General features: G+C 69.7%; 54 protein-coding genes and 1 pseudogene (1 of these 55 running past the window's edge). 34 read left to right on the top strand and 21 right to left on the bottom strand.

Going from position 1 to position 55,533, the window contains the following annotated elements:
- Positions 1-12 precede the first annotated feature (12 nt).
- Positions 13-444: an ATP-binding protein gene (locus OG395_RS42260; RefSeq protein ID WP_327247638.1), complete on the bottom strand. Its 432-nt coding sequence runs from the start codon at positions 442-444 to the stop codon at positions 13-15.
- A gap of 203 nt (positions 445-647) precedes the next feature.
- Between OG395_RS42260 and OG395_RS42255 the strand changes: the two genes are divergently transcribed.
- Positions 648-1,505 carry a helix-turn-helix domain-containing protein gene (locus OG395_RS42255; protein ID WP_327247637.1) on the top strand — a complete coding sequence of 286 codons (858 nt, stop codon included), beginning with the start codon at positions 648-650 and terminating at the stop codon, positions 1,503-1,505.
- A gap of 27 nt (positions 1,506-1,532) precedes the next feature.
- Positions 1,533-1,739 (top strand): DUF397 domain-containing protein, encoded by a 207-nt coding sequence (locus OG395_RS42250; RefSeq protein WP_327247636.1) that lies wholly within the window; start codon positions 1,533-1,535, stop codon positions 1,737-1,739.
- A 13-nt stretch (positions 1,740-1,752) separates the two neighbouring features.
- On the opposite strand, the gene OG395_RS42245 is transcribed toward OG395_RS42250, so the two are convergent.
- Positions 1,753-2,895 carry an 8-amino-7-oxononanoate synthase gene (locus OG395_RS42245; RefSeq protein ID WP_327247635.1) on the bottom strand — a complete coding sequence of 381 codons (1,143 nt, stop codon included), beginning with the start codon at positions 2,893-2,895 and terminating at the stop codon, positions 1,753-1,755.
- Positions 2,896-3,039: 144 nt separating this feature from the next.
- Between OG395_RS42245 and bioB the strand changes: the two genes are divergently transcribed.
- The 4 genes from bioB (at position 3,040) to OG395_RS42225 (ending at position 7,043) form a co-directional block, all read left to right on the top strand.
- On the top strand, positions 3,040-4,224 hold the full coding sequence (gene bioB / locus OG395_RS42240; RefSeq protein WP_327247634.1) for a biotin synthase BioB: 1,185 nt from the start codon (positions 3,040-3,042) through the stop codon (positions 4,222-4,224).
- Positions 4,217-5,521: an adenosylmethionine--8-amino-7-oxononanoate transaminase gene (locus tag OG395_RS42235; RefSeq protein WP_327247633.1), complete on the top strand. Its 1,305-nt coding sequence runs from the start codon at positions 4,217-4,219 to the stop codon at positions 5,519-5,521. The genes bioB and OG395_RS42235 overlap by 8 nt, the downstream gene beginning before the upstream one ends.
- 1 nt (position 5,522) lies before the next feature.
- A complete protein-coding gene (bioD, locus tag OG395_RS42230; RefSeq protein WP_327247632.1) occupies positions 5,523-6,218 on the top strand; it encodes a dethiobiotin synthase in 696 nt (231 codons plus the stop codon).
- A 141-nt stretch (positions 6,219-6,359) separates the two neighbouring features.
- Positions 6,360-7,043 (top strand): class I SAM-dependent methyltransferase, encoded by a 684-nt coding sequence (locus tag OG395_RS42225; protein ID WP_327247631.1) that lies wholly within the window; start codon positions 6,360-6,362, stop codon positions 7,041-7,043.
- Positions 7,044-7,073: 30 nt separating this feature from the next.
- Here the strand turns inward: OG395_RS42225 and OG395_RS42220 are convergent, their stop codons facing one another.
- The 3 genes from OG395_RS42220 to OG395_RS42210 form a co-directional block, all read right to left on the bottom strand.
- Positions 7,074-7,547 (bottom strand): hypothetical protein, encoded by a 474-nt coding sequence (locus OG395_RS42220; protein WP_327247630.1) that lies wholly within the window; start codon positions 7,545-7,547, stop codon positions 7,074-7,076.
- A gap of 64 nt (positions 7,548-7,611) precedes the next feature.
- Complete coding sequence (locus tag OG395_RS42215) at positions 7,612-7,983, bottom strand: fic family toxin-antitoxin system, toxin component (RefSeq protein WP_327247629.1); 372 nt, start codon at positions 7,981-7,983, stop codon at positions 7,612-7,614.
- Entirely contained in the window at positions 7,980-8,207 is a 228-nt protein-coding gene (locus tag OG395_RS42210; protein WP_024493431.1) for a hypothetical protein, read from the bottom strand. Before OG395_RS42210 ends, OG395_RS42215 begins: the two co-directional genes overlap by 4 nt.
- Positions 8,208-8,355: 148 nt before the next feature.
- Here OG395_RS42210 and OG395_RS42205 point away from each other — a divergent pair, with 148 nt between their 5' ends.
- From OG395_RS42205 to OG395_RS42185, 5 genes are all read left to right on the top strand, one after another.
- Complete coding sequence (locus tag OG395_RS42205) at positions 8,356-8,556, top strand: hypothetical protein (RefSeq protein WP_327247628.1); 201 nt, start codon at positions 8,356-8,358, stop codon at positions 8,554-8,556.
- Positions 8,557-8,610: 54 nt separating this feature from the next.
- Entirely contained in the window at positions 8,611-9,036 is a 426-nt protein-coding gene (locus OG395_RS42200; RefSeq protein ID WP_327247627.1) for a GNAT family N-acetyltransferase, read from the top strand.
- A gap of 196 nt (positions 9,037-9,232) precedes the next feature.
- Entirely contained in the window at positions 9,233-10,570 is a 1,338-nt protein-coding gene (locus OG395_RS42195) for a hemolysin family protein (protein ID WP_327247626.1), read from the top strand.
- A complete protein-coding gene (locus OG395_RS42190) occupies positions 10,567-11,586 on the top strand; it encodes a hemolysin family protein (RefSeq protein ID WP_327247625.1) in 1,020 nt (339 codons plus the stop codon). Before OG395_RS42195 ends, OG395_RS42190 begins: the two co-directional genes overlap by 4 nt.
- 430 nt (positions 11,587-12,016) lie before the next feature.
- Positions 12,017-12,859: an SGNH/GDSL hydrolase family protein gene (locus OG395_RS42185; RefSeq protein WP_327247624.1), complete on the top strand. Its 843-nt coding sequence runs from the start codon at positions 12,017-12,019 to the stop codon at positions 12,857-12,859.
- A gap of 225 nt (positions 12,860-13,084) precedes the next feature.
- On the opposite strand, the gene OG395_RS42180 is transcribed toward OG395_RS42185, so the two are convergent.
- From OG395_RS42180 to OG395_RS42160, 5 genes are all read right to left on the bottom strand, one after another.
- Entirely contained in the window at positions 13,085-14,233 is a 1,149-nt protein-coding gene (locus OG395_RS42180) for a glycosyltransferase (protein ID WP_327247623.1), read from the bottom strand.
- Positions 14,234-14,618: 385 nt separating this feature from the next.
- A complete protein-coding gene (locus OG395_RS42175) occupies positions 14,619-15,380 on the bottom strand; it encodes a hypothetical protein (protein ID WP_327247622.1) in 762 nt (253 codons plus the stop codon).
- Positions 15,377-16,003 carry an RNA polymerase sigma factor gene (locus tag OG395_RS42170; RefSeq protein WP_327247621.1) on the bottom strand — a complete coding sequence of 209 codons (627 nt, stop codon included), beginning with the start codon at positions 16,001-16,003 and terminating at the stop codon, positions 15,377-15,379. The genes OG395_RS42175 and OG395_RS42170 overlap by 4 nt, the downstream gene beginning before the upstream one ends.
- A 178-nt stretch (positions 16,004-16,181) precedes the next feature.
- Positions 16,182-16,577 carry a hypothetical protein gene (locus tag OG395_RS42165; protein ID WP_327249631.1) on the bottom strand — a complete coding sequence of 132 codons (396 nt, stop codon included), beginning with the start codon at positions 16,575-16,577 and terminating at the stop codon, positions 16,182-16,184.
- Positions 16,578-16,740: 163 nt separating this feature from the next.
- Positions 16,741-17,307 carry a L,D-transpeptidase family protein gene (locus OG395_RS42160; RefSeq protein WP_327247620.1) on the bottom strand — a complete coding sequence of 189 codons (567 nt, stop codon included), beginning with the start codon at positions 17,305-17,307 and terminating at the stop codon, positions 16,741-16,743.
- Here OG395_RS42160 and OG395_RS42155 point away from each other — a divergent pair.
- The 4 genes from OG395_RS42155 (at position 17,294) to OG395_RS42140 (ending at position 22,528) form a co-directional block, all read left to right on the top strand.
- Entirely contained in the window at positions 17,294-17,578 is a 285-nt protein-coding gene (locus tag OG395_RS42155) for a hypothetical protein (protein WP_327247619.1), read from the top strand. The two genes, OG395_RS42160 and OG395_RS42155, sit on opposite strands and share 14 nt — an antisense overlap.
- Positions 17,579-18,019: 441 nt before the next feature.
- Complete coding sequence (locus tag OG395_RS42150; RefSeq protein WP_327247618.1) at positions 18,020-20,737, top strand: FG-GAP-like repeat-containing protein; 2,718 nt, start codon at positions 18,020-18,022, stop codon at positions 20,735-20,737.
- A 324-nt stretch (positions 20,738-21,061) separates the two neighbouring features.
- The gene (locus tag OG395_RS42145) at positions 21,062-21,562 is read left to right on the top strand and encodes a Dps family protein (RefSeq protein WP_327247617.1); all 501 of its coding nucleotides are present in this window, start codon (positions 21,062-21,064) and stop codon (positions 21,560-21,562) included.
- A 195-nt stretch (positions 21,563-21,757) separates the two neighbouring features.
- Entirely contained in the window at positions 21,758-22,528 is a 771-nt protein-coding gene (locus tag OG395_RS42140; protein WP_327247616.1) for an SDR family NAD(P)-dependent oxidoreductase, read from the top strand.
- Positions 22,529-22,632: 104 nt separating this feature from the next.
- On the opposite strand, the gene OG395_RS42135 is transcribed toward OG395_RS42140, so the two are convergent.
- Entirely contained in the window at positions 22,633-22,941 is a 309-nt protein-coding gene (locus tag OG395_RS42135) for a hypothetical protein (protein WP_327247615.1), read from the bottom strand.
- Between OG395_RS42135 and OG395_RS42130 the strand changes: the two genes are divergently transcribed.
- Positions 22,916-23,434, top strand: a complete 519-nt coding sequence (locus OG395_RS42130; protein WP_327247614.1) for a carotenoid oxygenase family protein — start codon at positions 22,916-22,918, stop codon at positions 23,432-23,434. The genes OG395_RS42135 and OG395_RS42130 overlap by 26 nt on opposite strands.
- Here the strand turns inward: OG395_RS42130 and OG395_RS42125 are convergent.
- Both OG395_RS42125 and OG395_RS42120 read right to left on the bottom strand, forming a co-directional pair.
- Positions 23,408-23,770 carry a sensor histidine kinase gene (locus OG395_RS42125; protein ID WP_327247613.1) on the bottom strand — a complete coding sequence of 121 codons (363 nt, stop codon included), beginning with the start codon at positions 23,768-23,770 and terminating at the stop codon, positions 23,408-23,410. The two genes, OG395_RS42130 and OG395_RS42125, sit on opposite strands and share 27 nt — an antisense overlap.
- Positions 23,771-23,906: 136 nt before the next feature.
- Positions 23,907-25,403, bottom strand: a complete 1,497-nt coding sequence (locus OG395_RS42120; protein ID WP_327247612.1) for a multicopper oxidase family protein — start codon at positions 25,401-25,403, stop codon at positions 23,907-23,909.
- 603 nt (positions 25,404-26,006) lie between these two features.
- Here OG395_RS42120 and OG395_RS42115 point away from each other — a divergent pair.
- Positions 26,007-27,464 (top strand): dihydrolipoyl dehydrogenase family protein, encoded by a 1,458-nt coding sequence (locus OG395_RS42115; protein ID WP_327247611.1) that lies wholly within the window; start codon positions 26,007-26,009, stop codon positions 27,462-27,464.
- A 223-nt stretch (positions 27,465-27,687) separates the two neighbouring features.
- Here the strand turns inward: OG395_RS42115 and OG395_RS42110 are convergent, their stop codons facing one another.
- Entirely contained in the window at positions 27,688-28,314 is a 627-nt protein-coding gene (locus tag OG395_RS42110) for an isochorismatase family protein (RefSeq protein WP_327247610.1), read from the bottom strand.
- 455 nt (positions 28,315-28,769) lie between these two features.
- On the opposite strand from OG395_RS42110, the gene OG395_RS42105 reads away from it, so the two are divergent.
- The 8 genes from OG395_RS42105 (at position 28,770) to mug (ending at position 36,225) form a co-directional block, all read left to right on the top strand.
- A complete protein-coding gene (locus OG395_RS42105) occupies positions 28,770-29,669 on the top strand; it encodes an MBL fold metallo-hydrolase (protein ID WP_327247609.1) in 900 nt (299 codons plus the stop codon).
- Between the two features lie 351 nt (positions 29,670-30,020).
- Positions 30,021-30,950, top strand: coding sequence for an NmrA family NAD(P)-binding protein (locus OG395_RS42100; protein WP_327247608.1), 930 nt, complete (start codon positions 30,021-30,023; stop codon positions 30,948-30,950).
- Positions 30,951-31,093: 143 nt separating this feature from the next.
- The gene (locus OG395_RS42095) at positions 31,094-31,234 is read left to right on the top strand and encodes a hypothetical protein (protein WP_327247607.1); all 141 of its coding nucleotides are present in this window, start codon (positions 31,094-31,096) and stop codon (positions 31,232-31,234) included.
- Between the two features lie 45 nt (positions 31,235-31,279).
- The gene (locus tag OG395_RS42090; protein WP_327247606.1) at positions 31,280-32,284 is read left to right on the top strand and encodes a zinc-binding dehydrogenase; all 1,005 of its coding nucleotides are present in this window, start codon (positions 31,280-31,282) and stop codon (positions 32,282-32,284) included.
- 73 nt (positions 32,285-32,357) lie between these two features.
- Entirely contained in the window at positions 32,358-33,116 is a 759-nt protein-coding gene (locus OG395_RS42085) for a hypothetical protein (RefSeq protein WP_327247605.1), read from the top strand.
- Entirely contained in the window at positions 33,113-33,697 is a 585-nt protein-coding gene (locus tag OG395_RS42080; protein WP_327247604.1) for a DUF302 domain-containing protein, read from the top strand. Before OG395_RS42085 ends, OG395_RS42080 begins: the two co-directional genes overlap by 4 nt.
- Positions 33,698-34,205: 508 nt before the next feature.
- Positions 34,206-35,648, top strand: coding sequence for an adenylosuccinate lyase (gene purB / locus OG395_RS42075; RefSeq protein WP_266988384.1), 1,443 nt, complete (start codon positions 34,206-34,208; stop codon positions 35,646-35,648).
- Positions 35,649-35,667: 19 nt separating this feature from the next.
- Positions 35,668-36,225, top strand: a complete 558-nt coding sequence (mug, locus tag OG395_RS42070; RefSeq protein WP_327247603.1) for a G/U mismatch-specific DNA glycosylase — start codon at positions 35,668-35,670, stop codon at positions 36,223-36,225.
- A 295-nt stretch (positions 36,226-36,520) separates the two neighbouring features.
- On the opposite strand, the gene OG395_RS42065 is transcribed toward mug, so the two are convergent.
- Positions 36,521-37,258, bottom strand: coding sequence for an ABC transporter permease (locus tag OG395_RS42065; RefSeq protein WP_327247602.1), 738 nt, complete (start codon positions 37,256-37,258; stop codon positions 36,521-36,523).
- Positions 37,259-37,260: 2 nt separating this feature from the next.
- Positions 37,261-38,199 carry an ABC transporter ATP-binding protein gene (locus OG395_RS42060; protein ID WP_327247601.1) on the bottom strand — a complete coding sequence of 313 codons (939 nt, stop codon included), beginning with the start codon at positions 38,197-38,199 and terminating at the stop codon, positions 37,261-37,263.
- A 108-nt stretch (positions 38,200-38,307) separates the two neighbouring features.
- Between OG395_RS42060 and OG395_RS42055 the strand changes: the two genes are divergently transcribed.
- From OG395_RS42055 to OG395_RS42045, 3 genes are all read left to right on the top strand, one after another.
- Entirely contained in the window at positions 38,308-39,480 is a 1,173-nt protein-coding gene (locus tag OG395_RS42055; RefSeq protein WP_327247600.1) for a sensor histidine kinase, read from the top strand.
- A gap of 4 nt (positions 39,481-39,484) precedes the next feature.
- A complete protein-coding gene (locus OG395_RS42050; protein ID WP_266988374.1) occupies positions 39,485-40,135 on the top strand; it encodes a response regulator transcription factor in 651 nt (216 codons plus the stop codon).
- A 100-nt stretch (positions 40,136-40,235) separates the two neighbouring features.
- A complete protein-coding gene (locus OG395_RS42045; protein WP_327247599.1) occupies positions 40,236-41,393 on the top strand; it encodes an ROK family protein in 1,158 nt (385 codons plus the stop codon).
- A 48-nt stretch (positions 41,394-41,441) separates the two neighbouring features.
- Here OG395_RS42045 and OG395_RS42040 read toward each other — a convergent pair whose 3' ends face one another.
- The gene (locus OG395_RS42040; RefSeq protein ID WP_327247598.1) at positions 41,442-42,206 is read right to left on the bottom strand and encodes a GntR family transcriptional regulator; all 765 of its coding nucleotides are present in this window, start codon (positions 42,204-42,206) and stop codon (positions 41,442-41,444) included.
- 250 nt (positions 42,207-42,456) lie between these two features.
- A complete protein-coding gene (locus OG395_RS42035; protein ID WP_327249630.1) occupies positions 42,457-43,341 on the bottom strand; it encodes an RNA polymerase sigma-70 factor in 885 nt (294 codons plus the stop codon).
- A gap of 167 nt (positions 43,342-43,508) precedes the next feature.
- Here OG395_RS42035 and OG395_RS42030 point away from each other — a divergent pair, with 167 nt between their 5' ends.
- On the top strand, positions 43,509-44,339 hold the full coding sequence (locus OG395_RS42030; protein WP_327247597.1) for an alpha/beta fold hydrolase: 831 nt from the start codon (positions 43,509-43,511) through the stop codon (positions 44,337-44,339).
- A gap of 525 nt (positions 44,340-44,864) precedes the next feature.
- Here the strand turns inward: OG395_RS42030 and OG395_RS58545 are convergent.
- Positions 44,865-45,278 (bottom strand): annotated as a pseudogene (locus OG395_RS58545) (EamA family transporter); the annotation flags it as partial.
- A gap of 47 nt (positions 45,279-45,325) precedes the next feature.
- Here OG395_RS58545 and pdxR point away from each other — a divergent pair.
- Both pdxR and OG395_RS42015 read left to right on the top strand, forming a co-directional pair.
- Positions 45,326-46,819, top strand: a complete 1,494-nt coding sequence (gene pdxR, locus OG395_RS42020; protein ID WP_327247596.1) for a MocR-like pyridoxine biosynthesis transcription factor PdxR — start codon at positions 45,326-45,328, stop codon at positions 46,817-46,819.
- A 90-nt stretch (positions 46,820-46,909) separates the two neighbouring features.
- The gene (locus OG395_RS42015; RefSeq protein WP_327247595.1) at positions 46,910-48,490 is read left to right on the top strand and encodes an alkaline phosphatase D family protein; all 1,581 of its coding nucleotides are present in this window, start codon (positions 46,910-46,912) and stop codon (positions 48,488-48,490) included.
- A gap of 72 nt (positions 48,491-48,562) precedes the next feature.
- Here OG395_RS42015 and OG395_RS42010 read toward each other — a convergent pair whose 3' ends face one another.
- Both OG395_RS42010 and OG395_RS42005 read right to left on the bottom strand, forming a co-directional pair.
- On the bottom strand, positions 48,563-49,762 hold the full coding sequence (locus OG395_RS42010; RefSeq protein ID WP_327247594.1) for an IS110 family transposase: 1,200 nt from the start codon (positions 49,760-49,762) through the stop codon (positions 48,563-48,565).
- Positions 49,763-50,044: 282 nt separating this feature from the next.
- Positions 50,045-50,974 carry a transposase family protein gene (locus tag OG395_RS42005; RefSeq protein WP_327241440.1) on the bottom strand — a complete coding sequence of 310 codons (930 nt, stop codon included), beginning with the start codon at positions 50,972-50,974 and terminating at the stop codon, positions 50,045-50,047.
- 104 nt (positions 50,975-51,078) lie between these two features.
- Between OG395_RS42005 and OG395_RS42000 the strand changes: the two genes are divergently transcribed.
- From OG395_RS42000 to OG395_RS41990, 3 genes are all read left to right on the top strand, one after another.
- Positions 51,079-52,452 (top strand): SWIM zinc finger family protein, encoded by a 1,374-nt coding sequence (locus tag OG395_RS42000; protein WP_327247593.1) that lies wholly within the window; start codon positions 51,079-51,081, stop codon positions 52,450-52,452.
- Complete coding sequence (locus tag OG395_RS41995) at positions 52,449-55,148, top strand: DUF7824 domain-containing protein (RefSeq protein WP_327247592.1); 2,700 nt, start codon at positions 52,449-52,451, stop codon at positions 55,146-55,148. Before OG395_RS42000 ends, OG395_RS41995 begins: the two co-directional genes overlap by 4 nt.
- 202 nt (positions 55,149-55,350) lie before the next feature.
- A protein-coding gene (locus tag OG395_RS41990; protein ID WP_327249629.1) for a GNAT family N-acetyltransferase crosses the window boundary here: on the top strand, positions 55,351-55,533 show its 5' end (the start). The gene runs 1,248 nt beyond the window's last position; the window shows 183 of its 1,431 coding nt (coding positions 1-183); it begins with the start codon at positions 55,351-55,353; the stop codon falls past the right edge of the window.

Raw genomic sequence — 55,533 nt, 5'->3', positions numbered from 1 at the left:
CCGCTCGGGCAGTCAGGTCTGGGCGGGTACGGTCCACGGGAGCGCGATCCAGACGGTCTTGCCCCCCTCGCTGGTGGGCGTCACCCTGAGACGACCGCCGCACTCCTTGGCCAGACAGCGGATGATCACCATGCCGCGGCCGTTGTCCTGCTGCACGGCAGCGGGCAGGCGCTGGGGCCGGCGGGGGTGACTGTCCGTCACCCCGAGGTGCAGCTGCTCCTCCCGCTCCAGCCGGAGGTCCACGGTGAAGGTGGGCGACTGACCGAAGGTGTGCTGGACGGCGTTGGTCACGAGTTCCGAGACGATGAGCCGGATGGTGTCGGCTGTCTCGGTGTCGTCGGGCAGTCCCCAGTCGGCGAGCACCCGGGCCACGTATCTCCGGGCTGCGGGGACCGAGACCGGCTCGCTGGGCAGAGTGACACGTGCTTCTTGATGGTCTGCCATGGCGAGCCGTCCCTTTCCCGCCCGGACCGACCCGCGACCGGTCCGGGATGTGCTTCGCGCCAGATTGCTACTGATGCTGCCCGCTGTGACGGCGATCCAACGAGATATGCATATATCTGTCGCTCGAAGCGGTGAACTCCGGCCCGGACAGGCGTGGGTGGCGTCACACTGGCCCCTCGGTACGAGAGGGAGGGAGGCCGCCGATGCAGCACGGCCCCGCAGTACGTCGCCGCAAACTCGGGGAGGAACTGCGGAGTCTGCGCCACGCGTCCGGACTGACCAGTCGGGACGCCGCACGGATCCTCGGCTGGCACCAGTCGAAGGTGAGCCGGATCGAGACCGGTGCGAGTGGGGTCAAACCGGCCGATGTGGGCCGGCTGCTTGATGCCTACGGCGTGGACGACGCACAGTTACGGGCACTTCTGGAGATGCTCGCGGGCTCGGCGGGCGGTGGTGGCACGGGCTGGTGGCACGCCTACCGCGGCCTCATCCCGCCCCAGTACCGGGACTTCATCAGTCTGGAGTCCCAGGCCCGGACCGCCCGCACATTGGAAACCTCGGTGGTTCCCGGGCTGCTGCAGACCGCCGACTACGCGCGGGCGGTGACCCGTTCATCCCTGGACGGCCTGCCCGCCGGTCAGCTGGACTCGCTGGTGGAGGTGCGGCTCGCGCGGCAGGGAGTGCTGCGGACGGATCCGCCGTTGCGGCTGACCGCAGTGCTCGACGAGGCGGTGCTGCGGCGCGAGGTCGGCGGGCGCCGGGTGATGCGGGAGCAGCTGCGCCATTTGGCACGGTTGTCCCAACTGCCCCATGTACAGGTGCAGTTGCTGCCATTCTCGGTCGGCGGATACATCGGCATCACTGGACCGTTCGTTATCTTCTCATTTCCGAATACTTCTGATCTGGATGTGGTCGTTCTTGACCATTTGACGAGTAGCCTCTACCTGGAGCGGAAAGAAGACCTTGAGGCGTACAGCTCGGCCTTCCGCACGATGCAGGCACACGCGCTGTCGCCGGAGCACTCGTTGGACCTCATCGCCGCGATCGACCGCGACGGTTAGGAACCTCAGACTGCCCGAGGGGGCCCGATGTCCGATTGCCTCGCACAGCACGAGTTACGGTGGCGGCGCAGTAGCCGCAGCACGGGTATGAACAACTGTGTGGAAGCGGCTCCGTTCGGCACGGAACAGCTGGCCGTGCGGGATTCCAAAGACGTGTCCAGGCCTCCGCTGCGGTTCTCCGCGGCGGCCTGGACTTCGTTCGTCTCCGGTCTGAACGACGGTCCGGTCGGCTGACCGGTCGGCTCCGTCAGGTCAGTGGCGCGGTCCGCAGGACGGTCGCCACCGCGGTCGCGATCTGCGCCTCCGTCAGATCGGCCCGTGCGGTGAGCCGCAGCCGCGAGATGCCGTCCGGGACCGACGGTGGGCGGAAGCAGCCCACCGTGATCCCGGCCGCGCGGCAGTCGGCCGCCCAGCGCACCGCCGCGTCCGGCGAAGGCGCCCTGACCGAGACGACTGCGGCGTCGGGGCGTACGGCGGTCAGCCCCTCCGCGGTCAGCCGTTCGTACAGTGTGGTGGCGACCGTACGGGCCCTGCCCGCGCGTGCCGGCTCGCGGCGCAGCAAGCGCAGGCTCGCGAGAGCCGCGCCCGTCGCGGCCGGTGCGAGCCCGGTGTCGAAGATGAAGGTGCGGGCCGCGTTGACCAGATGGTCGATCACCCGGGCCGGCCCGAGGACCGCTCCGCCCTGACTGCCCAGGGACTTGGAGAGGGTGAGGGTGGTGACGATCCCGTCACCACCCGCGAGACCGGCGGCGGCGAGGCCGCCGCGCCCGCCCTCCCCGAGCACGCCCAGACCGTGCGCGTCGTCGACGAGCAGCGCGGCGCCCTCCGTACGGCAGACGTCGGCCAGTTCCGGCAGCGGCGCGGCGTCTCCGTCGACGGAGAAGACCGAGTCGGTGACGGCCAGGGCGCGGCCGCCGTGCGCGCGCAGCTCCTTGGCGACGGCTCCGGGATCCGCGTGGGGTACGACGACGGTGTCCGCCCGGGAGAGGCGACAGCCGTCCACGATGGAGGCGTGGTTGCCCGCGTCGGAGACGATCAGGGAGCCACGGCCGGTGAGGGCGGTGAGGGCGGCGAGATTGGCCGCGTAGCCGGAGGAGAGGACGAGGGCCGCTTCGAAACCGCAGAATTCGGCGAGTTCGCGTTCGAGGTCGGCGTGCAGCGCGGTGGAACCGGTGACCAGCCGGGAGCCGGTGGCGCCCGCACCCCACCGGTGCGCGGCCTCGGCGGCGGCAGCGGTCACCTCGGGGTGCCGGGTGAGGCCCAGGTAGTCGTTGCTCGCGAGGTCCAGCAGTTCCGGCTCGGCGGGCCGGGGGCGCAGGGTACGGACGAGCCCGGCGTCCGCACGGCGGCGCGCCTCGTCATCGATCCAGTCGAACGGGGCGAAGGACATGGCGGCGGTCCCTTTTGTAGGCAGCTCACAGACCCTAACCGGGGGCGCGGCCCGTCATGGTGTGGCGATACACACACACCATGTGGGCTCTGTTGTCCGGTTCCTCCTTGGCTGTGGGCGGTGCTGTAAGCCAGGATCGTGACCATGGACCTCCTGAACACGTTGGTGGACAAGGGGCTGCGGCGCGAGCTGCCGACCCGCGAAGAAGCGCTCGCCGTGCTGGCGACCTCGGACGACGACCTCCTCGAAGTGGTGGCCGCGGCCGGGAAGGTGCGCCGTCAGTGGTTCGGCCGGCGGGTGAAGCTGAACTATCTGGTCAATCTCAAGTCCGGGCTCTGCCCGGAGGACTGCTCGTACTGCTCCCAGCGGCTCGGCTCGAAGGCCGAGATCCTCAAGTACACCTGGCTGAAACCGGACGAGGCGTCGAATGCCGCCGCCGCCGGGGTGGCGGGCGGCGCGAAGCGCGTCTGTCTGGTGGCGAGCGGCCGCGGTCCGACGGACCGGGACGTCGACCGGGTGTCGCAGACGATCGAGGCGATCAAGGAGCAGAACGAGGGCGTCGAGGTGTGCGCCTGCCTCGGTCTGCTCTCCGCCGGGCAGGCCGACCGGCTGCGTTCTGCGGGCGCCGACGCGTACAACCACAACCTCAATACGTCCGAGGGGACGTACGGGGACATCACCACCACCCACACCTATGCGGACCGGGTGGAGACCGTCCAGCAGGCGCAGGCCGCGGGACTCTCGGCGTGCTCCGGACTGATCGCCGGGATGGGTGAGAGCGACGCGGATCTGGTCGACGTCGTCTTCTCGCTGCGCGAGCTGGACCCGGACTCGGTTCCGGTGAACTTCCTGATCCCGTTCGAGGGGACCCCTCTCGCCAAGGAGTGGAACCTCACCCCGCAGCGCTGTCTGCGCATTCTGGCGATGGTCCGGTTCGTCTGCCCGGATGTCGAGGTCCGGCTCGCGGGCGGCCGAGAAGTGCATCTGCGCTCGATGCAGCCGCTCGCCCTGCACCTGGTCAACTCGATCTTCCTGGGCGACTATCTGACCAGTGAGGGCCAGGCGGGGCAGGCGGATCTGGACATGATCGCGGACGCCGGTTTCGAGGTGGAGGGCGCGGGCACGACGACGCTGCCCCGGCACCGTACGGACGCGGCGGCCGAGGCGGAGACCGGTGGCGGCTGCGGCTCGCACGCGGGGGGCTGTGCGCCCTGCGGTGACGTGGCCGACGAGCCGGGGGACGCCGAGGCCGGGACGCCGGGCGCGCGTACGGATCTGGTGGCGGTCCGCCGTCGTGGCGCGGGAACGGATCTCGCACCCAATGCCTGAGCCCCTCTCCCCGGCCGAACTGCGGGCCCTGGACCGGGACCACGTCTGGCATCCGTACGGCCCGATGCCGGGCCGGCAGGAGCCGCTGGTCGTGGAGTCCGCGTCCGGGGTACGTCTGCGGCTCGCCGAACCGGCCCACGGGCAGATCGAGTTGGTCGACGGCATGTCGTCCTGGTGGTCGGCGGTGCACGGCTACAACCACCCGGTGCTCAACGAGGCGGCGCGTGGCCAGCTGGACCGGATGAGCCATGTGATGTTCGGCGGGCTCACCCATGAGCCCGCCGTGCGGCTGGCCGCCAGGCTGGTCGAGATCACACCGGAGCCGCTGCGCCATGTCTTCCTCGCCGACTCGGGTTCGGTGTCGGTCGAGGTCGCGGTGAAGATGTGTCTGCAGTACTGGAACTCGACCGGAAAGCCCGCCAAACAGCGGCTGCTGACCTGGCGCGGCGGCTACCACGGGGACACCTGGCAGCCGATGTCCGTCTGCGACCCCGAGGGCGGCATGCATGAGCTGTGGTCGGGCGTGCTGCCCCAGCAGGTCTTCGCCGACGAGCCGCCGGGCGGTTTCGACGAGGAACCGGATGAGACGTACATACAGCATCTGCGGGGGCTGATCGCGCAGCATGCCGATGAGCTGGCCGCGGTGATCGTGGAGCCGGTGGTGCAGGGTGCGGGCGGGATGCGGTTCCACTCCCCCGGCTATCTGCGGGTGCTGCGCGAGGCGTGCGACGCCCATGACGTGCTGTTGGTGTTCGACGAGATCGCGACCGGTTTCGGGCGTACGGGGAAGCTGTTCGCCGCCGGACATGCCGGGGTCTCCCCCGACGTGATGTGCGTCGGCAAGGCGCTGACCGGGGGCTATCTGACGATGGCGGCGACCCTCTGCACCTCACGGGTGGCGGACGGTATCTCGCGCGGCAAGGTCCCGGTGCTTGCGCACGGGCCGACCTTCATGGGCAATCCGCTGGCCGCATCGGTGGCCCTCGCCTCGATCGATCTGCTGCTCGGCAAGGACTGGCAGCAGGAGGTCAAGCGCCTGGAAGCGGGGTTGCTGGGCGGCCTGGCCGGGGCCAGCGCGATCGCAGGTGTACGGGATGTACGCGTTCTGGGCGCCATCGGCGTCGTACAGCTCGATCACGACGTGAACATGGCGGCAGCCACCGAGGCCGCGGTCCGTGAGGGCGTGTGGCTGCGCCCGTTCCGGGACCTGATCTACACGATGCCGCCGTATGTGACGGGCGACGACGATCTGGCGCGAATCTGCCGTGCGGTGTGCGCGGCGGCGCGGGAGGGCTGAGATGTCGGTACTGATGGTGAGCGGTACGGGTACGGAGATCGGCAAGACGGTCGTCACGGCGGCCGTGGCCGCGGTGACGGTCGCCTCCGGGCGTTCGGTGGCCGTGCTCAAGCCTGCCCAGACGGGCGTTGCGCCGGGCGAGCCGGGCGATGTCTTCGAGGTGCGCAGGCTTGCCGGCGAGACGGTGACCGGCCTCGAACTGGCGCGGTTCCCCGAGCCGTTGGCGCCGGACACGGCCGCGCGGCGGGCGGGCCTGGCGCCCGTGCGCCCGGAACAGATCGCGGAGGCGGCCGAGAAGCTCGCCATCGAGCACGATCTGGTGCTGGTCGAGGGCGCGGGAGGGCTGCTCGTACGGTTCGACGACGCAGGCGCCACGCTCGCGGACGCGGCGCGGCTGCTCGGCGCTCCGGTCCTGGTCGTGGCACCCGCAGGGCTCGGCACGCTCAATTCCACCGCGCTGACCTCGGAGGCGCTGCGGACGCGTGGGCTGGAGTGCCTGGGCGTGGTCGTGGGCAGCATGCCCGCCGAACCGGATCTGGCCGCGCGCTGCAATCTCGACGATCTGCCGGTTGCGGCGGGCGCGCCGCTGCTGGGCGCCGTACCGGCGGGCGCGGGCGCCCTCGCGCCCGCCGAATTCCGTGCCCGGGCGGCGAGTTGGCTGACCGCGGAGCTGGGCGGGAACCGGACCGCCGACTGACGGCTGAGTGGCCCGGGACGGGGCAGAATCAAAGTAGCCGTACTTTGCCGGCCGGGGTTTCTCACGTCGGGCAGCTCCGGTCGGGCGGTCCCGCCCGACCGGAGCTGCCCGGTGCAGCCGGTCCTGTCGAGGAGGTCCGTCATGCATCTGCGGAGCACGAAGATCCCGAAGGACGCGGTGCACCACCCGGTCTTCGCCCGGTTCTACGCCCGCATGAGTGTGGCGGCGGAGACCAGGGCCGGGATGGCGGCCATTCGCTCGGAACTGCTCGCCGGCCTGTCCGGACGCATCATCGAGATCGGCGTGGGCAACGGTCTGAACTTCGCCCACTATCCGCCCGCCGTCTCCGAAGTGGTGGCGATCGAACCCGAGCGCGCCCTACGTCAGTTGGCGGTACGGTCCGCGCTGCGTGCCGGCATTCCGGTGGATGTCGTACCGGGTGCCGCGGAGGCGCTGCCGGTGAAGAGCGAGGCGTTCGACGGGGCCGTCGCGTCACTGGTGCTGTGCACCGTACGGAATGTCGAACGGTCGCTCGCGGAGATCGAGCGGGTGCTGCGTCCCGGCGGGGAGCTGCGCTTCTTCGAGCACGTGCGGGCCGATGACCGCGCCATGGCGACGGTGCAGCGGGCACTGGACCGCACGGTGTGGCCGCTGCTGGGCGGCGGGTGTCATACGGCGCGGGACACGCTCACCGCGATCGAGGAGGCCGGGTTCGTGGTGGAGACGTACCGCAAGGTGAAGATGCCGGACTGGGGGATCCGGCTCCCCACTTCTGAGTGCGTCCTGGGCGTGGCCCGTCGGACGACCGTGGTGGACACCTCCTGAGACGTGCGGGCCTGTCTTCCGGATCAGGCGCTAGTCGTCCTGCTCAAGCCGGTCCGCGAGCGCCCGCAGCGCGTCGGCGAGGTCCTTCTTCGTGGGCAGCTCGTCGATCTTCTTGTCGAGCTCGTCGAGCCGCTTCTCCAGGTCGTCGAGGCTCGCCGGTTCGCTGGGTGCGGGGCTGCCGGTGGGATCCGGGTTGTCGGTGGGATCCGGGCCGACAGTGGGGTCCGGGGGTCCGGTCGGGCTCGGCGCATCGCTCGGGCTGGGGTCGACACCGCCCGAACCGCTCACGCTGCCGCTATCGGAGCCGCTGCCGTCCGTGCTGCCGCCGACGACCTCGCCCGTGCCGGGCTCGGACGTCGCGGTGGGGACAGGGGTCGGATCGGCCGAGCCGTCGTCCGGCGCGCCGACGGCGATCGCTCCGCCGACTCCGAGCACCAGGGCCGCCGCGGCGCCCACGACCGCGACCGTCATCCGTCTCGCACGTGTGTTCCATATATGTGTCATGTGCCGGACGTTAACGATGCTTCACGACGGAAGGCGGTATTCCAGGGAACTCACACAACAGGATTCACAGACTCCACTGACGCAGTTCGTCGGCGATGGCCCGGACGTCGGCCTTGCCCTCCTTGACCAGCCGGGCCAGGTCGCGCACCTGCTCGGCCGACGTGATGACCTTCAGCCCGGAGGCGACGAGATAGCCGTATGCGACGGCCGAGGCGAACATCGCGTTGGAGTGTTCGAGCGCGGGGACATGCAGGAGCAACTGCAGGAGCGCGGCCGCCCTGGAGTGCGGATCGCTGTAGACGGCGCTGCCGAAGATCTCCGCCTCATGGCGGGCGACCGCGGCGACGAGCGCACCCCAGTCGACGACCTGCGGGTCACCGGGCGTCTTGTGCTCGGCGACCATGAGCAGCCAGGAGAGGTCGATCCGGAGGTTCAACGGTTGCCTTTGCGCTCCGGGCCGAACTCCTCGGCGAACACCGACTCGTACTGCTTCATGAAGTCGGCAGCGGCTTCGACAAAGGTGTGTCCGACTTCGCCCGCATCCTGCTTGACGAGTTCCTCTATGTAGCGGTTCACGCTCATCCCCCTCTGCAGGGCGCGCTGCCGCGCGGCCTCGGCGGTGGCCTCGTCCACTCGTACGTTCAGCTGAGTCTTGGGCACTCCACCAAGCTAGCGCGGGATTGCTAGCACCGGCAAGAGGGCGGTTCGGCGTACGGATGCGGCTCGCCCTTGGCAGAGTAGGTGGACCGTCCATCGACTGAATCTGCTGATCCAGCACGTCCGGGCCACCCGCGACCGTCGTGCGGCCGTGCGCGAAGTGCTGCCGAAGACACCTCACCTCGACGAGGACCAGGCGCTGGCCCTGCCGCTGTTCACGGTGGGGACGATCCGGCAGATGGCCGCACAGCTCAGAGAGCAGCGGGAGCGCTACGGCTTCTCCTACCTGACGGTGCCAGAGCCGAACATGAAGGCGTTCGCCCCGGTCCTCCAGGAACGCGCGGGGAGCTGACCGCATGGCGGAATTCGTTCGACGGTGCGGCGGGCCCGATGATGAGGTAAAAGCATGAATGATCTCGCGATCCGCGCAGCGGCACCGGCCGACCTCGACGCCGTCCTCGCCTTCTGGAAAGTGGCGGCGGAAGGCACCAGCATCAGCGACGACCGGGACGGCATCGATCGACTGGTCGCCCGCGACCCCGGAGCCCTCATCCTCGCGGAACGTTCCGGCGAGCTCGCCGGAACGGTGATCGCGGGCTTCGACGGCTGGCGGTGCCACCTCTATCGGCTCGCGGTCCATCCGGACCGGCGGCGGCAGGGCGTCGGCCGGGCGCTGCTGACGGCGGCGGAGGAACGATTCGTACAGCTGGGCGGACGGCGTGGCGATGCGATGGTGCTGAACCGCAACGAGCTCGCACACCACGCCTGGCATGCGGCGGGGTATGCGCCCGAGCCTCAGTGGAGCCGCTGGGTGAAGCACCTCAAGGACTGAGACCGTGGGCCGGGACACTCTCGGAGATCACCCGCATGCGGCGCAACTTTGCCCTTCCTTTACCATGGATGTTCATATGACCGCCCCTTCCCGAAAGGTGTGAGCGTCCGCCCATGGGCGAGCCTCCCAGTAGCCGACATCGCCGACGCCAGGCGAGCCTCCTGCCCCTGCCCGATCATGGGACGGAGGTGAACCGATGACCGAAGTGCTTCTGCTGCTCGTGGCGGTCCTGCTCTCACTCGCCTGCGGTGCCTTCGTCGCCGCCGAGTTCTCTCTGACCACCGTCGAGCGCGGCCAGCTCGAACGAGCCGTGGAGCGGGGTGAACGGGGCGCGGCGAGCGCCATGAAGGCGGTGCGCAGTCTCACCTTCCAGCTCTCCGGCGCACAGCTCGGCATCACCGTCACCAATCTGGTCGTCGGCATGCTCTCCGAACCGTCGATCGCGAAGCTGATCCGCGGCCCGGTGGAGGCCACCGGCCTGTCCCCGAGCGTCTCGTCCTCGCTGGCGCTGGTACTCGGAACAGCGCTGTCCACGGTCTTCCTGATGGTCGTGGGCGAACTCGTCCCGAAGAACTGGGCGATCTCCTCGCCGCTCGCCGTGGCGAAGGCCGTGGCCACCCCGCAGCGTGCCTTCACCGCGATCTTCCGGCCCTTCATCAGCCATCTCAACAACACGGCCAACCGGATCGTGCGCCGCTTCGGTCTCGAACCGGCCGAGGAGCTGGCCTCCGCCCGCAGCCCGCAGGAGCTGGTGGCGCTCGCACGCCACTCGGCCAAGGCGGGCGCGCTGGAGGCGGACACCGCGGAGCTGTTCGTCCGTACCCTCAATCTGGCCGAACTGACCGCGGAGAACGTGATGACCCCGCGGGTCCAGGTCACCGCGCTGGAGGTGCAGGCGACCGCCGAGGACGTCGCCAATGCCACCAGGGCGACCGGACTGTCTTGCTTCCCCGTCTACCGGGGCAGCCTCGACACCGTCGTCGGTGTCGCGCACATCAAGGACGTCCTGGCGATCCCGGCCGAGGAGAGGTACCGCAAGCGCGTGTCGGAGATTTTGCGCGAACCCCTGCTCGTACCGGAGAGCCTCACGGTGGACCGGCTGCTCGACAGGTTGTCCAGCAAGTTCCCGATGGCCGTCGTCATCGACGAGTACGGCGGCACGGCCGGTGTCGTGACGCTGGAGGACATCGTCGAGGAGGTCGTCGGCGAGGTGCGCGACGAGCACGACCCGCACGAGACGCCGGACCTCGCACCGGCGGGTGAGGACGCCGACGGGCGCACCCTGTGGTCGGCCGACGGCGCCGCCCGCATGGACCAGTTGCGGACGATCGGACTGCGGGTGCCGGACGGACCGTACGAGACGCTCGCCGGACTGATCGCCACGGAAGTCGGCCGGATCCCTGTCGTCGGTGACTCCGTCGAGCTGGCCGGCTGGCGGCTCGACGTCGTGGACGCCTCCGGGCGCCGCGCCGCACGGGCGCTGCTGCACGCACCGCTGCCCGGCTCCGACGACGAGACGGAGGACGGACAATGACCGCCGTCCAGCTCTTCATCGGTCTGATGACCCTGGTCGTCAACGCGTTCTTCGTCGGCGCGGAGTTCGCGCTGATCTCCGTGCGCCGCAGCCAGATCGAGCCCCAGGCGGAGGCCGGGAACCGGCGTGCGCGGAGCGTCATCTGGGGCCTGGAACATGTGTCGGCGCTCCTCGCGGCGGCGCAGCTCGGCATCACGCTCTGCACGTTGGTCCTCGGCATCGTCGCCGAACCGGCCATCGCGCATCTGCTGGAGCCGGTCTTCGACGTGGTGGGTGTGCCGCACGGACTGGTCCATCCGATCTCGTTCGTGATCGCACTGACCCTGGCGACGTATCTGCACATGCTGCTCGGCGAGATGGTCCCGAAGAACGTCGCACTGGCCGAGCCGGTACGGACCGTGCTGCTGCTCGGTCCGCCGCTGGTCACCCTCGCCAGGGCTCTGCGGCCGGTGATCTTCACGGTCAACGCCTTCGCCAACACGCTGCTCAAGCTGCTGCGGGTGGAGACGAAGGACGAGGTGTCGTCGACATTCTCCGACGACGAGCTGGCCCGGCTGGTGCAGGACGCCGGTGACGCCGGGCTGGTCGACGACCGCGCCGCCGAGCGGCTGCACCACGCGCTGGAGCTTGGCCGTCGCCCGGTACGGGACGTCGTGCTGCCGGTCGAGAAGGTGGTCTACGCCAGGATCGGGACGACACCCGAGGAGCTGGAACGGCTCTCGGCCGAGACCGGATTCTCGCGCTTCCCGGTGATGGACAGCGAGCAGCGGATCCTGGGGTACCTCCATGTGAAGGACGCCCTGGACGCCGCGCCACGCGATGTGCCGTTCCCGGTCACCGCGATGCGGCCGATCGCCCGGGTGCGGGCGGCGACGCCCCTCGACGACGTGCTGACCGCGATGCGCCGGAGCCGTACACACCTGGCGGCAGTGCTCGACGAGGCCGACAGGCTCGCCGGCATGGTCACGATGGAGGATGTGCTGCGCGAGCTGGTCGGACGGCCGCAGGCACGCTGACGGACGGACCGGGGTTACGCGACAGCGCTCACGGGCGTGGCCCCGCGCCGGGGCGCGAGCGGCGGGGCCACGTGGCGGGGGACGCGCCACGTGGCCGGCCGGAGGACCGGGACAGGCTGACGGGCCATGGCAGTCTCCACCGCACTCTGATCATGTGCCCTGGTCGTAGGGCGCCTCATGCTCACTCCCGGCCTGTTGCCGACCGGGCCGCTCACCGCGCCCGGCCTCGTCCGGTCGGCCCTGCCGATCGCCTTCGCGCAGGTTTTGTACGGCCGGCTGCCGCGGGCGCGGTGGCCGGCCCGGAGCTCGGGGACGGTCGTCGCGGGCTCCGGGCTGCGGCCGGCCCTCAGCGACTGCCCCCGCCACCGGACGCGGGGCGCGGCTCCGCCGCGGAAGGGGCCGGACCCCACCGCGATACGATCCCATGGCCATGGAAATGAATGCCTCCTACACCAGTCTTGTCGCGGTCGGCGACTCCTTCACCGAGGGCATGTCGGACCTGCTGCCCGACGGCTCGTACCGCGGCTGGGCCGATGTCCTCGCGAGCCGGCTCGCCGCACGCACCCCCGGGTTCCGGTACGCGAACCTCGCCGTGCGCGGGAAGCTGATCCGCCAGATCGTGACCGAGCAGGTCGATGCGGCCGCCGCCATGCAGGCGGACGTCGTCACTCTGGTCGGCGGTCTCAACGACACCCTGCGGCCCAAGTGCGACATGGGAATGGTGCGCGGCCGACTGGAAGAAGCCGTGGAACGCCTCGCGCCGTCGTGCAAGAAGCTCGTGCTGATGCGCAGCCCGGGCCGCAACGGACCAGTCATGGAGCGCTTCCGCCCCCGCATGGAGGAGCTGTTCTCCCTGGTCGACGAGTTGGCGGACCGCCACGGTGCGCTGGTCGTCGATCTGTACGGGGCACCGGCACTCGGCGATCCCCGGCTGTGGGACGTCGACCGGCTGCATCTGACGGCCGAGGGACACCGCAGGGTCGCCGAGGCGGTCTGGCAGACGCTCGGGCTGCCACCGGAGCACGACTGGCAGACGCCACTCCCCACCGCGGTGCCCCCGCGGTGGGCGACACGGCGCGTCGACGACCTCCGCTTCGCGCGGCAGCATCTGGCGCCGTGGATAGGGCGGCGTCTGACCGGCCGGTCGTCCGGGGACGGACGGACCGGCGCCCAGTTCAGCTCTGAGCTGGGGAAGGCATTCTGGGTCACCCCCGAGGACGCCCTCGCCCCGGGCCCGGTGGCGACCTGGCGCCGGGTGGACGACGCCCGCTAGTGCCCCTCCCGGCAAGGCACTGGACCAGGGGCACCCTCGGCTCGGCTGTCGGACATACGTGTCCCGACGCGTGCCCGTCCTCCGCGCACTCAAGGTGCTCGGTGTCCAACCGGACGAGGGCCTGGGGCGCCACGAGCAGCTCGTGCCGGTTCATGAAAGACAGTCGAACGTCCGGCATTGACAACCGGGCGTCGCGGGCTGCCACGTGCTCGAATGGGCGATGCGTCAGGCGTGGCAGCTGCTGCAGCTGCCGGCCGTGAGGTGCGGGCCCCTCCGCCAGTCCGGGGGCGACGCCCATGAGGCGGTCCGCGCGGCCTGCCGCCGCTCCGCGAACTCCCGGTTGGTGAGCGTCTGTCGGCGATAGGCGTCGGGGAGATCCGGCATCGACAGCAGCCGGTCGCAGGCCCGGAGCGATCCGTCGATGTCACCGACCCAGCAGGCGGTGACCGAGTACTCGAAGAGCAGCCCCCAGCGGTACACCCAGGGCTGGACGAACAGCAGGTCGTCCGGCGCTTCCCGGTCGAGTCCCGCGCAGGCGAAGGCGTGCGCGGTGTGATGGCGGCCGAGGCCGCGCAGCCGCGAGGAGAGTTCGTAGCAGGCTTCGAGCCGTTCCGGGCGGGCCTCCCAGGCGCGCGAGAAGGCATCCATGGCGGACGGCCAGTCGTCGGAGTCGGCTCGGAGGATCCCGGCCTGCAGTAGCGAGCAGTACACCTCTTCGCTCCAGCCCCCCATCTGCGCACGGCGCTCGTACAGCGCGATCGCCTTCTCCCTCTCGCCGAGGTCGCGCATGGTCTGGGCCAGATAGAAGACGGTGCGGGTATTGGCGGGGTCGCGTTCGAGCTCGGCGCCGAGCAGCCGTGCGTCGCGTTCGAATTTGTCGTGCCGCGATCCTCCGTCGTCGTGGTCCTCGATGACGAGAGCGTCCAGCAGCTCCTGGTCGTCGCGCTGGTCAGTGGTGAGGAACTCGTGGGCGACGCCTTCGTACCGCCAGGCGATGTCACCGCGGACCAGGCGCTTGCTGCGGCACTCGGTCGCGCCCTCGTGCCGCAGCACGTACGAGTCGGCGGTCAGCAGGGGCAGTGGACCGGTCCTGCGGACCACCAGGTCGGCGTCCAGGAGAAGCAGGTAGTCGGCTTTGGCGTGCGCACGCCGGATGTTCAGGCTCCGGTTGTGGCCGAAGTCCACCCAGGGGTCCTCGTGGAGTTCGCCCGGGATGCCGTCGAGTGCGGCACGGATCAGCCGTTGGGTTCCATCGGTCGAACCGGTATCGGAGATCACCCAGGTGTCCACCAGACCGCGGACGGAGGCGAGACAGCGCTCGATGACGCGCGCCTCGTTCTTGACGATCATGCACAGGCAGATGGACGGCTTCATGGCAACACCAATCCCCGGCAAGTAGGTCCGAGAGACGTTAGGGAAACCGCCCGGGAAGGTGGTGGCGGCACGCCGGAGTCGGGCACCCGGGTCACCGTCGCGCGGGTCTCCCACGGCATCGCGGCCCGTCACCGGGGCAGTCACGCCGTTGCCGCTGCCGACCGGACGAAACCAGGTCGATCGGACCCTCTTCCACGCCGGCTCCCACCCCTCAGAAGGGTGAGTCGGCAACCTGTCCCACCTCCCAGGGACCGCCTCAGCACAGTCCGAGGGATCGTCAGACCGGGCCCGGATGCCGTCCGGTCCGAAGCGGTCCTGACCGAACCCAGCCATGACAGCGTGGTTCTGCCCCACCGGGGGGTGAACTCCCCGTCCAGGGCCTGTCTCAGCGTGCGCTGGAGTCGCTCTGGGCGCCGTTCCGGTTGCCCTTCACCGATTCCGAGGTCTGCCCAGGGTCCGGTACCTCCGACTTCCCCTTGTCCGTCCGGTCCTTCTCCTTCGATGTCTGGGGACCGAGAAGCCCGTCGCAGTAGCCCGGCACCGCCGATGCGCCACCGGCCGCAGCCTCCAGGCGGTCGAAGGCCGTAGCGTCCGCGGCCTTTCCCTTCCCCTGAACCCGGCGGTACGCACGGCAGTGCGCCTCGTCGTCCTGTGCCTGGTCCGGGTGGCCGGCGGAGCGACCGACGCCCGGCAGATCCGTCGGCCCTTGTCGTGTACGTCCTGCGGCGGGATTCGGCGCACCTGACTGGGGGCTGCCGGGAGCATCGGATGCGGTGGAGGCACTCCTCGCGGGGTGTGCGGGACGCGTCCGGTCGCGCCGGTCGTCATCGAACGGCGTAGGCATCGCGCCCGACCCCGCGGCCACCGCGACCCCGCCGAGCGTCGCCGCGGCCGCGAAGCCGGCGATCATCGCCCGCGCCGAGCGGACGAAGCGCAGCCGCTCGACCGGTCGCCAGTCATCGCGTCTGCGACGCCGCAGCGGCGACACGGGTGCGAGTGCCCCCTCGTCGCGCGCCGACCGGAAGGCATCAAGCGCTCGCTGCTCGGCTACGGGGCCGGCCTCACCGGAACGTTGCACGGCTGCCAGCAGAGCGGCCACTTCGGGGGATACCGGCGCATCGGTCGCCTGTGGCGATTCATCTCTCATGTCTCATCTCTCAGCGTGCGGCGCGACGTAGACGTCACACTGCCCGACCCTCCTGATCCCAGATGCTCGGCCAGTCTCTTCAGTCCACGGTAGGCGGAGGTGCGTACGGCCCCCGCACGTTTGCCGAGCACCCGCGCCGTCGCGGGACCGTCGAGGCCGACCACGACACGGAGCAGAACGGCTTCCGCCTGCTCCCGCGGCAACTCGCGGATGAGTGCGAGTGCCTGCTGGGTGGAGAGCGTCTCCAGGGCGGATCCGGCGGTGTCCTGACTGTCCGGCAGTTCGAGGATGTCCTGCTCCAGAAGTGCGGTGCGCGGCCGCCGCCGCTGCCTGCGCAAGTGGTCAAGCGCCCGGTGCCGAGCGATCGTCGCGGTCCAGCCGCGAAACCCCGCCCCGTCCCCACGGAACCGTCCGAGATCACGGGATATCTCCAGCCAGGCGTCGGACGCCACGTCCTCGCCGTCCTCGCCGACCAGTCCCCGTACGTAGCCGAGCAGCCCGGGATGAACCAGCCGGTACGCCACGGCGAAGGCCTCCTCGTCACCTTGCTGAGCCCGCTCCACCGCAGCGCCGAGTTCGGCGTCGTCCAACTGCCCGCGGCGCTGTTCCCCGCCTTTGGCCACACTTTCCTCTTCGTACCGACTGCGTCCGACGTATACCGCCCCGAAACGGCTCACCGGGCCCTCGTCCCTCGGCCCGTCCACCCCTCTACTTCCTCTGCGTGACGGCACACAGAAATGTCACAGCCAGGGGGTCCGCAATGCGAGGGCAACTTGCTGCGCGAGCCCGGATCCGCCCAGGTCACAGGGCGGCGACGGGGCGGCGGGCGCGCCCGTGCAGCAACAGGTAGAAGCGCTGGAGCGACTCCTCCGACGCCGACTCGAATCGGTTCGCCACCTTCCCGATCGGGTTCCAGAGCCGCCCATCGGGCATGCGGACACCCGCCGGCTGTCCGAACAGCTCCCGCTGGCCGTCGTCGAGGTCCACCCACCGGCCGCCGGCCCGGCGCACCATGACTTCGCCGGTGTACGCGCCCAGCCCCCGCAGAAACGGCTCGACCTGTGCCCGCTCCGGCCGGCTGCGCCGCAGCCCGTCGACGATCAGGTCGACGAGCCGCAGGCTGACCACGGAGTAGTCGAGCGGCAGTCGGTTCCGCTCGGTCAGCTGCGTGACGAAGCGCGTGACATAGGCACGCATCTCCGACACCGCAGGAAGCTTCTCAAGATCACCATCCATGCCTGCCCCAGCGACGGACGGCCGGAGAGCATCACAGGTATCGGACGTGTCTGTTCTCATACGGCGAGTTCCAGCCAGTTGTACAACCCACCGTCCCTCTCACGCGTCGGCGGGCTCCACCGCGTCAGCCGATGGCGATACGCGGATGGGCGGAGGGCTTGATCCACGCCATGATGCTGTCCATGGAGGAGCGCGGCACCGAGACGCACCCCGCGGTCGCCCCGCTCCCGTTGACGTGAAGGAAGATTCCTGCCCCGCGACCGGGGGTGGCCGGCCAGCGGTTGAAGTTGATCACCAGTGCCTTGGCGTACTGCGTCGGATAGTTGACAAGGTGTTCGCTCCCCCGGTCGCCGGTCTCGACAAGGGGGAAGTCCGCACCGGCGGAGGAGTGCATCGAGTTGTAGTACTTCGACTCCGGATCCTCCACCCACCAGTGGCTGGAGTTGACCCGGGTGTACGGCATGGCCGTGCCCCCGGCCTCGACACCGAAGCCTTCGGTGATGGTGTACGTCCCCGAGGGCGTGGTGTACGTGCTCTGCTTGCGGGTCGCACCGTCCGCGACACCGTTCGACCCGACCCGGCCGCTCGTGGAGAGGACCGATTTCCAGCCGGCCGAACCCTTGGCCCACGCCGTGACGGTGGCGTACGAACCGCTCGCCTTCACGGTGATGAGCTGCGTGGCGTCACCCACGGAAGCGGGCACGGGGAATGAGGGCGCCGATGTCGGTGCCTGGGCGGCCCCCGTACCGCCGTCCGCGTGCGTCCCCGTCCCTCCGACGGAAGGCGAACGGTTGCCGGACGGCTTCACGGATACGGAGGCGGACGCAGAGGCGGAGGCCGACCCGGAAGGGGACGCGGAGGCGGAGGCCGAGGCGGAACTACTGGGAGAGTGGGACGCGTTCGGCACCTTCGCAGCCTCACTCCGGGAACTCGGCACGACATCTGCGGCAGAGACGCCGTGATCCTGGCGGCCGCAGGCCGACGCCAGGAGCATGACGCCGGTACCGGCCATGATGATGGGCATCTTTCGGGAAAAGGGCAGCACGGTGCATTCCTCCGGGGACAGGTGAAGTGGGCATCCCGGCCGCCGGCGAGAAAGGCGGGGAGAAGGCGGGACGGTGAGAGCGACGCGGTTATACATCAGCTCGTCATCGACATGCGAGCCGGCGAATATTTCGGACGAATCGCCACCAGCTCGACCACGGGCGGTCCACCCACCCCATCGCCGCCCCCGCCGTCACCACCCAAACCATGATCTACGCCACTCGAGGCCGAGCTGTGTGACGTTTCGACACCTCCATGCGCTGGGTACACCAGGCCGCCTGTGTGACGGGTGTGCCGTCGGCGAACTTCTCCGAGGGGTGGGGCATTTGAGCCCGCGCACGTCGCATGCGTACAGAGCGATGAGCCTGAAACGCCGCGCCTGGCTGACCGTCGGCGCCGTCGTTCTCGGCGGGGCCGGTGTGGTGACGGTCGCCATCGCGAATCCGTCCGACGGCACGGCCGGTCCCAAGGGCCCAAAGGCGCGTCCGGCGACACTGCGGTCGCTCGCGATCAGCGGTGGCACCGCCACGGAGCGGCAGTTGCCGACCACCGGCACGGCGCCGTTCTCACTGGTCGGCATCGGCTGGGACGGAGCGGCGAAGGTGGACGCCACCGCTCAGGTCCGTACCCGGTCGGCCGACAAGGGCACGTGGTCGTCCTGGCGCGAGCTGGAGGTGTCCCCCGACGGACCGGACGGGCGGGAGCAGGCCGCCGCGCACCGCGCCACCGAGCCGCTGTGGGTCGGAGCGTCGGACGCCGTGCAGGTGAAGGTGGGGTCGGGGCGGCAGGGCAAGGCGCTGCCGAAGGGCCTCGAACTGCACATGGTCGAGCCAGGCGTCAGCAAGGCGGAGTCCAAGAACCCTGCGGGGGCGACCCTCGCGCCCGGCGGTCCTGAGAACGCGGCGTTCGCGCTGGAGGGGACCTCGACGCCCACGGAGTCGGACACCGCCGGTGCTCCCACCGACACCGCCACGCCGACCGGTCCCGGAACGCCGTCGGCCACGGACGCCGCCTCTCCGACGGAGACCACTGCCGTCACCCCGACGCAGACGGCCACCGTCACCCCGACGGAGTCCATCACCGCAACGCCCACGGACACGGGCACCCCGACTCCCATACCCACAGCGCCGCCGTCGACGGTCAACCGGCCGCCGGTCATCAGCCGTGCCCAGTGGGGCGCCGACGAGTCGCTGGTCGAGGATCCGCCCGAGTACATCGACAAGGTGCAGGCGGTCTTCATCCACCACACCGTCGACACGAACAACTACAGCTGCGGCGACTCGGCCGCGATGGTTCGCGCGATCATGACCTACCACGTGAAGACCGACGGCTGGAACGACATCGGCTACAACTTCCTGGTCGACAAGTGCGGTCAGATCTTCGAGGGCCGCGCCGGCGGCGTCGACCTGCCGGTCAAGGGCGCCCACACGTACGGCTTCAACTCCTACTCGACGGGCATTTCGCTGCTCGGCAACTTCGAGACGGGCAAGCCGACTCCGGCCGCGCTGCAGTCCGCGGCTCGCATCGCCGCCTGGAAGCTCGGTCAGTACGGCGTCAGCCCCACCGCCAAGGTGACGCTGACCCGCCTCGTCACCGATGCCGACGGCAACACCGCGCCCGACGGTGACGTCACGTTCAACACCATCGCCGGACACCGCGACGGGTACGCCACCAAGTGCCCCGGCACGTACCTGTACTCCAGGCTCAGTGCCATCCGGACGTACGCCACCAACGGCACCCGCAACGCCGCGATCCCGACCACCGACTTCAACCGGGACGGCATCACCGACCTGATCGTCGGCCTCCCGAAGGCGGCGAGCAGCGACGGAAGCGTCACCGTGCTGCCCGGCACCGAGGACGGCCCGAACTCGGCGGCGAAGCGGACGCTGAACCAGAACAGCGCGGGTGTTCCCGGCAGCTCCGAGGCGGGCGACCGGTTCGGCTCGTCCAACGCCTGGGGCGACGTCAACGGCGACGGGTACGCCGATCTGGTCGTCGGCGGGCCCGGCGAGGACATCACCCAGGCCGACAACGGCACGGTCGTCGTGATGTACGGTCCCGGCCTCACGACCGGCAAGGGCTACTCGGTCACGTCGTCCGGGCGGATCGGCGGCGAAAAGCTCGGTACGACCGTCACCACCGGTGACTTCAACGCCGACGGCAAGGCCGACATCTTCTCCGTCGCGCCGGGCAAGCCCGGCCGCTGGTGGGCCTGGGACGGCAGGACCGGCGCAGCAAAGTCCGGATATCTGAACACCACCGCCTACACCTCCGCGGTCAGCTACGCGGCCTCGGTCACCGGCGACTTCAACAAGGACGGCTACGCGGACACTGCCGTCAGCTACCGTGACCCGAGCGGCATCGGGCGCCTGCTGTGGCTGAAGGGTTCCACCACCGGTCTCCAGCGGGTCGGCATCCTCGACGCCCGCGGCGGACGTTCGCTGGCCGCCGGTGACGTCAACGGCGACGGTGCGACCGACCTCGCGGTCGGCCAGCCCTCCGCCACCGAGTCCGGGCACACCGCCAAGGGCGGCGCCGTCACTGCGGTCTTCGGTTCGGCGACCGGCCTGACCTCGACCGGCCGCAAGACGATCCACCAGGACACCACCGGCGTACCGGGCGGCGGCGAGACCGGCGACGACATGGGGGCGTCCGTCTCCATCGGCGACGTCGACCTCGACGGGTACGGCGACATCCTCACCGGTGCCCCGGGCGAGGACATCACCCGCGGCGGCGTCAACCAGAGCAACGCCGGACAGGTCTTCCTGATCCGCGGCTCCGCCACCGGTCCCACCGGCACCGGGGCCGTCGGATACAGCCAGGACACCACCAGCATCCCCGGCTCCACCGAGCCGAACGACCGGCTCGGCTCGTCCGTGTCGCTCACCGATCTCTCCGGCTACTCCCGGGCGGACATCGCGATCGGCGCGGACGGCGAGGACGCCGACAACGGCACGATCCTGCAGCTGGACAACACCAGCACCTCGGGCATCGACACCGGCACCGGCCTCTATTACGGGGTGTCGGCGCTCGGTTCGTCCACGGGGATCCGGATCGGGCTGAACCTGGCCCCGTAACTCCCGTCCTTCCCCGCACACGGACCCCGGAGCCCCTCGGCCTCACCCGAGGGGCTCCGGTCATGCGTGGGCGCGGCCACCGCCTCGTCACCTTCGGTCTCTACGGTGCGCCCCTACGGACAGAGGCAAAATGTGCGGACAGGCGGCGCGCCAGGCGTCGACCGCGTCGCCGACCCGGCGCACCGACCGGTGATCTCGGATGTCCACCCACGCGGATCAGGCGCAGTGGCGGCAGGGAGAGACCTACGTAGGCTTGATCGCGTAGGAGAACAGGCTTCCTGTTCCAGGGGGCTGCTGTGCGGTGCTTTCACAAGGAGACACGCCATGTCCGGTTCCCCTGGGGGTTCCCGTCGTTCGGAGAACGATGCCGCCGCATTCACGGCCTCGCCGCAGTTGGCCCGAGCGATGCAACAGATCGTGGTGGATCTCGTCGAACTGCATCTCCAGGGGAAACAGGCGCATTGGAACGTGGTCGGCCGCAACTTCCGGGACCTGCACCTGCAACTTGACCAGATCGTCGACGACGCCCGGGAGTCGGCCGACATCATCGCCGAACGCATGCGCGCTCTCGGCACCTGGCCGGACGGCCGCTCCGAGACTGTGGCGGCGAGCACCACACTCCCCGCGTTCCCGGAGGGAGAGGTAAGTGTGAGCTCTGTTGTCGATCTTGTCACCGCACGCCTGCGTGCCACTGCCGATACGGTGCGCACCCATCATGACCAGGTCGACAGCGAGGATCCCTCCACGACGGACCTGCTGCACACGATCATCGACATCCTGGAGAAGCACGCCTGGATGGTCAGCATGGAGAACCGATCCCTTTGACCCCGCGGCCTGCCCTGCCCCTGGAGGCAGGGACGGGAAAGTCCACTGTTCTCAATACCGCCGGGTATCCCGTGTTGAGCGGACAAGGCGTGGCAGGGCACCGGCCCCGCCGTCCGCGTCCCCTACCGAGGCCGCTGGGACACAGCCGACATCACACGGCCTCACGCCTGCAGGCCCCTACCAAAGGACCACGTCATGCCTGCTCCCGTCGTCCTCATCACCGGCGCGCTCACCGGGATCGGTCGCGCGACCGCCCTCGCCTATGCCCGCGAGGGCGCGAACGTGGTGGTCAGCGGACGCCACCAGGACGAAGGCGACGCACTCGTCGAGGAACTCGAGAGCAGCGGTGGCCGAGCCCTGTTCGTGAAGACCGATGTGCGCCATGACGCCGAGGTCCGGAACCTGGTCGACCGCGCGGTGGAACACTTCGGGCGGCTCGACGTCGCCTTCAACAACGCCGGCACCGAAGGCAGGCTCAGCCCCGTCACCGAGGTGACCGACGAGGCGTACGAGGGCACCTTCGACACCAACGTCAAGGGCACACTCCTCAGCCTGAAGCACGAGTTCCGAGCGATGCAGTCACAGGACGGCGGCGGCAGCATCATCAACGTCAGCTCCACCTACGGCCTGATGGGCTACCCGGACTACGCCCTGTACGTGGGCAGCAAACATGCCGTCGTCGGCATCACCAAGTCCGCGGCCCTGGAGGGCGCCAAGCACGGCATCCGCGTCAACGCTGTAGCCCCCGGCTACACACGAACCAAGATGTACGAACGCGCCACCGGCAGCGACGCCGTACGCACCGCCGTCAACTCCGTGCTTCCAATGGGCCGTCCGGGCACCCCCGAAGAGATCGCGGCAGCCGTACAGTACCTGGGCTCCGACAAGGCCAGCTACATCACCGGTCAAACGCTCACACTCGACGGCGGCCTGATGTCCGGCTGGCCCCTCCTCCCCGCCTCATGACTTTGGAGGAGCCCTCGACCCAGTCGTGCCATCGGCTGTGTCACCGAGTACGTGTACCAGGCGGGCTCACCCTCCGGTGTGACAGCCGGCCACCTGCAACCACCTCAACAGCGAGACTGGTCAGGGGTCAGCCGCTCGCGCGGAGCTCGCACCGTCTCGGCGTAGGCCACCAGCTTGATGGTCACGGTTCGCTCCGCGTCTGCGATGTCGAAGTCATCGAGGGAGTTGACACTCTGCTCGATGGCGCTGATGACCAGGTGGTCGACCTCGCCCACCCCGGCGAGCGCGTCGGCGATCGTCTCCGGCCGTGCCAGGTCAAGGGTCAGGCGCCGGGTCGCGCCGCCGATCTCATGTGAGCAACGCCACGAGGACGCGCAGGGGCGGATCGTGTTGACGCGGTGCGCTACGACCACGGCGGCTTCCAGTACACCTGGTCGGGCATCGGCGGGCCCAGGGCCGAGCGGCCTGGTCGGGACGAGAGAACCGGGCCGCTCCCAGGCCCCCGCCGTCCTGCACCGCTGGATACTGGACCCGGCTGCCGACCACGTCACCGAGTCCCAACCCGACGACTGTGCAGTCGAGTTCCCCACGCACGACAACACCCTCACCGGTCGGCCGAACCACTACCTGTACGCCGCAGCCGGGCCAACTCGGCCTCGGTGTCGGGCGACGCGCCGGCAGAGGCAGGACGGCCGTCGGCATCACGCACCCAGTCCGCAGCGTCTCGGGGTGGGGCCACATCAACTTGATACGGAGGCGCGAAGCACCCTTTCGCATGCCCCCACCAGCCCGAAGGCGCAGTCAGGTCCCCATGCAAGTGCTGATGGACAGCGATCCTCCCGTCGCCGCTGGGCGCGCCCACGGAGACGTCTGGAGGGGCTACTCCGTGCCAAGAGCCCCGCCTGACGGTTGTGCATGCCCCTCGCGCCAAGGGACAAGGGGCACGCTGAGAACGACGGTGGTGCCCTTCCCGGGAATGCTGCGGAGCGTGAGCCGCGCGTCGATGAGGTCTGCGCGCTCGTGCATGGCGGAGAGCCCCACTCCCCGCACGGTGGAGACCGGGGGTGCGGCCGCGCGCAGGGCCGGCCAGCGCCTGGCGTCCGGGGGCTGGGGCATTCCGTGCCCGTTGTCGGCTACGGTCAGCGTCATCACATGGCGGTCAGCCTCCACACCGACAGTGATCCGTGTGGGCTGGGAGTGTTTCACCGCGTTGGTCACTGCCTCCTGCACGATGCGGTACACGTGGGCCTGTCCTTTCCCGGTGCTCGGTCCAGGACTTCGGCAGATACAGGGCCCCGTCGGTCAACGTCCGGCCGTTGCGGTACACGTGGTCCGGGGCCGCCGCATCGAAGGCCCATGCGTCGTCAGTCGCCGGCGGTCACTTGCCGGGCGTCTTCTGCTGGTGAGTGTGGGGCGGGACGATGTCGAGGACGGCCATCATGCCCATGTCCTCGTGGTTGAGGATGTGGCAGTGCAGAACAGTCCTGCCGGTGAATTTCGTGAAGTGGACACGGATGACGACGGCGCCGCGCCTGGGCACGTTCACCGTGTCGTACACGCTGTGGGAGGGGTCCTCAGCCTTCCCGTTGGTGCTCATCAGCTGGAAGTGGTCGGTGTGCAGGTGGAAGCTGTGGTCCTCGTCGGAGTTGTTGCCGACGGTCCACTCCTCGACGGTGCCGAGGGTGGAGGTGAAGTCGGTCCGTTTCGGGTCGAACGTCCGGCCGTTGATGTAGAAGACCGTGCCCGCCGTGTTCTCCGTGTAGACCATCGTCTTGCGGGCCGCGATCTTCGCGTTGCTCAGGTTCTCCTGCGGGACGAAGCCGCTCGGGATCGCCGCCCGTGGCATGGGCGTGCCGCCGGTGACGACGGTCGCGAGGTCGGCCCGGGGGAACTGGTTGCCCGCCGGGCCCGTGTTGTACGGCAGCGTCTCCAGCCGGGTGGTGCCGGCAGCCCCGCCCTGGACCAGGACGTCGAAGCGTGCGGCGGCGGGGATGAGCAGCGTGTCCTCGGCGTGGATCCTGCGCACCGGAACGCCGTCCTGGGCGATCACGTGGAAGCGGGTGCCTGGTAGGTGCAGCTTGTAGTAGATGTTGGCGCCGATGTTGGCCAGCCGCCATAACTGGGTCTCGCCGGGCCGGATGTGGATCACGGGATTCTGCTGGCCGTTGACGGTGCGGTTGGTGGGCGCGCCAATGCTCAGAGGACTGGTTTTGATCGCGTCGCCCTCGACCTGGTCGTCCTTGAGCGCGATGGTGTGCTCGGTGATGTGGCGCAACGCCGGCGGCAGGTGCCGTCGCAGGCCCTCGACGACGATGATGCCCGACTCGCCACCGGCGACCTGGGCGGCAGAGAGCATGTCAGCGTGCGAGTGATACCAGTAGGTGCCGGTGGGGTGATCGCGCGGGAGCTGGTAGGCGTAGTGGTACGACTGCCCGTACTTGATGGAGATGAAGATGTCGTCGGCGGGCGCGCGTGGCGAGACCATGAGTCCGTGCGTGTGCAGATTGGTGTACTTGCCGGTCTTGTTGGTCATGGTCAGGTCGATGCGGTCGCCCGGCCGCACGCGCAACGTGGGTGGCATGTAAGCACCGTTGTAGGTAGTCGCGTACAGCTGGCGGTCGCCGACCGGGACCTTGCGCCGCTCTACGACAATGGCCGCCTTGAGCACGCCGCCACGACTGACAAGTTGCGGCGGATCCTGGAGCAGAGGGCCGGCGCTTCCTGGGACGGGGCGGCCGCTCTCCGCGGCGGGGCTGTACGCGGCGCGGTAGAACTCCGCCAGTGTGTGCCCCACGCCGCCCGCCAGTCCGGCCACGATGAGCGCCAGGCCAATGGCCGTCAAGGTCAGCAGGAAACGGGTGATGGGCCGGGTCACGTCTCTCCCCAGGGAAGCCGTGCGGCCACGCGGGCGACCGCCCGGCCAGGAACGAGTGTCCAAAATATGGACGGTCCGTGACCCGGATCGTATGCAGGGCGGAGGCGGCGATGCCTCCGGTCGCACCCGGACGGTGTCTCCAGTCACTCGAATGAACCCCGCAGCGATCGCCCGTCGGCATCGCTCGATTTTACGCGATGCGTCGGCCGCAGCGGACCGGCCTACCGGACGCCGCAGCTGGTGGTAGGCGCTGGGGACGCCGGCAGGTCACGCGGGTCAGACAGCTGTGCGGCCGCCGTCCACGGCCATCGTCGGCGCGAGTTCCGCCACCAGGTGGAACGGCGCCTTGACATTCAGCGTGGGATTCCGTTCTCGTCATCGGCGATTGTTGGGGCCGCCATGAGTTCAGCGGCGTCCTGGACGGTCGTGGTCTTCGCGGGAGGCGCCGCCTGGGGCCGGGCACGGTGTGCGTGCGGCCACAAGGGGCGCACGGATGGCCGCTGTCGGTGACTCCTGCGGCCAAGGTATGACGTCGTGCGCGCACCGCGCGGTTACATGGGCCGGGGGGTGGTTCTGTCAGCCCCGATCGGATGCGAGGGAGCAATGAGCGAAGCACGCGAGAACCAGGAAGACAGCGCTTACGACGTGGTCGTGCTGGGGGCGGGCCCGGTCGGCCAGAACGTCGCCGACCGCGCCCGCGCCGCCGGCCTCACTGTGGCTGTCGTGGAGCGTGAGCTGGTCGGCGGCGAATGCTCCTACTGGGCCTGCGTCCCCAGCAAGGCCCTCCTCCGGCCGGTCATCGCGGTCGCCGACGCCCGCCGGGTGGACGGTGCCCGGCAGGCCGTCACCGGCAGGCTCGACACCGAACGGGTCTTCGCCCGCCGCGACCACTACGTCACCGACTGGGACGACAGCGGACAGGCCGAGTGGGTGAAGTCCATCGGCGCCGATCTCTTCCGCGGCCACGGCCGCATCGACGGTCCCCGGCGTACCACGGTCACCAGGGACGACGGCGCACGCTTCACCCTCACCGCCCGGCACGCGGTGGCCATCGCCACCGGCAGCCGACCGCTGCTGCCCGACATTCCGGGCCTTCGGGAGGCCCGGCCCTGGACGAACCGGCAGGGCACCGACTCCAGTACCGTGCCCGCCCGGCTTGCCATCGTCGGAGGCGGCGGAGTCGGCGTCGAGATGGCAACCCTCTGGCAGGGCCTGGGGTCCCAAGTCATCCTGCTTGCCCGCCGCAGTCTGATCCCCCGCATGGAACCCTTCGCGGGCGAGCTCGTCGCACGCAGCCTCACCGAGGCGGGCGTGGATGTGCGGATCGGCACCCAGGTCACCGCCCTGCGCCGCCCGGACCCAACCGGCGCTGTCACCCTCAGCCTCGACGACGGCAGCGAAATCCAGACCGACGAGGTCATGGTCGCCACCGGCCGGACCCCCGGCACCGACGACATCGGCCTGGACACAGTCGGCCTCACCCCCGGCACGTGGCTGGAGGTGGACACCACGTGCCTGGTCCGCGGGGTCGACGGCGCATGGCTGTACGCCGTCGGCGACGTCAACCACCGCGCTCTGCTCACCCACCAGGGCAAATACCAGGCGCGAACCGTCGGCGACGCCATCGGCGCCCGCGCCGCGGGCCTGCCCGTGGACGACGGCCCGTGGGGAGACCACGCCACCACCGCCGATCAGTGCGCCGTGCCCCAGGTTTTCTTCACCGACCCCGAGGCGGCAGCCGTGGGCCTGACCGCCGAGCAGGCGGCCCGGGCCGGCCACCGCATCAAGGTCGTCGACGTCGATTTCGACGCCGTCCAGGGCGCCAATCTCTACGCCGACAACTACCAGGGCCATGCGCGGATGGTGGTCGACCTCGACCGGGAAGTGCTGCTCGGGGTGACCTTGGTCGGTCCCGGAGTCAGCGAGCTGCTGCACTCGGCGACCGTCGCGGTCGCCGGCGAGGTCCCGCTCAAGCGGCTCAGGCACGCCATCGCCTGCTTCCCGACCGTCAGCGAGATCTGGCTCTTCCTTCTCGCTGCCTACCACCATGACCGCACCTGAGCGGACGGGTGGGGTCCGCCTCAGAGCGGGGGCGCCGAGGGGCACGGTTGCCGCTCCGGGGCGGGCGAACGCGGGAGGGGGCGTCGTTGGCTACTCACGCTGAGCGGCAGCGGCACCCTGGAGACATGTGACTACTCATGCGTGCCCTCAGCCCACCGTCACGCCCCGGCGGGGGTAGGCGCCCGGGGCGCGCAGGTGGGCGAGCGGTCGGCCGGTGGGGCCGCTAGGCATGGTAGGCCGCGGAGATCTGGCCGACCAGGACGGCGAACGGCATGTCGAGGGCGGCGTAGAGAGCGCCGGCGTCGGGGGCGGCGTTGTCGGCCAGGGCCTCGACCATGAGGGTGGCGTAGTCGCTGACGATGACGCCCGCCTGCTGCATGCGCAGCAGTCCGGCCTCGCGCTTGGCCTGGCTGAAGGTGCCGGAGGCGTCCACGGCGACGTACGCGTCGTAGCCGGCGGCCGTCGCGGAGATCGCGGGCAATGCAGCGCACACTTCAAGCGACACCCCGGCGAAGATCAGCTTCTGCCGGCCGGTGGCCTCGATGGCTTCGCGGATCCGGTCGTCGTGCCAGGCGTTGACCGTGCTGCGGTCGATGATCTTCTGTCCGGCCGGCAGCGCCTGGACCAGCTCGACGGCGGTCGGCCCCCACATGCTGTCGGCCGCGGTGGTGGTGACAACCAGCGGAATGCCCAACACGGTCGCCGCGCGTGCCAGCGCCACCACGTTGTGCTTCAGCTCGCCGAGTGGGATGTCCCGGACGCCGGACAGCAGACCCACCTGGTGATCTACCAGCACCACGGCGACGTTCTCGCGGGTGATCGGCTCCAGAAACTTGCTGCGCTCGCTCATGATCCGCTCCTTTGGGGAGTTGAGTCGCAGCTTCACTGGTCACCAGACTCGATGGTCACGTTTGGTGACTACTTTTGAAGCTAAGCCTCGGCCTCCCGGAGCGCAAGCACCGGACGCGGCGTCGCCCGGGGGTGCGGTGACGATGTCCGGGCCCGGCGGGCGGTCGGTGACCGGGCATCAGACCGTGGAACCGGATCTCGACGTAGCGTGGGTTGCCTGCGCCGGCGGTGTTGCGGGACCTGCGCGAGTACCGGGAACCGGCCTCGGCGGAGGAACCTGATTCGGTTCGAGACCGAGCCCCGCGCTCTCGCTCTCCCGCCCCACCATGGTCACCGTCCGACTCCAACGCGGTATCGCGCGTCGCCGACCGGCCCCATCACGCCACATCCCGCTCCCTCCGAGGCGTGGTCATGCGACCGATAGCGCCTGCGTCATCCGGCACGCAGGCTGGGGACATGGACACCATCACGCTTGGAAACGCGGAGATCACCCGTGTGGTGGAGCTGCCCGCCAAAGGCCGCGCCCGCGACTATGTCTTCCCCGACGTGCCCGTCGGGCACTGGCAGGCACACGAGAATTGGCTCGCCCCCACCTTTTTGGACTCGGCCGCCGACGAGGTCCGCGTCATGATCCAGACCTGGCTGATTCGCAGCGAGGGCCGGACGATCCTGATCGACACCGGCATCGGCAACGACCGGGAGCGCCCGGCCATGCCGTCCTTCCATCATCTGAAGACCCATTACCTCGGTGAGCTGGCCGCGGCGGGTGTCCGCCCGCAGGACGTGGACACGGTGATCTGCACCCATGTCCACGGCGACCACGTCGGCTGGAACACCCGTATGACGGACGACGGAGAGTGGCGACCGACCTTCCCCCACGCCCAGTACCTCATCTCACGCGCCGACTTCGACTACTGGAACCCGGCCAACGGACACCGGACCCGCTCCGGCCCCCGGATGGCAAACGTCTTCGAGGACAGCGTCGCCCCCGTGCACGAGGCCGGACAGACCGTGCTGTGGGAGGGCGACCACCACGACATCGACGCCCAGCTCCGCATCGAGCCGGCTCCCGGCCATACGCCCGGCTCCTCCGTCGTATGGCTGCGGTCGGGCACGGACCGGGCGGTGTTCGCCGGGGATCTGTTGCACAGCCCACTGCAGATCGTGGAGCCGGACGACTGCCCCAGCTTCGACGAGGACGAACCTCGCGCGCGGGAAAGCCGGCGCCGTGTGCTGGGGGAGGCCGCGGACCGGGGCGCCCTGCTGTTCCCCGCGCACTTCCCCGGGCCGGGCGCAGCAGAAGTGCGGCGCGTCGGCGACCGGTTCGCGGTGAAGGAGTGGGCGGCATGGCGGTGAGGGCGTGCCGCGGCATGCTCGTGGTGCTTGGCCCTGTGGGCGATGAAGGATCACGGCCGACGCGGACGAGGTGGTGGTCGCGACGGCATACCAGTCGCGTTGGGCCTGCAGGAGTCCGTCGGAGAAAGGTGTACCCACGCTTGAATTCACGCACGCGTTCGAGGAGGTGACGAAACATCGCACGCCCGGATGAAGGTCTCCAGGTGTGGCTTTGCGTTTCAGTTGGCTGCTGAGCGCTTGGTCGGCCAGTTGAGGATGCCGATCCAGTTACCTGAGCCGACTGTTGTCACAGCGCCGACGGCTCGGCGGGCTCCAGTTGCGCCCTGGCTGTGCGCACCACAGGCTGTCCCTATGGACAGCACCCCGGAAACCAGTGTGCTACCCATTCTGGTGACAGGTGCGGCGGGCAGCGTCGGCGCCGTCGGGCGATCCGTGGTCGAAGGCCTTCGGCGACGGGGTCTGCCCGTCCGGGCCATGGTGCGCCGCGATGACGAGCGGGCGGAGGCGCTGCGCGCGACGGGCGCCGATGTCGTCGTCGGAGACCTGACACGCGCGGGCGACGTCGCCGACGCCGTGGCCGGTTGTGGACGTATGTACTTCGGCATGGGCGTGTCGGCGCAGTATCTGGAGGCTGCCGTGACGGTGGCGGCCGTCACGCGCGCGTACGGGTCCCTGGAAGCGTTCGTGAACATGTCGCAGCTGACCGTCTCCGAGATGGACCTCACCAGCACCTCCGAGTCCGTGCAGCAGCGGCAGCAGTGGCTGGTGGAGCAGATCCTCGGCTGGTCAGGCCTGCCCGTCGTCCAGGTCAGGCCCACCGTGTTCATGGAGAACCCGCTGTTCCATGTGGGCTTTTCCTCGATCGCGAAGTACGGAAGCATCAGGCTGCCCTTCGGTCGGGCGAAAACTTCCCCCGTGGCGGCCGGGGATGTCGCCGCGGTTGTGGAGGAGATCCTGGCCGACCCTGCCCCGCGCGTCGGCCGAATCTATGAGCTGACCGGCCCGCGCTCGGAGGACGTCGCCGCCATGGCGGCGGAGGTTTCCGCAGCCCTGGACCGACCGGTCAGTTACACCGACGTCCCCCTTCAGGAATGGATCGACGACGATCTCAGGCCGTTGGGGCTGCCCGACCACGTCTTCCAGCACATCTCCACCATGGCTCGCCTTCACGCGGAGAATCGGTACGACCGCAAGGCGGAAGGGGTCGAGCAGGTCATCGGGCGGCCTCCTTCGGGGGTGGCCGATTACGTCCGTGAGAACCCCAGCCAGTTCAGCCCCTGAAGCCGCGTCCTCGCCGTGCGTCGTCGAGCGCGTTGCGGGCTGACCGTCGGAGGCGCCGACCGACCATCGTGCACGGGTCCGGCAGCCACACGGGCACCGGATTGATTTCCCACGCCGTAACCGCCCCGGAAAGGACCCGGCCAATGGGTGACGAACTCCTCGGCCTGGCAATCACCACGACGGGCGGCAAAGACCGCCCACACGCCGCGGGCCACGAGCACTACGAAACCCTCGTCCCGCAGTGCACTCAGTGGCGTGCACCGGGGCTGCAGGACGTCGGTTGATGCCCGGTCCAAGACCCACACATACCGGCGCGCAGGAGAGGAATCATGAACCGTCGTGTTGCCTACACCCGTGGCGGGTTGCCCGCCGACGTCCTGACCGTCATCGAGGAGCCGGAGTCGGTAGCGCCCGAGCTCGGCCAGGTCCTCATCCGCACCACGGCCTTCTCGGTACACCCTGGTGATCTCCAGGCCATCGAGGCCTACCCAGGGAAGGCTGCACATCCGGTTCCGGCCGGCCTGGAGGCCACCGGCGTGGTGGAGGCGATCGGCGGGGGAGCGCGCCTGGCTCCGGGTGTCAAGGTCGGTGGCCGCGTAACGGTCTTCCCCCAGCCGGGGGCGTGGTCCCAGTGGATCGTGGCGGATGCCGATCTGGTCGTCGCCGTACCGGACGAGTTGTCGGACGACGTCGCCGCGCAGATGCTCGCGAACCCGCTCACCACGGTGATGCTGCGCCGTGAGGCGCAGGAGCACCTGGCCTTCGGATACGACGGTCTTCTGGTGCAGACCGCTGCGGGCTCGTCGGTCGGGCGGCTGGTGACTGGCGTATGCCAGTTTCACAACCTGGCGCTGATCAACGTCGTCCGCAGCGACCGCGGGGCCGCCGAGCTGCGCAAGCGGTTCCCCGACGTGCCGGTCGTGTCGACAGAGCATCCGGGCTGGGCCGACGAGGTCCGCAAGGCAGCTGGCGGCCGCCCGGTCAGTGTGGCCTTCGACCCGATCGGCGGGAAGCTGGCGGAGAGCCTTCTGGACCTGTTGACGCCGGGCGGGAAACTGGTCAGTTACGGGCAAATCACCGAAGAGTCGATGTCGGTGCACGCGTCGATGCTGCTGAACAAGTCGCTGACGCTGCGGGGCAAGAACATCGGCCGGTGGCTGTCCGAGGCCTCCACCGAGAGGCGGGCTTCCGACGTCGCCACCGCCAAGCAGATCGCGCTGGGGCTCAAGGACCAGTTCGACGTGGCCGCCACGTACGGCCTCGGCGAGCTGGCCAAGGCCGTGGAGCACGCGGTACGACCCGGCAAGGTCGGCCTCGTCCTCGTCCGCCCCTGACAGCCACCGGAATGCCTGGTGGTCCCCGGGTTCGGTGACCGCCATACGCATCGCGACGGAAAGCACCCGGCTCATGAGTGACGAACTCCTCGATCTGGCAATCGCCACCGCCGGCGGCCAAGAACACTGGGACACCCTGCGCGGCCTGAACGTAGACATCTCCATCGGCGGCCCGATCTGGGCGACGAAGGGCTGGCCGCCGGACAAGACGTTCGACCAGATCCTGACCCTCGACACAGTCAGAGAACACATCGTCTTCACCCCGTTCACCCGCCCCGACCAGCGGATGGTCTTCGACGCCACCGCCGACAGCGTCACCATGGAGACCCTCGACGGCGAACCGGTCGCGACCCTCGCCCCCGCACGCGCCGGCTTCAAGGGCATGCTGCGCAACAGCGCCTGGGACGCTCTACACCTCGGCTATTTCCTGGGCTACGCGTGCTGGAACTACTTCACCACCCCGTTCCTCTTCACCCATCCGGACGTGCGAGTCCACGAGATCGAACCGTGGCGCGAGGCCGGGCAGACCTGGCGACGCCTGCAGGTGCGCTTCCCACCCGAGATCGCCACGCACAATCCCGACCAAGTGTTCTACTTCGACGCCCTCGCAATGCAACGCCGCATGGACTACATCGCCGAAGTCAACGGCAGCACACTCATCGGCCACTACACCAGCCGCCACAAGAGCTTCGACGGTCTGCTTGTGGCCACACGCCGACGAGTTTTCCGTCGCAACCCCGACAACAGCGTCAACCTCAACCTCCCCTCCATCACACTCGACATCCACGGTGTCGAACTCGTTCACACCTGCGACGAACAGGCACGATCATGACCACGGACACGGCCGTCATCGACCACCCCGCACGGCGGCTCGTTGTGGCGCTCCCCCGCTCCTACGACGCAGCCCGTGAGCACTACGAAACCCTCGTCCCCGAGGTCGATCTCGACCGCTTCTTCCAGATGGCCTCCTGGCAGGCCACGCTCGAGCTCGCCGAGATCAACGCCCCGCACGGGTTCATGCGCTACTTCCGCAGCGACATCACCGCCGTCATGGCGGGATCACCGTCCTTCTGGAAGGCCACGCAGTACCTGATGGGCAACCACACCATCGCCGAACGCATGTTCCGCCACGACCCCTCGGTCATGCTGCACGCACCACTGCGGACCCTGCTCTACGCGGACCCCGACGGCGAAACGAAACTCGCCGTCGAACAGCCCAGCCTGCTGTTCGCCGGCTACGACAACCCGCGGATCGCCGACGTCGGCCGCGAACTCGACGCCCTCCTCGCCCAGCTGATCACCCTCCTCGGCGGCGACGCACCTCCCAGCATGGGCGAGGTCGGCCCGGCACTCGACCGGGTGCCCGGTGTGGCCGGTGCGCCAAGCCGGGCAGGTGAGGTGACCGGGCCGTGATCAAGGGGAGGCGCCATAACGGTGCGCGGCGCACTCATCGGCCTGCCTGTCTCCTTCCCCCTTCCCCGCAGCACCCCAGTGGCAGTACCCAGACGCGGGGTGCTCGGCACGACGGCCCGCAGGTAGTCCGCAGACCAACCAAAGTCGTCGCCCTGTTGGACCCCCTCCAGGGCGACCCGGGCGTGCACGACTTGCTCGGGATGCGGACAGACATCTTCTTTTGGCCGACGGGGGCATGGCGCGTGCTTCGAGGACAGCCGCACGGAGGCCGCCCAGCTCGGCGCTCAGGCTACGGTCTCGCATGGGTTCGGCTCCCTGATTCAGAAGGGTTTCCTGGGGTTCGTCTCGAGGCCCCGACGGTGCTGGAATCACCGGCCCGGGGCCGTCTCGTCTCACGTGTGTCTCACGCGCCGTGTGTGAGACGGTGGTCCAGGAGCCTCTGACCTGGACCTTATGGACTTTGTGGACGCTCACGAACCGCTGAGGACGACAGGTAAACTCTGGACACGTGACTGCTGTGTCTGCGAAGCCTCGCATCCCCAATGTCCTGGCCGGCCGCTATGCCTCCACGGAGCTGGCCGTCCTCTGGTCCCCCGAGCAGAAGGTGAAGCTGGAGCGCCAGCTCTGGCTGGCGGTGCTGCGCGCTCAGAAGGACCTCGGGATCGAGGTACCCGACGCCGCCCTCGCCGATTACGAGCGTGTCCTCGACCAGGTCGACCTCGCCTCCATCGCGGAACGCGAGAAGGTCACCCGGCACGACGTCAAGGCACGGATCGAAGAGTTCAACGCTCTCGCCGGGCACGAGCAGGTCCACAAGGGCATGACCTCCCGGGACCTCACCGAGAACGTCGAGCAGCTGCAGATCCGGCTCTCACTGGAGCTCATGCGCGACCGCACCGTGGCCGTTCTCGCCCGGCTCGGCAGGCTTGCGGGCGAATACGGCGAGCTGGTCATCGCCGGCCGCTCCCACAATGTCGCCGCCCAGGCGACCACGCTCGGCAAGCGTTTTGCGACCGCGGCGGACGAGCTGCTGGTGGCGTACGGCCGACTGGAGGACCTGCTGGGCCGCTACCCGCTGCGGGGCATCAAGGGACCCGTCGGCACGGCGCAGGACATGCTCGACCTGCTGGGCGGTGACGCCGCCAAGCTCGCCGACCTGGAGCAGCGCATCGCCGGCCACCTCGGCTTCGGACAGGCGTTCACCTCGGTCGGCCAGGTCTACCCCCGCTCGCTCGACTACGACGTCGTCACCGCACTGGTTCAGCTGGCCGCCGCGCCCTCGTCGGTCGCGAAGACGATCCGGCTGATGGCCGGGCACGAGCTGGTGACCGAGGGATTCAAGCCGGGTCAGGTCGGCTCGTCGGCGATGCCGCACAAGATGAACACCCGGTCCTGCGAACGCGTCAACGGACTGATGGTGATCCTGCGCGGCTATGCCTCGATGACGGGCGAGCTGGCGGGCGACCAGTGGAACGAGGGCGACGTGTCCTGCTCCGTGGTCCGCCGGGTGGCGCTGCCGGACGCGTTCTTCGCGTTCGACGGTCTGCTGGAGACCTTCCTCACGGTGCTCGACGAGTTCGGGGCGTTCCCGGCGGTCGTGGCACGCGAACTGGACCGGTACCTGCCGTTCCTCGCCACGACCAAGGTACTGATGGGTGCGGTACGCGCCGGTGTCGGCCGCGAGGTTGCCCACGAGGCCATCAAGGAGAACGCCGTCGCCGCCGCTCTGGCCATGCGCGAGCAGGGCACGGAGCGCAACGAACTGCTCGACAAGCTCGCCGCCGACGACCGCATCCCGCTGGACCGGGAGCAGCTGGACGCGCTGATGGCCGACAAGCTCTCCTTCACGGGGGCGGCCGGCGACCAGGTCACCGCGCTCGTCGCCCGGATCGAGGAGATCACCAAGCAGCACCCCGAGGCTGCGGGATACACGCCGGGCTCGATCCTCTGACAGTCGGAACCGTCGCCGGATGACCCCCGAAGAGCTCCAGGCCGCCCGCGACCGCATCGTTCCCGATGTGGTCGCCGGCGGTTTGCGCGTGCTGTTCTGCGGAATCAACCCGAGCCTGATGACGGGCGCCACGGGCCACCATTTCGCCCGCCCCGGCAACCGCTTCTGGCCGGTGCTCCACCTGTCCGGCTTCACTCCCCGCCAGTTGAAGCCTTCGGAACAGCGCGAGCTGCTGACCTACGGTCTGGGCATCACCAATGTGGTCGCCCGGGCCACAGCGAGAGCAGACGAACTGGCCGCCGAGGAGTTCCGCGAGGGCGGACTGATCCTCACGGCCAAGGTCGAGCAACTGCGCCCGCAGTGGCTGGCGGTGGTGGGGGTCACCGCCTACCGCACCGCCTTCGGCGAGCGGCGCGCACAGATCGGCCCGCAGGACCGGACGATCGGCGGTGCCCGGGTCTGGGCCCTGCCCAACCCCAGCGGCCTCAACGCCCACTGGACCGCTCAGAGCATGGCCGAGGAGTACGGGCGCCTTCGCGCAGCAGCTGACTTCACCGTTCCCAGCCATTCGGACTGAGTCGGCCTGCCGAAGCGAGCACCAGAGGTCTGCGAGAGATCGGGAGATTCGGGGTCAGGAGGCAAGGAGTGCAGGGCCGATGGCCCCCGCGTCCTCACGTCCGAGGCTCGCTGCGCGCCCCGTCGATGCGGCGGAAGTGATGGCCGGTGGTCATGCCGCCGGTCAACCGCACGGCAATGGCAACAGGTTCTGGCATGAGCCTTGAGGGGTCTTCTGCTTCTCTCGCCCACGCCCGGCGCCTTCCGCGATCACCTCCCGACGTGCCCACCACCACCGGCCCACGGGAGATCGGCCCTCAGGCGTCCCTGCGCCTCATCGCCCACCAGCCGGCGAGCAGCGCGAGGCCTGCCCAGCCGGCCGTGACAGCCAGCCCCTCCCATGGCCCCACACTGCCTTCCGGATTCTGATGCAGCACCAACTGTCCGGCCCGGTCGGGCAGATAGAGTGCCACGCCGCTCGCGATGTCCCCGACCACGAAGGAAACGATCAGGACGAACGGGATGAGCAGGCTGAGGACGGCGACCGCGCTGCGCAGCAGCACCGTCAGACCGGCGGCGAACAGGGCCATGAGGGCGAGGTATATGCCGCCGCCGAAGGCGGCTCGGAGAGCTCCGGGTTCGCCCAGACCAATCGCGTACTTCCCCATGAACAGCTGGCCCACCAGGAACGCGGTGAAGCTGGTGGCGAACCCGACCACCAGGGCGAGCACGCCGATGAGGGTCATCTTCGCCGCGTACAAGAGGTCACGGCGCGGCACAGCCGCGAGCGATATCCGCAAGGCGCCATTCAGATACTCGGAGGAGAGCGCTGTAGCGCCGAAGCTGATGGCAGCGATCTGGCCGAAGTTCAGTGCGTAGAAGGCGCCGAAGACCAGGTCGGTGTCCCCGTTCTCCGCCTCGGCCTGACCAACGGTGGCGAAGGCAAGCAGGGTGACAGCGAGTGTCACCAGGAAGACCGCCATCAAGGAACCGGACACGGCCCGTACCGATCTGATCTTGATCCACTCGGAACGGAGCACGTCGGTGGTCGACATGGTCAGGCCTCCTGACGGGTAGTGGGTGACGCTGCTGCGGAAGCGAATTCCGTCGCATCGGCTGTGAGATCGAGATAGGCCTGCTCCAAAGTGGCCTGTTCGTCGATGAGTTCAAGAATGGGGATGCCCTCGAAGGCGGCGATGGCGCCGACCTCCTCCGCCCTGGCGCCCTCGACGATCCAGCGCCCGTCGTCGCTCTGTACGAGCTTGTGTCCCTTGCCGGTCAGCACATCGCGGAGCCGCCCCGACTCCGTCGTGCGTACGCGCACGCGCGGGCGGCTGCGGGAGTCGAGGAATTCCTGCATCGGCAGGTCGACAAGGAGCCTGCCCCGCCCGAGGACCACGAGGTGGTCGGCGAACGACGACGTCTCATTCATCAGGTGACTGGAGACGAGAACTGTGCGGCCCTCACGGGCCAGTCGCTTCATCAGCTCCCGGATCCAGATGATGCCTTCCGGATCCAGCCCGTTCGACGGTTCGTCCAGCATGACCACGTCCGGGTCGCCGAGCAGAGCAGCCGCTATGCCGAGGCGCTGTCGCATACCCAGCGAGAACGTCTTGATCCGGTCGCCGCCGACCCGGCCGAGACCCGCCTCCTCCAGAACCGCCTCGACCCTGCCGGCAGCAAGGCCGTTGCTCGTCGCAAGAGCCAGCAGATGGTTCCGCGCGGTCCGGGAACCGTGGGCGGCCTGGGCATCGAGCAGCGCGCCGACCCGGCACAGCGGATGGTCGAGTTCGGCGTAGTTCTTCCCACCAATCGTCGCGGAGCCGCTGGTCGGGCGGTCGAGGCCGAGGACGAGTCGCATGGTGGTGGACTTGCCGGCGCCGTTCGGACCGAGAAAACCAGTGACCCGGCCGGGTCGCACACTGAACGTGAGGTGGTCCACGGCGCGGGTCGCGCCGTATTCCTTGGTGAGCTCATGGACGTCGATGGTGGTCATGTCCTCAGCCTGGCGGCCTCACCCCATTCCCGCCCTCCCCCGCCGGAGGGGATCATCTCCCTCGCTCGGGGGAGCCGTCACGTTCGCGACGGCTGGCACGATGGCGGCATGCGTCGCCTTCTCCGTCCGCTGACCGAGCCGGTCACCTACACCCGCTGGCTGCACATGCTCATTCCGAGCGCGGTCGCCAGCGTGTGGCTGTTCATCTCCCCGGACACCGCTCCATGGGCTCCGGCGATCTTTGCGGTGCCTGTGGGCCTGGTCCCCGGTATGCGGCTCGCCGAGGGGGTTCAGGCCCAGCTGTTGCTGACGCCGTCGGAGCGCGGAAGACCCGACGCAGCAATCTCCGCGGCAACGGCGGCAACCTGGGCGGCCCGCTGGCGGACGGTGGTCTGGCTGGAGGTGCGGCTGCTGTTCTCAGTGGTGGCCGGGGTCGCGACGGTGTGGTTGTCCGCCACGGCAGTTGACCTCGTCCTCACCGCGTCGGGTTCGGGTCCGAGCGACGACTGGCTGATCCGTGGGGTGGAGCCGCACTGGTGGTACGCGTTGATCGCACCCGTGCCTCTTCTCCTGCTGCTCGCAGTTGTCGTGATATGCGGCGAGTTGATCACGGCGGCGGCGCGACGGCTGCTCGGTCCGTCACCGGTGGAGCGGATGACCGCGCTGGAGGAGCGCACCGAGCAGTTGCTGGAGCGCAATCGCATTGCGCGCGAGCTGCACGACTCGATCGGGCACGCCCTGACCGTGGCGGTCGTCCAGGCGGGTGCGGCGCGGGCGGCGAACGATCCGGCGTTCACCGAGCGGGCACTGGCCGCTATCGAGGAGACGGGCCGGGCGGCACTGGACGATCTGGAGCGGGTGCTTCGGGTCCTGCGGGAGTCGGAAGCACCGGTGGGACAGCGGCCGACACTCGCCGAGGCGGACCGGCTGCTGGACTCGGCGCGCGGTTCGGGGGCGAAGGTCGACGCCGAGGTCTCCGGTCCGGTGGAGCTGGTGCCGGGACCGGTGTCCCGCGAGGGGTACCGGATCCTCCAGGAGTCACTCACCAATGTGCTGCGTCACTCGGGGTCCGTCCCCGTGCGGGTGAGAATCACAGTCGCGGCCGGCTGGCTGGAGCTTGAGGTGACCAATCCGCTCACCGGGTCGATAGGTACTTCGGGCGGCAGCGGGCTGCGGGGCATACGTGAGCGGGCCGCGCTCCTGGGCGGAAAGGCCAAGACCGGTCCGTACGACGGCGAGTGGAGGGTGCACGCGAGCCTCCCGCTGGACGGCCTACGCTGACCGGATGCCGGTTACCGTTCTTCTGGTCGACGACGAACCCCTCGTGCGCGCAGGACTGCGTGCGGTGCTTGAGGCCCAGCCCGATATCGAGGTGGTGGGCGAGGCCGCCGACGGTGCCGCAGTGATCCCGCTGCTGCGCCGACTGCGCCCCGATGTGGTGGCGATGGACGTGCGTATGCCCTTGATGGACGGCATCGAGGCAACCCGCGTGGTGCTGCGCACGGTGCCGGACCCGCCGAAGATCCTGGTGGTGACGACGTTCGAGAACGACGAGTACGTGTACGAGGCGCTGCGCGCCGGGGCGGACGGTTTTCTGCTCAAGCGGGCCAGGCCCTCGGAGATCGTGCATGCGGTGCGTCTGGTCGCCGAGGGCGAGTCGTTGCTCTTCCCGGCCGCGGTCCGGCAGCTCGCCGCCGAGTACGGGACGAGCAAGGCCAAGGCGGCCATGGAGAGCGCGGCGCTCACCGAGCGGGAGGGGGCGGTGCTCCGTTTGATGGCCCGGGGACTGTCCAATGCGGAGATCGCCGCCAAGCTGGTGGTCGGTGTCGAGACGGTGAAGACCCATGTCAGCGCCGTACTGGCCAAGTTGGGGGCCAGGGACCGGACGCAGGCGGTGATCGCCGCGTACGAGTCGGGGTTCGTGGCTCCGGGCTGACGCCGACGGCGCCCGGATCCCTGTTCCGGGTCACGGTCGCTCCGCTTCCGGGCAGCGAGTACCATCCGCGTGACATGCTCGCGAGCTGGGAGGACACACCGTGGGCCGGTTGACCGGTGGGGACCCGTCGCTGTTGCGACGGATCAATTCCGCGGTGGTACTTCATGCCCTCAGGGGCGCCCACTCCCCCACGCTCACGGACCTGACTCGTATCACGGGTCTGTCCCGGCCAACGGTCGAGGGCGTCGTCGAGGGGCTTTTCGAGGCCGGTCTGGTCGTCGAATCGGCGCCCGACGAGAGTGAGGCCCGACGTCAGGGCAGGCCGGCCCGCAGGTTCCGGTTCCGCGCCGAGGCGGGACATCTGCTCGGCATCGAGATCGGCCCGCACCGCGTCTCCGCACTTCTGTCGGGGCTGGACGGAAGGATCATCGGTGCCGGTTCCCGCGAGGTGTCGGAGACGGCTTCCGCGGACGACCGGCTCGACCGGGTGCGGGCCGTCGTCGCCGATCTGCTGCGGCGCTCGGGGGTGGCCCGGAGCAGTCTGCGTGCGGTCGGGGTGGGCAGTCCGGGGATCGTGGAGGCCGACGGGACCGTACGCCTGGGCACCGCGCTGCCGGACTGGACCGGTCTCGCGCTCGGTGAGCGGCTGCGGCGCTCCTTCCGCTGTCCGGTGCTCGTGGAGAACGACGCCAACGCCGCGGCGGTGGCCGAGCACTGGAAGGGTGCCGCGACCGAGTCGGACGACATCGTGTTCGTCCTGGCGGGGCTGAGCCCGGGGGCCGGTTCGCTGATCGGCGGACGGCTGCATCGTGGTTACGGCGGTGCAGCGGGCGAGATCGGCGCACTCCATCTGCTCGGCCGCGAGGTCACACCGGAAAAGCTGCTGTCGACGACGGACACCCCGCTGGATCCGCTGGACGAGCAGGCGGTCGCCGCGGTGTTCGCGGAGGCCCGGCACGGCGATGTGCGGGCTCAGGCTGCGGTGGAGCGGTTCATCCAGCGGCTGGTGCACAATGTGGCGGCGCTGGTGCTGGCGCTCGACCCGGAGCTGGTGGTCATCGGCGGCTGGGCCGCCGGACTGGACGGCGTGCTGGATCCGCTCCGCGGTGAGCTGGCCCGGTACTGTCTCCGGCCGCCGCGGGTCGCGCTGTCGCTGCTGGGCGAGGCGGCCGTGGCTACGGGCGCCCTGCGACTGGCGCTCGACCATGTCGAGGAGCAGCTCTTCGCCGTGGAGGGATCGGTGACGGCCCGCCGCTGAGCGCGACGGGCCGTGCGTTTCGTTCGAAGCCGACGGGACCGGCCGGGCTCAGGACGCGTGGCGCTCCTGGCCCGGGTGGCTGATCTCCAGATCGCCGGAGTCACCGAAGGTGAGTCGGCACGTGTCGGCCCGATAGGTGGCGACGGAGACCGCAGCCGTGCCGCCTGCCGCAAGGTAACGGGTGGTGACGACGAGGACCGGTGCGCCGGGGAGCCGGTCGAGTTCCTTGGCGTCGTCCGCTCGCGCGGAGCCGAGCTCCACTGAGCGGTCCTGGCCGTCGAGGCCGAGACGGTGCAGTTCCCGCAGGACGCTGCGGGCGCGGGCGGCACCCGACGAGCTCTCGATCGCGGACAGTTCGGGCACGGACGCCGACGGCACGTACAGCAATTCCGCGGCGACCGGCTGCCCCTGAGTGACCCGGATCCGGCGAACGATGTGCACCGGCTCGTCGCTCTCCACGTCGAGCATGGCGAGGACCGGGGCGGGCGCCGTCGCGGTCGTGCAGCCGATCGGCTGCCAGGCCTCGTCGGCGCCGCCCGTCCAGTCGCGCTGCGCGGTCGAGACGGCGACGCCCACGCGCGGCGGGGCGACAGTGGTCCCGACGCCGCGGCGGCGCTGCAGCCTGCCTTCGAGTTCGAGCTGCTCCAGAGCCTGTCGGAGCGTTGCCCGGGCGACGCCGAACCTGGCTGCGAGCTCGCGCTCGTTGGGCAGGATCTCTCCCACCGCAAAGTCCGAGTCGAGTGCCTCACTGAGGACGGTCTTGAGGTGCCAGTACTTCGGCTCCTGCACCGATTCCAGCTGCGTGGTCCCCACCCTGTCCTCCGCAATCACCCAGCGTCTTTTTCCGCGACGTTATTTATTAAAGGTTCCTGTCTTAACGTTGAGACCATAGGACGGCACACCACCTTGGTCAAGACCAATCCTCGTTCCGTCACGCTGCGAATCGAGTCCCTGTCGCAGAGCGTTCACAGGACGTTCGTGGTGCCGTGCGGCGCGCGCAGCACAAAGCCCCACGTCCGGAGGGTCCGTGGGGCTTCGGCCAGGCAGGGCGCCTGACGGGCGGCTATTCGACGGCCAGGTTGGCAAGCTTGTCAGGGTTGCGGACGATATATACACATTGGATGACACCGTCCCTTACATCGACCTGGAAGACGGAATCAGGCTTTCCACCGGAAAGCGCCACCAGGGCGGGGCCACCGTTGAGCTCCATGACCCGGATCTCGAAGCCGGCCGGCTGATCCTGTGCGACGGCCAGGAGGAAGCGACCGACCTTGTCCTGGCTCTCGATGATCCGCAGCGGCGCCTTGGACTTTCCGCCGCTGTCGCCGACCAGACGCACATCGGGGGCGAGGAGCATCAGCAGCTCCTCGATGTCGCCGCCCGCCGCCGCGGCGAGAAACCGTTCGGTGAGGTCACGGCGCTGGGCCGGGTCGACGTCGTAACGCGGCTTGCGCTCCTCCACGTGCCGCCGCGCACGCCCGGCGAGCTGGCGCACCGCGGCCTCGGTCCTGTCGAGCGTCGTGGCGATCTCTCCGTACGGGAAGCCGAAGGCCTCGCGCAGGACGAAGACGGCGCGCTCCAACGGGGAGAGGGATTCGAGCACGACCAGAACGGCGACGGAAACGGAGTCTGCGAGCACGGCCTGCTCGGCAGTGTCGGGCACGGCAGGGCCGAAGTCGGTGACAAGCGGTTCGGGCAGCCATGGTCCGACGTAGGCCTCGCGACGGATCTGCAGCTGTCGCAGCCGGTCGATGGCGAGACGGGTGGTGGTCCGCACGAGAAACGCACGCGGCTCCCGTACGTCGTCGCGTGGCGCGGCCGACCAGCGCAGCCACGCCTCCTGCACCACGTCTTCGGCGTCGGCGATCCGGCCGAGCATGCGGTAGGCGACCCCGGTGAGTACGGGGCGGTGTTCTTCGAAGACGTCGGTAACGGTGTCGGCTGTCACCGTCCCATCCCAGCCGACGCCGCGGGCCGTGTCCAGCACAAATCATCCGACCCCTTGAACTGTGGGCTACTGAACGGTAATTGTTATTGACGGGACGTCTAAATCCCTTTGCACAGAGCTGCTTCAGCAAGGCGCGTTCGTGCCGGACACCCCCCGGGAGCAACAGCATGGCCACCTCGGTCTCGTTCACCGTCGACTCACCCGGAGGACCGCGGACCGTGTCCGTGGCGTACGAACGCACCGGTTCCGGCGAGCTGTTGTTGCTGCTCCACGGCATCGGCCACCATCGTCAGGCCTGGGATCCGGTGCTGCCGGTGCTGGCACCGGAGCGGGATGTCATAGCCCTTGATCTGCCCGGTTTCGGTGTCTCCGCGGCGCTCCCGGACGGCGTTCCGTACGACCTGGCGAGCGTGGTCCCGGTGCTCGGCTCCTTCTGTGAGGCGCTCGGCCTGGACCGGCCTCATGTCGCAGGAAATTCGCTCGGTGGACTGCTGGCCCTGGAGCTGGGACGCGAGAAGCTCGTACGGTCGGTGACGGCGCTGTCGCCCGCCGGCTTCTGGACGGAGAGCGAGCGGATCTACGCCTTCGGCACTCTGCGGGCTATGCGGCAGGGAGCACTGGCTCTGCCGATGCCATTGATCGAACGGCTCTCGCGCAGCGCCGCCGGGCGTGCGGCACTGACGAGCACCATCTACGCGAGGCCCGGGCGCCGTTCACCCGAGGCCGTCGTCTCGGAGACTGTCGCCCTGCGCGAGGCGACCGGTTTCCACGAGACTCTCGCGGTCAGACGCAATGTCGCCTTCACCAAGGATGTGCCGGGGCTGCCCGTGACCATCGCCTGGGGCAGCCGCGACCGGCTGCTGCTGCGCCGGCAGGGGGTCAGGGCCAAGCACGCCATTCCCGGTGCCAGGCTGGTACGTCTGCCCGGCTGCGGTCATGTGCCGATGAACGACGATCCCGCGCTCGTGGCGCGCGTCATCCACGACACCAGTCGCTGAACGGGTACCGGTCGCGGAGTCGGCACCGGCCCTCGAACCGGCGGAACCCTTCGGCCTGCTGCGCCGCAGGACACCTGAACCGAGGGCCACTCCGCAACCCACCAGCAGACTCCCGCCGGCCTGCGCGATCCCGTACGCTCCGGTGCCGACGAGCGGCGCGGTGAGTGCCGCTGAGACCGGGATCAGCCCGGAGAAGAGCGTGGCGCGTTCGGCGCCGATGCGCTGCATGCCCATGTACCAGCAGACGAACCCGACGACCGTGACCACGGCGGCCTGCCACAGGAGCGCCGCCGTCTCCGCGGGTGTGGGCATCCGCAGAAATCCGCTGCCGTCGAGCAGGACACCGAGCAGTGCCGACTCGGCGGCAGCGATGGCGCAGACAACGGCCGACAGCAGTTTCGGCCCGAGCGGGCGCAGCACCGGGACGGCCAGGACGGCGAAGCCGACCTCGCCCGCGAGCGCGCCGACCGAGCACAGGAAGCCCGCCACGTCGGTCCGGCCCCAGCCCTGGACCGTGAAGGCCCCGGCGGCGACCAGCGCGGCCGCGCACAGGACGGTGCGGGTCGGACGACGGCCGTCCAGCAGCGGGACGAGGACGGCGACAAGGATCGGGGCGCAGCCGACGAACACGCCCGGAACAGCGGGTTCCGCAGACCGTTCGGCGGCCAGGACCGCCAGGTTGAAGCCGACCATGCCGACGGCTGCGAGCAGCGCGAGCCGGGTCCACCGGCGGCGGGTGAGTGTGCGGAGGGGAGCGAGGCCGGAGCGCACCCCGCCGCGGAGGAGCGGCAGGAGCAACAGCGCGGCAAGGCTGTAGCGCAGCGCCTGACCGCCCGCGTACGGATAGTCGCCGAGAACACTGTTGGCGGTGAAGGAGGCGCCCACCAGGACGCAGGCGAAGGCCGCGAGCAGCGCCCCGCGCACGGAAGTCACGTTCATGGAGCCGACGCTAGGCAGCGGGGCGGTCCGGTTTAAGGTCCACTTTCATGACGTCTTCGGGGACCAATCCGCCGTGGGGTGGTACGCAGCGGAATACGTCCGTATCCGCTGCCTGGGAGTTACTGATTCCGGCCGCGGCCGCCCCGGCCCGGGGGCGCGGGCGTGCGCTTCAGGAGGCGCTGCGCGAGGCGATCCGCTCCGGGCGCCTGGTTCCGGGGACCCGGCTGCCGTCCAGCCGCGAACTGGCCGCGGATCTGCGGGTGTCGCGCGGTCTGGTGACCGAGGCGTACGAGCAGCTCACCGCGGAGGGTTATGTGCGCAGCGGTCGGGGCGCGGGCACCTGGGTGAGCGGTGCCGTCCGCGGCGCTGTGCGCGAGGCGCGCGATCTCGCTCCGCGCGCCCCTGGTTCCTCGGTGGACTTCCGGCCCGGTACGCCGGATCTCTCGCTGTTTCCGCGCAGCGCATGGGCCACCGCCCATCGCGCGGTGCTGGGCCGGCTGCCGCACAGCTCGCTCGGCTACCCCGATCCGCGCGGACTGCCCGAGCTGCGGGAGGCCCTGGCCTCGCTGCTGGCCAGGCGACGCGGCGTGGTCGCCGATCCGGAGCGCCTGGTGGTGTGCTCCGGCGTGGCCCAGGCGACGACGCTGCTCGGGTTTGTTCTGTACGGGCGCGGCTTGCGGACCGTCGGCGTCGAGGATCCCGGAAGCCCGGAACATGCCTCTCTGTTCGCTTCGACGGGGCTGACAACCGTCCCGCTGCCGCTGGACGAGGAAGGTCTGGCGCCCGCGTCGCTCACGCACTCCGGCGTGCGCGCCGTGGTGACCACGCCCGCGCACCAGTTCCCCACCGGAATCGCCTACTCCGCCACGCGTCGCCGCGCACTGCTCGACTGGGCGCGAACCACGGACGGGCTGATCGTCGAGGACGACTACGACGGTGACTTCCGCTACGACCGGGCGCCGGTCGGTGCGCTGCAGGGTCTGGACCCTGAGCATGTCGCGTACACCGGCTCGGTGAGCAAGTCGCTGGCACCGGGGCTGCGGCTGGGCTGGCTGCTCGCACCGGCGACGATGACGGACGACATCGTGGCCCGTAAACGCACGATGGATCTGGGCAATCCGGCCGTCGACCAGGCGGTGCTGGCCGACTTCGTCACCCGGGGCGGGTACGACCGGCAGCTGCGCCGCTGCCAGCGCGCCTACCGCGAGCGGCGCGACGCTCTGACCTCGGCGCTGGCGGAACACTTCCCCGGCACCGAGGTCAGCGGGATCGCCGCCGGTCTTCATATCATCGCCAACCTGCCCGAACAGTACGGTCCCGAGCCGGATTTCCTTCAGCGCGCTGCCGGTCGCGGCATTGCGCTGCGGCCGCTCAGTGACTGCGCCACCACGCGCCGCGCGGACCGTACGGTGAACCTGGTTCTCGGTTATGCGCATCTGGCGCCCGTGGACATCGCGCGCGGCGTACGGCTGCTGGCGCAGGCCCAACGGGACACGCGGGGACGGGACATCGACGGGAGCCGGGGCCGGGTGTTCATCTGAGGTTGGTGTGCCCGCCGCCGACGGGCACAAAGGTGGGGCCGGTCGACCGGCCACCCGTACCTCTGTCCCGCTGCCCCCGGAGGCACCTCGATGTCGTACCGTCCGCGCATCCCTTCGCCCGACCGCCGCACCGTGCTGCGCGGTTCGCTCGCCGCTTCGGCCGCGCTCACCCTTCCCCTGGCGGGAGCGGCTGCCCCCGCCTTCGCCCTGTCCGGCCGTCCGCGCGCGGGCTGGGGCGTTCAGGTGGGTGATGTCACGGCGTCCTCCGCCCTGGTGTGGGTGCGTGCGGACCGGCCGGCCCGGATGATCGTGGAGACGTCGGCGACGGAGTCGTTCCGGCGGGCCCGTACCTGGTACGGGCCGCTCGTCGGTCCGGGTACGGACTTCACCGGGACCACGCCGCTGTACGGGCTTCCGGCGGGCGAGCAGGTGCACTACCGGGTGACGCTCGCGGACCCGGACGATCCGCGCCGGACCGGTGAGCCGGTGTACGGAACGTTCCGTACCGCGCCTGCCCGGCGCCGGGACGGGGTGCGCTTCCTGTGGTCCGGCGACATCGCGGGACAGGGCTGGGGCATCAACCCGGACATCGGCGGGTACCTGGTCTATGACGAGATGCGCCGCCTCGACCCGGACTTCTTCCTCTGCAGCGGCGACAACATCTACGCGGACGGTGTGATCGAGCCGAGCGTGACGCTGCCCGACGGCAGGGTCTGGCGGAACATCACCACCGAGGAGAAGGCGAAGGTCGCCGAGACGCTCGCCGAGTACCGCGGGAACTTCCGCTACAACCTCCTTGACGACAACCTGATGAAGTTCAACGCGCAGGTGCCGTCGATCATCCAGTGGGACGACCACGAGGTTCGCAACAACTGGTACCCCGGGCAGATCCTGGACGACGCCCGATACACCGAGAAGAACGTGAATGTGCTGGCAGCGCGCTCGATGCAGGCATTCCGCGAGTACTTCCCGGTGTCCACGCTGCACGCATCGTCCGGCGACGGCCGGGTGCACCGGGTGGTGCGCCACGGGCCGCTGCTCGATGTGTTCGTCCTCGACATGCGGTCGTTCCGGAACGCCAACTCCCCCGGACGGCAGCCCGACGACGCCACGGGCATCCTCGGCGCCGAGCAGCTCCGCTGGCTCAAGCACGAACTGTCGCGGTCCCGCGCGGTGTGGAAGGTGATCGCCGCAGACATGCCACTGGGACTGGTCGTCACGGACGGTGCGACGAACTTCGAGGCGGTGGCGCAGGGCGACCCCGGTGCCCCGCTCGGCCGTGAGCTGCAGATCGCTGAGCTGCTGCGATTCATCAAGCACCGCCGGATCACCGGCACGGTCTGGCTGACCGCCGACGTGCACTACACATCGGCCCAGCACTACGCCCCCGAGCGCGCGGCGTTCAAGGACTTCGCACCGTTCTGGGAGTTCGTTTCGGGTCCGTTGGCCGCCGGAGGATTCCCCGCCAACGCACTCGACAACACCTTCGGCCCCGGCCAGGTATTCCTGCGGGCGCCCGACCGGGCGAACGTGTCGCCGATGGAGTCGCCGCAGTTCTTCGGCGAGGTCGACATCGACGGGGACAGCGGTGAGTTGACGGTGCGGCTGCGGGCGCAAGGCGGTTCGGTGCTGTTCACCACGGTGCTGCAGCCAGGACGTGTCGGACAGTGAGCGGACGCCCGTAACCGACGTCGGCCGAGGCCCCGGACGGCCGTCCGGGCCGATTGATGCTCCTATTGGCTGTCAAGCGGCGGTTAGCCAGTCGCGGTAGGCGTTGGCGAGGGTGTCGTCACGGCGGGTGCCGCGTTCGATGCAGGAGATGACTGCGGGCCAGACGTTGAAGTGGTGGGCGGCGGCGGTGAGGGTGATTTTCTTGGCCTGGCGCGCGGGTCGCAGGTCGGCGATGGCGGGGACGGCCACCGCTGTGGTGAGGCAGCGGAAGACTTCCCGGGCGATCGCGCGTTTGAGGAGTCGGATGATCTCTTTCTTGGTCCGTCCGGCTTCGGTCTGCCTGGTCACGTAGTCGCGGGTGCGGCCATCGCTGGCCATCCGTACGAGGGCTATCCGGTAGAGAGCGGCGTTGGCGGCGCGGTCGCCGCCCCGGGAGAGACGGTGGCGGTTGGTTTTGCCGCTGGAGGCGGGTACGGGGGCGGCGCCGCACAGGGCTGCGAAGGATGCCTCGGTGCGCAGGCGTTCAGGGTTTCCGCCGGCTGTGACAAGGAGCTGGGCGGCGGTGTCGGGGCCGACGCCGTAGGCGGCGCGCAGGCCCGGATTCTGCTCGGTGACGGCGGCGTCCAGTGCCGCGGTGAGTGCGTCGTGCTCGGTGGTGAGGGCCTGGACGCGCTGGGCGAGGCTCTTCAGTGCGGTCAGGACGGCGACATGCAGCTGGTCGCCGGTGGGACGCAGGCGGGCGAGGGCGTTGATCTGCGTCTTGCCGTGCAGGGCACGGTACTTGGCGCGGATGCCGTCCGGGGCGGTGATGAGGATGTGGCCGATCTGGTTCAGGGTGGCGGTGCGGGCCTTGATCGCGGACCGGGCTGCGTTGTGGAGGGCGCGTATGCCGCTGACGGTGTCATCCTTCGGCGCGGCTGCCGCCCGTCCGGACAGGGCGGCGCGGGCGGCCGCGTAGGCGTCGATCGGATCGGACTTGCCGATCCGGCGGCGTTCGGCCTTGTCGGGCCGGTTGACCTCCACCACTGCCAGGCCCGCGTGGCGGGCGGCACGGGTGAATCCGAGGCCGTAGGAGGAGGTTCCCTCCACTCCGACGGCGGTCACGGTGCCGTGTGCGTTGAGGAACGCGATCGCCGCGGCGAAGCCGGCGGTCGTGGTCGGGAACTCGGCGTCGGTGACGTGGCCACCTTGGTCGGTGACGACCGCCACGTGGATCGTGTCCTTGTGGGAGTCGACTCCTCCGTACACGGTCTCGTGCGCTGTGTCCGTCATGCCCGCTGCTGTCATGCTGAAGGTGCCTTCCTAGCCGGAGGTGGCGCCCGGCCGGGTGGGGCAGACAGGACATTGAGGGGGCTTCTGACCAAGCTCCTATCAGGTCATGTTCCACCTGGCCGGAGCCATGAAGAACGGGTCCCGGCAGCCGGACAGAACAACCGGAGGACAGCCCAGCAGGGCGTCAGTCAGTGGTGGAGCCACGACCACCGGAACCCACTTACGGTGTCGTGCGCGACTGAGGTTGGGGCGTGTTGGCCTGGCGGGTTGGCTGATGGGTGATTACCGCTCTGCGGTGCGGTCGGAGACGAGGCCGGCGATGGCCAGATGGGTCTCGGTGTAGTACTCACGGCGGCCGAGGTACCGCTGGAGGGGCCTCCACTGCTTGTGCTCGGCGTTGGCGTGCTCGACGCATATCCGCTCCGAGGATTGCTTCTTGCGGGCCTCCTCCCAGACGGTCACCTCCGCGGCCGACGCGTCCTTGGCGGGCTTCTTCGGCGGCGCCTGGACCTGGCCGGGAAACCGTTTGGCCAGGCCCCGGTATCCGGCATCCACCTTGGCCTTGACCTGCGGGTACTGCTCGAAGAGGGCCTCGATCCCCTCGGTCTTGACCGCCGTCTGATCATGCATACGGCCCGGCCGGACCGCGCCGGTCCACAGAGTGCGGCCCTGTCCGTCGGTGATGACGGTGGCCTTCTTGGTGTTCTGCCGCATCTTGCCGGACACGAACGCACGCCGGCCGGGGCGGCGCGCCTTCGGACGCCGGACCCGAACCTCGGTGCCGTCCAGGCGCAGCTCAACACCCTTCGCGGTGGCGTAGGCGAAGACATCGGCCAGCGTGTGCAGACGCAGTCCCGCCTCGCCGGGGACCGCGAAGCCCCGCGCCGCCAGGAGCGGACGGATCTCATGGACGGCCCGCGTGACGGTGGAGCGGTCCACGCCGTAGAAGACGGCGAGGGCGGCGTGCGGAAGCTGGAACCGCAGGATCACCAGGGTCGCGATCACCCGGTCGGTGAAGACCAGTTGATGGCTGGGTCCGCCACCTTCGGCGCGCAGACGCTCATGGCCTCGGCGTTCGCCCAGCCGGGACTCTTCCCGCGCCATCCACGGGCTGGCCAACTCGGCGATGAGCGCCCCGAGTCGACGCCTCGAGATGCCCGTGCAGATACGATGCGAGAGAGCCGTACGGGCCAAGGATCGCTTCACAACCATCCCAACCCGTACGGCTCTCCTCACGTTCCCGACCAGCCGAAACCGCTGTCGTACACCACGCCGTTACGAGTATCAATGTCAGTGGTGGGTTCTACGGTTTTTGCATGACCCGATCCGTACAGGCCCTGGCCTACTCCCGCCCTTCCGTTCTCGAGTCCTCCCAGGCCGGACAGTTGCTCGGCCTGGAGACCGCGGGCGGTCTGACGCCGCGGGGTGCAGAGCCCCATCCCCGGTTCTTCGCCGGCTTTCTTGCCTCGCCGCGGGTCGCCGCCCGCGGGCTGCTGGCCGTGGCGGACGTGGCGTCCGCGCGCTACTACCAGCGGACCCTGCTCTCCTCCCTCGACCCGGTGGTGACGGGAAACGGCGACCGGCTGCGCTTCGAGTCGTTCTCCGGCTGCTGCGGGGTGTATGCGCGCCTCGATGTGCTGCAGGACGGTCTGGGCGGCGCGCAGACAGGGCATGGCACAACGAATGTGGATGTCAACAACCCCCTGCGGGAGGCGCTTTCGCGGATAGCGGGAGACGATCCGCTGCATCTCCGGGTCGGTCCGGAGGAGATGGCGGTCACCACGCTGGACGGTCCGGTCGTCGAGAAGAAGGTGCCGCTGCCCGACCGTTGGCTGCGCGGGTTCGCCGAGGCGCAGGTGGTCTCCGCCGGTTTCGATCTGCGGGCGGAGCTGTCCGCGCCGGAGGCGGTCCGGTTCCTGCGCGCGCTGCCGCGCTCGTCGGGAAACGCGTCGCGCGGCGCTCAGTGGGTCGTCCCCACCGGGAGGACCCTGCGGCCGACCACGAGGCCGGTGGCCGGCGCAGTGTGCCTGCCCGGGCCCGAGCGGCTGGTGACGCTCCAGCGGGTGCTGCGTCACGCGACGGCGTTGCGGGTGTACGGGCCGGTGGCCGACGGCTCCGCGGCCGCGAGCGCCTGGGAGGTGGTACTGCCGGGAATGCGTCTCACGCTGACGCTGTCGCCCGACGCCTCGCGCGGCTTCTCCGGTGAGGGTGGCGTGCTCGACGCGCTGGCCACCGACGATGCCGCGGCCGACGCCGAGCTGGTGTCCGTGCTGCTCGCCTGGGAGCCGCGGATCGAACCGGCGGACCTCTCCGAGCAGTCGGGGCTGCCGGTGGAGCGGGTACGGGCCGCCCTCACCCGGCTGGGCACAGCGGGCCGGGTGGGGTACGACCTCGCGGACGCGGCGTACTTCCACCGCGAGCTGCCGTACGACGCCGACCGGGCCGAGCGGCACAATCCGCGTCTGGTCGCCGCCCGTCAGCTGGCCGGCTCGGGTGCGGTCGCGCTGGACGGGGAGCCGGCTGCCGTCGCCTCGGGGGACCGCCGCTACCAGGTGAGGGAGAAGGACGGAGTGCTGAGCTGTACCTGCCAGTGGTGGGCGGACTACCGGGGGCGGCGGGGTCCCTGCAAACATGCTCTGGCCGTCCGGATGGTCCGTCGGGGCGCACCGGTTGCCGGGGGTGTGCGATGAAGGAGCTGCTCACCGCGGTACGTGAGGGACGCAAGGAAGACGTCCCCGCACTTCTCCTGCCGCTGGACCGGGCGGAACGCCGATCTGCGCTGGCGGAGTTGAAGACGATGCGCAAGGAGTCGCGGAGCTGGGAATGGCGCGAACGGGACAGGATCCAGAAGGCCCTGCTGATCGCCGGAGCGGGCTGTCACTCCGGAGCCGCCGGCTGCGCCACCTGGATCGGTGGCCGGGAGTTGCGTGACTGGACCCGCTCCCCGTACCCGTTGGTCCTCGACGTGCTCGCGGACCGTGATCCTGCCTGGCTCGGCGACCTCGCCCACCGGCTGGCCGCGCGGCCCACCGCCACCCGGATCGACTACGAGTTCGTCTCCGAACTGGTGAAAAGGGCACAGTGCTCCGTGCCCACCACGGAGGGTTTCGTCGTTGGCTGGGCGGAGAGGGTCTCCACCCTGCAGTGGCGGCGGAAGGGCGCGCCGCCGCTGATCGACATCCTGCGTGCGGATCCGCATCTCGCGGTGATGGTGCCACGGCTCTTCGAGACGACGGAGCTGCCCCCGCAGGTCATCTGGTACGGCGATCAGGAACCCGAATCCGTGGACAACTGGCCCTCGGCACTGGCCACTTCGGTGGATGAGGGGCTACTGGAGCGGTCCGTGCTCGTCAACTGCTGCGTGACCCGGTTGCTCCGTGGCGGAAAGCCCGGCGATCTGCGGTTCTTCCTGACCGTGCTGCGCCGGCTCGCGCTGACGGAGCAGGAGGAGGCCGAGCGGGTCGCCGACTGGATCGGGATGGCTGCGGACGGCATCTCGACCGTCGCGGGCCATGCGCAGGATGTGCTGGCCCGGCTGGACGAGCGCGGTGGCCTGTCCGTGCGGGAGCTGGCGGACGTCTCGGGTTCGGTGCTGTTCCGGACGGAGAAGAAGCTGGTCCGGGCCCAGCTCGTGCTGCTCGGCAAGGCACTGCGCCGCGACGCGTCGGCGGCCGAAGAACTGCTGCCGGTCGTCGCCGAGGCATTCGGTCACGAGGACATCGGCGTCCAGGAGCGGGCGCTGAAGCTGGCGGCGCGGTACGCACCCCCTGTCGGCGATCCCTTGCGCGAGGAACTCGCCATGTCCGCGGAGCTGTTGGGGCCGGTGCACCGGGCAGCGGCGGCGGAGGTGTTCGGGGATCTGCTGGACGCCCGGCCACCGGCCGAGCCGTACGAGGAGATACTGCCGCCGGTTCCTTCTCCGCGTCGGCTCGAACCTGCGCCGGAGACGACCGCCGAGCTCGTCGAGGAGGTGGTGGCGCTGGTCCGATCCGGATCACGCGAGCCGGCCGCCTTCGAGCGGGCTCTGGACGGACTGGTCCGCCATGCCCACACGGACCGTTCGGCGCTGGCGGACGCGCTGCGCGACGCGCTGGCGGATCGGTGGTGGCTGGACGACGCATCGTCCCACGTCGAGCGGAAGCTCAGCCTGGACACGGGCATCGAACTCGTCGTGGCCGTACTGCTCGAACGGGTCTCGGTGCGAGCCGTTCACGACGGGCGTGCCGGCTGGACCGGAACCGGCACCTGTGTCCATGCCGCGCTCGACGGAATCCTCCGGGCGCGGCTGTGGGAGGCCGCTTACTCGGTACTGATCGGCAGGTCGCCGTTCCTGCTGGCCGCTCCGACATGGCACACCGGCTCGCTGGACCCGGCGGTGCTGGTCGAGCGGCTGCGTACGTATGAGCAGCTCGGGGTCGAACCCGGGGAAGCCGATTTCGCCCAGGCGCTGCTGCGCGTGCGGCGCAGCGGTCGGCGCGAGGCAGCGGAGGCGGCGGAGGCGGCCACCCTGCTCGGCACCGCGCAGGGTGACCGGCTGGCTGCCTGGCTCCACGCGGACGAACCGGTCGCACCTGTGCAGCAGCACCATCTGGAGAACGAACAGCCGCCGTCGCGCAACTGGTTGCAGCGATCGGCTACCGGGAGGCGACGCGTCCTGTTGGCCACTGAGGAAAATCGGGTCATCCAGCAGGAGTTCCCGCGTTCCTTCCACTGGCTGGGCCGCCCGCACTTCCCGGACGGTCACCGGTGCTACCACTGGGGCGAGGAGCCCGGCTCCTGGCTCGCCACCCTGCCCGAGGACGGCGAGACGATGGCCGCCTGGATGCTGCCCGCCGTCGCCACCTGCGCGACCGAGGAGCTACGGGGTGCGGCCTGGCCGCTGCCCCGGCTCGCCGGGCTCGGCGGCCCGGCCGCCGCGGCCATCCATCTGGCCATGGCGTACGGGCTGGGCGCCCGCCATCCGGAGGACAGGTTGTCGGCGGTCGACGCCCTGCTGGTGCTCGCGGCCCAGGACAGGCTGGACGCGGCGCTACTCGGCCGGGAGTTGGCGATTCTCGTCGACCGCACGCTGGTGAAACCCAACCGCGTGGCGGAGTCCGCCCGTACGGCTGCCGCCACCGGCGCATACCGGACGGTGCTCACCGTGCTGACCGCCGCGCTGCCCCCGCTGCTGGCGTACGAGCAGGCCCCGCGCGGGCTGAGCGATCTACTGTCCGTGGCCGCCGAATGTGCGGAACGCTGCGGTGCGGTGGCGGCCGAGCCGATACCCGGGCTGACAGCTCTGGCCGCGCGCGGCGGGTCGTCGCAGCTGGTACGTCATGCGGCACGGCTGCAGGCAGCCTGGGAAAAGGGGTCGGAGACAACGGCCGACGACATCGTGCCGTAACGACGGTCATGCCCCACCGCGGCCCGTCCCGCCCCGCCTTCGGAGCGCCCAGGCCCGCCGCATACTCCGCAGCGGCCGCAATCATCCACGCCAGTAATCAGCAAAAACGGGCGATAGGGGACTAGATCCACACTTAACCCATCAGTCACAAGGCGTTCGCGATCAGGCAACACCGCTCCGTCACAGTGAGCTCATGACTGATGTGACATCCGCGAAGAGCGCCCGCCGCCCGCACCACTGGCGGCGGGACCTGATCGAGCTGGCCGCCCTGTTCACCGCCGTCGCGGTGGCCGACGCGATCGCCAACATGATCGGGCACCAGCCCGACGGACCGTATCTGCTGATCGCCTCGGCCCTGGCCCTCGTCGCGACGGCCGCGTTCCAC

The organism is Streptomyces sp. NBC_01320 (genome assembly GCF_035974375.1).
In the GTDB taxonomy this organism is placed as follows: domain Bacteria; phylum Actinomycetota; class Actinomycetes; order Streptomycetales; family Streptomycetaceae; genus Streptomyces; species Streptomyces yanii.
This window is presented reverse-complemented; position numbering and strand designations above follow the sequence as displayed.

What these genes read in the sequence shown, in the direction of transcription:
- OG395_RS42145 (WP_327247617.1), top strand. Translation starts at nt 21,062, where the DNA reads ATGTCCGGTTCCCCTGGGGGTTCCCGTCGTTCGGAGAACGATGCCGCC.
- OG395_RS42190 (WP_327247625.1), top strand. Translation starts at nt 10,567, where the DNA reads ATGACCGCCGTCCAGCTCTTCATCGGTCTGATGACCCTGGTCGTCAAC.
- OG395_RS42220 (WP_327247630.1), bottom strand. Translation starts at nt 7,547, where the DNA reads ATGACACATATATGGAACACACGTGCGAGACGGATGACGGTCGCGGTC.
- OG395_RS42080 (WP_327247604.1), top strand. Translation starts at nt 33,113, where the DNA reads ATGACCACGGACACGGCCGTCATCGACCACCCCGCACGGCGGCTCGTT.
- OG395_RS42185 (WP_327247624.1), top strand. Translation starts at nt 12,017, where the DNA reads ATGGAAATGAATGCCTCCTACACCAGTCTTGTCGCGGTCGGCGACTCC.
- OG395_RS42225 (WP_327247631.1), top strand. Translation starts at nt 6,360, where the DNA reads ATGCATCTGCGGAGCACGAAGATCCCGAAGGACGCGGTGCACCACCCG.
- OG395_RS42010 (WP_327247594.1), bottom strand. Translation starts at nt 49,762, where the DNA reads ATGACGGACACAGCGCACGAGACCGTGTACGGAGGAGTCGACTCCCAC.
- OG395_RS42245 (WP_327247635.1), bottom strand. Translation starts at nt 2,895, where the DNA reads ATGTCCTTCGCCCCGTTCGACTGGATCGATGACGAGGCGCGCCGCCGT.
- OG395_RS42115 (WP_327247611.1), top strand. Translation starts at nt 26,007, where the DNA reads ATGAGCGAAGCACGCGAGAACCAGGAAGACAGCGCTTACGACGTGGTC.
- OG395_RS42165 (WP_327249631.1), bottom strand. Translation starts at nt 16,577, where the DNA reads ATGCGTGCCTATGTCACGCGCTTCGTCACGCAGCTGACCGAGCGGAAC.
- OG395_RS42195 (WP_327247626.1), top strand. Translation starts at nt 9,233, where the DNA reads ATGACCGAAGTGCTTCTGCTGCTCGTGGCGGTCCTGCTCTCACTCGCC.
- OG395_RS42250 (WP_327247636.1), top strand. Translation starts at nt 1,533, where the DNA reads ATGTCCGATTGCCTCGCACAGCACGAGTTACGGTGGCGGCGCAGTAGC.
- OG395_RS41995 (WP_327247592.1), top strand. Translation starts at nt 52,449, where the DNA reads ATGAAGGAGCTGCTCACCGCGGTACGTGAGGGACGCAAGGAAGACGTC.
- OG395_RS42060 (WP_327247601.1), bottom strand. Translation starts at nt 38,199, where the DNA reads ATGACCACCATCGACGTCCATGAGCTCACCAAGGAATACGGCGCGACC.
- OG395_RS42000 (WP_327247593.1), top strand. Translation starts at nt 51,079, where the DNA reads ATGACCCGATCCGTACAGGCCCTGGCCTACTCCCGCCCTTCCGTTCTC.
- OG395_RS42110 (WP_327247610.1), bottom strand. Translation starts at nt 28,314, where the DNA reads ATGAGCGAGCGCAGCAAGTTTCTGGAGCCGATCACCCGCGAGAACGTC.
- OG395_RS42085 (WP_327247605.1), top strand. Translation starts at nt 32,358, where the DNA reads ATGAGTGACGAACTCCTCGATCTGGCAATCGCCACCGCCGGCGGCCAA.
- OG395_RS42095 (WP_327247607.1), top strand. Translation starts at nt 31,094, where the DNA reads ATGGGTGACGAACTCCTCGGCCTGGCAATCACCACGACGGGCGGCAAA.
- pdxR (WP_327247596.1), top strand. Translation starts at nt 45,326, where the DNA reads ATGACGTCTTCGGGGACCAATCCGCCGTGGGGTGGTACGCAGCGGAAT.
- OG395_RS42055 (WP_327247600.1), top strand. Translation starts at nt 38,308, where the DNA reads ATGCGTCGCCTTCTCCGTCCGCTGACCGAGCCGGTCACCTACACCCGC.
- OG395_RS42105 (WP_327247609.1), top strand. Translation starts at nt 28,770, where the DNA reads ATGGACACCATCACGCTTGGAAACGCGGAGATCACCCGTGTGGTGGAG.
- OG395_RS42030 (WP_327247597.1), top strand. Translation starts at nt 43,509, where the DNA reads ATGGCCACCTCGGTCTCGTTCACCGTCGACTCACCCGGAGGACCGCGG.
- OG395_RS42100 (WP_327247608.1), top strand. Translation starts at nt 30,021, where the DNA reads ATGGACAGCACCCCGGAAACCAGTGTGCTACCCATTCTGGTGACAGGT.
- OG395_RS42200 (WP_327247627.1), top strand. Translation starts at nt 8,611, where the DNA reads ATGAATGATCTCGCGATCCGCGCAGCGGCACCGGCCGACCTCGACGCC.
- OG395_RS42090 (WP_327247606.1), top strand. Translation starts at nt 31,280, where the DNA reads ATGAACCGTCGTGTTGCCTACACCCGTGGCGGGTTGCCCGCCGACGTC.
- OG395_RS42065 (WP_327247602.1), bottom strand. Translation starts at nt 37,258, where the DNA reads ATGTCGACCACCGACGTGCTCCGTTCCGAGTGGATCAAGATCAGATCG.
- OG395_RS42255 (WP_327247637.1), top strand. Translation starts at nt 648, where the DNA reads ATGCAGCACGGCCCCGCAGTACGTCGCCGCAAACTCGGGGAGGAACTG.
- OG395_RS42015 (WP_327247595.1), top strand. Translation starts at nt 46,910, where the DNA reads ATGTCGTACCGTCCGCGCATCCCTTCGCCCGACCGCCGCACCGTGCTG.
- OG395_RS42260 (WP_327247638.1), bottom strand. Translation starts at nt 444, where the DNA reads ATGGCAGACCATCAAGAAGCACGTGTCACTCTGCCCAGCGAGCCGGTC.
- OG395_RS42140 (WP_327247616.1), top strand. Translation starts at nt 21,758, where the DNA reads ATGCCTGCTCCCGTCGTCCTCATCACCGGCGCGCTCACCGGGATCGGT.
- OG395_RS42005 (WP_327241440.1), bottom strand. Translation starts at nt 50,974, where the DNA reads ATGGTTGTGAAGCGATCCTTGGCCCGTACGGCTCTCTCGCATCGTATC.
- OG395_RS42180 (WP_327247623.1), bottom strand. Translation starts at nt 14,233, where the DNA reads ATGAAGCCGTCCATCTGCCTGTGCATGATCGTCAAGAACGAGGCGCGC.
- OG395_RS42150 (WP_327247618.1), top strand. Translation starts at nt 18,020, where the DNA reads ATGAGCCTGAAACGCCGCGCCTGGCTGACCGTCGGCGCCGTCGTTCTC.
- OG395_RS42175 (WP_327247622.1), bottom strand. Translation starts at nt 15,380, where the DNA reads ATGAGAGATGAATCGCCACAGGCGACCGATGCGCCGGTATCCCCCGAA.
- OG395_RS42050 (WP_266988374.1), top strand. Translation starts at nt 39,485, where the DNA reads ATGCCGGTTACCGTTCTTCTGGTCGACGACGAACCCCTCGTGCGCGCA.
- bioB (WP_327247634.1), top strand. Translation starts at nt 3,040, where the DNA reads ATGGACCTCCTGAACACGTTGGTGGACAAGGGGCTGCGGCGCGAGCTG.
- bioD (WP_327247632.1), top strand. Translation starts at nt 5,523, where the DNA reads ATGTCGGTACTGATGGTGAGCGGTACGGGTACGGAGATCGGCAAGACG.
- mug (WP_327247603.1), top strand. Translation starts at nt 35,668, where the DNA reads ATGACCCCCGAAGAGCTCCAGGCCGCCCGCGACCGCATCGTTCCCGAT.
- OG395_RS42235 (WP_327247633.1), top strand. Translation starts at nt 4,217, where the DNA reads ATGCCTGAGCCCCTCTCCCCGGCCGAACTGCGGGCCCTGGACCGGGAC.